The organism is Microbacterium sp. Kw_RZR3, assembly GCF_029222405.1.
Taxonomy (GTDB): domain Bacteria; phylum Actinomycetota; class Actinomycetes; order Actinomycetales; family Microbacteriaceae; genus Microbacterium.
The window spans coordinates 1-56,171 of sequence record NZ_JARHXC010000200.1 but is presented as its reverse complement, the minus strand read 5'-3'; the positions used below and the strand labels follow the sequence as shown (position 1 = coordinate 56,171).

General features: G+C 70.2%; 52 protein-coding genes (1 of these 52 running past the window's edge). 24 read left to right on the top strand and 28 right to left on the bottom strand.

All coding sequences use genetic code 11. The features are described 5' to 3' along the window. From P2P98_RS11030 to P2P98_RS10995, 8 genes are all read right to left on the bottom strand, one after another. On the bottom strand, positions 1-1,321 hold the 5' portion of the coding sequence (locus tag P2P98_RS11030; RefSeq protein WP_275799763.1) for a sensor histidine kinase. 38 nt of this gene lie to the left of the window's left edge; 1,321 of the gene's 1,359 nt are visible here — the first part of the coding sequence; its start codon is at positions 1,319-1,321; its stop codon lies off the left edge, out of view. 64 nt (positions 1,322-1,385) lie between these two features. Beyond that, the gene (locus tag P2P98_RS11025; protein WP_275799762.1) at positions 1,386-2,642 is read right to left on the bottom strand and encodes a substrate-binding domain-containing protein; all 1,257 of its coding nucleotides are present in this window, start codon (positions 2,640-2,642) and stop codon (positions 1,386-1,388) included. Between the two features lie 45 nt (positions 2,643-2,687). Beyond that, positions 2,688-3,875: a Fic family protein gene (locus tag P2P98_RS11020; RefSeq protein WP_275799761.1), complete on the bottom strand. Its 1,188-nt coding sequence runs from the start codon at positions 3,873-3,875 to the stop codon at positions 2,688-2,690. Positions 3,876-3,987: 112 nt separating this feature from the next. Then, entirely contained in the window at positions 3,988-5,253 is a 1,266-nt protein-coding gene (gene mmsB, locus P2P98_RS11015) for a multiple monosaccharide ABC transporter permease (RefSeq protein WP_013585998.1), read from the bottom strand. After that, positions 5,240-6,766: a multiple monosaccharide ABC transporter ATP-binding protein gene (mmsA, locus tag P2P98_RS11010; RefSeq protein ID WP_275799787.1), complete on the bottom strand. Its 1,527-nt coding sequence runs from the start codon at positions 6,764-6,766 to the stop codon at positions 5,240-5,242. The genes mmsB and mmsA overlap by 14 nt, the downstream gene beginning before the upstream one ends. A 143-nt stretch (positions 6,767-6,909) precedes the next feature. After that, positions 6,910-8,013, bottom strand: a complete 1,104-nt coding sequence (chvE, locus tag P2P98_RS11005; protein WP_275799786.1) for a multiple monosaccharide ABC transporter substrate-binding protein — start codon at positions 8,011-8,013, stop codon at positions 6,910-6,912. A gap of 291 nt (positions 8,014-8,304) precedes the next feature. Next, positions 8,305-9,330, bottom strand: coding sequence for a LacI family DNA-binding transcriptional regulator (locus tag P2P98_RS11000; protein WP_275799760.1), 1,026 nt, complete (start codon positions 9,328-9,330; stop codon positions 8,305-8,307). Positions 9,331-9,423: 93 nt separating this feature from the next. Beyond that, the gene (locus P2P98_RS10995; RefSeq protein ID WP_275799759.1) at positions 9,424-10,746 is read right to left on the bottom strand and encodes a M20/M25/M40 family metallo-hydrolase; all 1,323 of its coding nucleotides are present in this window, start codon (positions 10,744-10,746) and stop codon (positions 9,424-9,426) included. Positions 10,747-10,829: 83 nt separating this feature from the next. On the opposite strand from P2P98_RS10995, the gene P2P98_RS10990 reads away from it, so the two are divergent. Continuing rightward, complete coding sequence (locus P2P98_RS10990) at positions 10,830-11,813, top strand: Gfo/Idh/MocA family oxidoreductase (RefSeq protein ID WP_275799758.1); 984 nt, start codon at positions 10,830-10,832, stop codon at positions 11,811-11,813. Positions 11,814-12,320: 507 nt separating this feature from the next. Beyond that, on the top strand, positions 12,321-13,181 hold the full coding sequence (locus tag P2P98_RS10985) for an NYN domain-containing protein (RefSeq protein ID WP_058596910.1): 861 nt from the start codon (positions 12,321-12,323) through the stop codon (positions 13,179-13,181). Positions 13,182-13,276: 95 nt separating this feature from the next. On the opposite strand, the gene P2P98_RS10980 is transcribed toward P2P98_RS10985, so the two are convergent. Both P2P98_RS10980 and P2P98_RS10975 read right to left on the bottom strand, forming a co-directional pair. Next, the gene (locus P2P98_RS10980) at positions 13,277-13,903 is read right to left on the bottom strand and encodes a hypothetical protein (RefSeq protein WP_275799757.1); all 627 of its coding nucleotides are present in this window, start codon (positions 13,901-13,903) and stop codon (positions 13,277-13,279) included. Then, positions 13,900-15,504, bottom strand: coding sequence for an ATP-dependent DNA ligase (locus P2P98_RS10975; RefSeq protein ID WP_275799756.1), 1,605 nt, complete (start codon positions 15,502-15,504; stop codon positions 13,900-13,902). Before P2P98_RS10975 ends, P2P98_RS10980 begins: the two co-directional genes overlap by 4 nt. 203 nt (positions 15,505-15,707) lie before the next feature. Here P2P98_RS10975 and P2P98_RS10970 point away from each other — a divergent pair, with 203 nt between their 5' ends. Beyond that, positions 15,708-17,354, top strand: a complete 1,647-nt coding sequence (locus P2P98_RS10970) for a RecQ family ATP-dependent DNA helicase (RefSeq protein WP_275799755.1) — start codon at positions 15,708-15,710, stop codon at positions 17,352-17,354. Positions 17,355-17,448: 94 nt separating this feature from the next. Here P2P98_RS10970 and P2P98_RS10965 read toward each other — a convergent pair whose 3' ends face one another. Continuing rightward, entirely contained in the window at positions 17,449-17,856 is a 408-nt protein-coding gene (locus tag P2P98_RS10965) for a hypothetical protein (RefSeq protein ID WP_081319288.1), read from the bottom strand. A 143-nt stretch (positions 17,857-17,999) separates the two neighbouring features. On the opposite strand from P2P98_RS10965, the gene P2P98_RS10960 reads away from it, so the two are divergent. Further along, complete coding sequence (locus tag P2P98_RS10960; protein WP_275799754.1) at positions 18,000-18,476, top strand: NUDIX domain-containing protein; 477 nt, start codon at positions 18,000-18,002, stop codon at positions 18,474-18,476. 11 nt (positions 18,477-18,487) lie between these two features. On the opposite strand, the gene P2P98_RS10955 is transcribed toward P2P98_RS10960, so the two are convergent. The 5 genes from P2P98_RS10955 to P2P98_RS10935 form a co-directional block, all read right to left on the bottom strand. Continuing rightward, complete coding sequence (locus tag P2P98_RS10955; RefSeq protein ID WP_275799753.1) at positions 18,488-19,108, bottom strand: hypothetical protein; 621 nt, start codon at positions 19,106-19,108, stop codon at positions 18,488-18,490. Positions 19,109-19,265: 157 nt separating this feature from the next. Further along, positions 19,266-20,042, bottom strand: a complete 777-nt coding sequence (locus tag P2P98_RS10950) for an LLM class flavin-dependent oxidoreductase (RefSeq protein ID WP_275799751.1) — start codon at positions 20,040-20,042, stop codon at positions 19,266-19,268. Beyond that, positions 20,039-20,920: an LLM class flavin-dependent oxidoreductase gene (locus tag P2P98_RS10945; RefSeq protein WP_275799750.1), complete on the bottom strand. Its 882-nt coding sequence runs from the start codon at positions 20,918-20,920 to the stop codon at positions 20,039-20,041. The genes P2P98_RS10950 and P2P98_RS10945 overlap by 4 nt, the downstream gene beginning before the upstream one ends. Before the next feature lie 331 nt (positions 20,921-21,251). After that, positions 21,252-23,777, bottom strand: coding sequence for an ATP-dependent Clp protease ATP-binding subunit (locus P2P98_RS10940; RefSeq protein WP_275799749.1), 2,526 nt, complete (start codon positions 23,775-23,777; stop codon positions 21,252-21,254). Positions 23,778-23,879: 102 nt separating this feature from the next. Then, positions 23,880-24,713, bottom strand: a complete 834-nt coding sequence (locus P2P98_RS10935; RefSeq protein ID WP_275799748.1) for a hypothetical protein — start codon at positions 24,711-24,713, stop codon at positions 23,880-23,882. Positions 24,714-24,828: 115 nt separating this feature from the next. On the opposite strand from P2P98_RS10935, the gene P2P98_RS10930 reads away from it, so the two are divergent. The 5 genes from P2P98_RS10930 (at position 24,829) to P2P98_RS10910 (ending at position 29,226) form a co-directional block, all read left to right on the top strand. Beyond that, positions 24,829-25,608, top strand: coding sequence for an EI24 domain-containing protein (locus P2P98_RS10930; RefSeq protein WP_275799747.1), 780 nt, complete (start codon positions 24,829-24,831; stop codon positions 25,606-25,608). A gap of 24 nt (positions 25,609-25,632) precedes the next feature. Continuing rightward, complete coding sequence (locus P2P98_RS10925) at positions 25,633-25,782, top strand: hypothetical protein (protein ID WP_166671746.1); 150 nt, start codon at positions 25,633-25,635, stop codon at positions 25,780-25,782. 16 nt (positions 25,783-25,798) lie between these two features. Continuing rightward, complete coding sequence (locus tag P2P98_RS10920; RefSeq protein ID WP_275799746.1) at positions 25,799-27,463, top strand: thiamine pyrophosphate-binding protein; 1,665 nt, start codon at positions 25,799-25,801, stop codon at positions 27,461-27,463. A gap of 70 nt (positions 27,464-27,533) precedes the next feature. Continuing rightward, positions 27,534-28,640 carry a class I SAM-dependent methyltransferase gene (locus P2P98_RS10915; protein WP_275799745.1) on the top strand — a complete coding sequence of 369 codons (1,107 nt, stop codon included), beginning with the start codon at positions 27,534-27,536 and terminating at the stop codon, positions 28,638-28,640. Between the two features lie 28 nt (positions 28,641-28,668). Next, entirely contained in the window at positions 28,669-29,226 is a 558-nt protein-coding gene (locus tag P2P98_RS10910) for a hypothetical protein (RefSeq protein ID WP_275799744.1), read from the top strand. Between the two features lie 8 nt (positions 29,227-29,234). On the opposite strand, the gene P2P98_RS10905 is transcribed toward P2P98_RS10910, so the two are convergent. Beyond that, on the bottom strand, positions 29,235-29,699 hold the full coding sequence (locus tag P2P98_RS10905) for a DUF3817 domain-containing protein (RefSeq protein ID WP_275799743.1): 465 nt from the start codon (positions 29,697-29,699) through the stop codon (positions 29,235-29,237). A gap of 420 nt (positions 29,700-30,119) precedes the next feature. On the opposite strand from P2P98_RS10905, the gene P2P98_RS10900 reads away from it, so the two are divergent. Together P2P98_RS10900 and P2P98_RS10895 are read left to right on the top strand one after the other, a co-directional pair. Further along, the gene (locus P2P98_RS10900; RefSeq protein ID WP_275799742.1) at positions 30,120-31,145 is read left to right on the top strand and encodes an FUSC family protein; all 1,026 of its coding nucleotides are present in this window, start codon (positions 30,120-30,122) and stop codon (positions 31,143-31,145) included. A 4-nt stretch (positions 31,146-31,149) separates the two neighbouring features. After that, on the top strand, positions 31,150-31,635 hold the full coding sequence (locus P2P98_RS10895; protein ID WP_275799741.1) for a hypothetical protein: 486 nt from the start codon (positions 31,150-31,152) through the stop codon (positions 31,633-31,635). Positions 31,636-31,656: 21 nt separating this feature from the next. On the opposite strand, the gene P2P98_RS10890 is transcribed toward P2P98_RS10895, so the two are convergent. Continuing rightward, positions 31,657-32,049: a nuclear transport factor 2 family protein gene (locus P2P98_RS10890; RefSeq protein ID WP_275799740.1), complete on the bottom strand. Its 393-nt coding sequence runs from the start codon at positions 32,047-32,049 to the stop codon at positions 31,657-31,659. A 97-nt stretch (positions 32,050-32,146) separates the two neighbouring features. Here P2P98_RS10890 and P2P98_RS10885 point away from each other — a divergent pair, with 97 nt between their 5' ends. Continuing rightward, complete coding sequence (locus P2P98_RS10885; RefSeq protein WP_275799739.1) at positions 32,147-32,995, top strand: ribokinase; 849 nt, start codon at positions 32,147-32,149, stop codon at positions 32,993-32,995. Then, positions 32,992-33,918, top strand: a complete 927-nt coding sequence (locus tag P2P98_RS10880) for a nucleoside hydrolase (protein ID WP_275799738.1) — start codon at positions 32,992-32,994, stop codon at positions 33,916-33,918. Before P2P98_RS10885 ends, P2P98_RS10880 begins: the two co-directional genes overlap by 4 nt. Positions 33,919-33,937: 19 nt before the next feature. Here P2P98_RS10880 and P2P98_RS10875 read toward each other — a convergent pair whose 3' ends face one another. The 6 genes from P2P98_RS10875 to nrdH all read right to left on the bottom strand — a co-directional run bounded on the left by P2P98_RS10875 (position 33,938) and on the right by nrdH (position 39,648). Next, entirely contained in the window at positions 33,938-34,681 is a 744-nt protein-coding gene (locus P2P98_RS10875; protein ID WP_275799737.1) for a hypothetical protein, read from the bottom strand. Then, positions 34,671-35,669: a hypothetical protein gene (locus tag P2P98_RS10870; protein ID WP_275799736.1), complete on the bottom strand. Its 999-nt coding sequence runs from the start codon at positions 35,667-35,669 to the stop codon at positions 34,671-34,673. The genes P2P98_RS10875 and P2P98_RS10870 overlap by 11 nt, the downstream gene beginning before the upstream one ends. 128 nt (positions 35,670-35,797) lie before the next feature. Beyond that, on the bottom strand, positions 35,798-36,772 hold the full coding sequence (gene nrdF / locus P2P98_RS10865) for a class 1b ribonucleoside-diphosphate reductase subunit beta (RefSeq protein WP_013585931.1): 975 nt from the start codon (positions 36,770-36,772) through the stop codon (positions 35,798-35,800). 35 nt (positions 36,773-36,807) lie between these two features. Further along, positions 36,808-38,964, bottom strand: coding sequence for a class 1b ribonucleoside-diphosphate reductase subunit alpha (gene nrdE / locus P2P98_RS10860; RefSeq protein WP_275799735.1), 2,157 nt, complete (start codon positions 38,962-38,964; stop codon positions 36,808-36,810). Continuing rightward, positions 38,946-39,386 carry a class Ib ribonucleoside-diphosphate reductase assembly flavoprotein NrdI gene (nrdI, locus tag P2P98_RS10855; RefSeq protein ID WP_275799734.1) on the bottom strand — a complete coding sequence of 147 codons (441 nt, stop codon included), beginning with the start codon at positions 39,384-39,386 and terminating at the stop codon, positions 38,946-38,948. The genes nrdE and nrdI overlap by 19 nt, the downstream gene beginning before the upstream one ends. Positions 39,387-39,414: 28 nt before the next feature. After that, complete coding sequence (gene nrdH, locus P2P98_RS10850; RefSeq protein ID WP_058595077.1) at positions 39,415-39,648, bottom strand: glutaredoxin-like protein NrdH; 234 nt, start codon at positions 39,646-39,648, stop codon at positions 39,415-39,417. A 385-nt stretch (positions 39,649-40,033) separates the two neighbouring features. Between nrdH and P2P98_RS10845 the strand changes: the two genes are divergently transcribed. After that, a complete protein-coding gene (locus P2P98_RS10845; protein ID WP_275799733.1) occupies positions 40,034-41,239 on the top strand; it encodes an MFS transporter in 1,206 nt (401 codons plus the stop codon). 28 nt (positions 41,240-41,267) lie between these two features. Here P2P98_RS10845 and P2P98_RS10840 read toward each other — a convergent pair whose 3' ends face one another. Beyond that, positions 41,268-41,672: a hypothetical protein gene (locus tag P2P98_RS10840; RefSeq protein WP_058595075.1), complete on the bottom strand. Its 405-nt coding sequence runs from the start codon at positions 41,670-41,672 to the stop codon at positions 41,268-41,270. 78 nt (positions 41,673-41,750) lie between these two features. On the opposite strand from P2P98_RS10840, the gene P2P98_RS10835 reads away from it, so the two are divergent. The 4 genes from P2P98_RS10835 (at position 41,751) to P2P98_RS10820 (ending at position 45,236) form a co-directional block, all read left to right on the top strand. After that, positions 41,751-42,914 (top strand): acyl-CoA dehydrogenase family protein, encoded by a 1,164-nt coding sequence (locus P2P98_RS10835; RefSeq protein WP_275799732.1) that lies wholly within the window; start codon positions 41,751-41,753, stop codon positions 42,912-42,914. Then, entirely contained in the window at positions 42,914-44,185 is a 1,272-nt protein-coding gene (locus P2P98_RS10830) for a DUF445 domain-containing protein (RefSeq protein WP_275799785.1), read from the top strand. The genes P2P98_RS10835 and P2P98_RS10830 overlap by 1 nt, the downstream gene beginning before the upstream one ends. 39 nt (positions 44,186-44,224) lie before the next feature. Beyond that, positions 44,225-44,575, top strand: coding sequence for a gamma-glutamylcyclotransferase family protein (locus P2P98_RS10825; RefSeq protein WP_275799731.1), 351 nt, complete (start codon positions 44,225-44,227; stop codon positions 44,573-44,575). Positions 44,576-44,771: 196 nt separating this feature from the next. Next, positions 44,772-45,236: a histidine phosphatase family protein gene (locus tag P2P98_RS10820; RefSeq protein ID WP_275799730.1), complete on the top strand. Its 465-nt coding sequence runs from the start codon at positions 44,772-44,774 to the stop codon at positions 45,234-45,236. A gap of 29 nt (positions 45,237-45,265) precedes the next feature. On the opposite strand, the gene hutH is transcribed toward P2P98_RS10820, so the two are convergent. Then, on the bottom strand, positions 45,266-46,795 hold the full coding sequence (gene hutH, locus P2P98_RS10815; protein WP_275799729.1) for a histidine ammonia-lyase: 1,530 nt from the start codon (positions 46,793-46,795) through the stop codon (positions 45,266-45,268). A gap of 61 nt (positions 46,796-46,856) precedes the next feature. Here hutH and P2P98_RS10810 point away from each other — a divergent pair, with 61 nt between their 5' ends. Further along, positions 46,857-47,630, top strand: coding sequence for an IclR family transcriptional regulator (locus P2P98_RS10810; protein WP_275799728.1), 774 nt, complete (start codon positions 46,857-46,859; stop codon positions 47,628-47,630). Positions 47,631-47,750: 120 nt separating this feature from the next. Here P2P98_RS10810 and P2P98_RS10805 read toward each other — a convergent pair whose 3' ends face one another. Then, positions 47,751-48,749 (bottom strand): LacI family DNA-binding transcriptional regulator, encoded by a 999-nt coding sequence (locus P2P98_RS10805; RefSeq protein ID WP_275799727.1) that lies wholly within the window; start codon positions 48,747-48,749, stop codon positions 47,751-47,753. Positions 48,750-48,938: 189 nt separating this feature from the next. On the opposite strand from P2P98_RS10805, the gene P2P98_RS10800 reads away from it, so the two are divergent. Genes P2P98_RS10800 through P2P98_RS10785 form a run of 4 tightly spaced genes read left to right on the top strand, consistent with a single transcriptional unit; the run spans position 48,939 to position 54,167 of the window. Then, positions 48,939-50,177: an extracellular solute-binding protein gene (locus P2P98_RS10800; protein ID WP_275799726.1), complete on the top strand. Its 1,239-nt coding sequence runs from the start codon at positions 48,939-48,941 to the stop codon at positions 50,175-50,177. Positions 50,178-50,179: 2 nt separating this feature from the next. Continuing rightward, positions 50,180-51,313 (top strand): sugar ABC transporter permease, encoded by a 1,134-nt coding sequence (locus P2P98_RS10795; RefSeq protein ID WP_275799725.1) that lies wholly within the window; start codon positions 50,180-50,182, stop codon positions 51,311-51,313. Next, the gene (locus tag P2P98_RS10790; protein WP_275799723.1) at positions 51,310-52,224 is read left to right on the top strand and encodes a carbohydrate ABC transporter permease; all 915 of its coding nucleotides are present in this window, start codon (positions 51,310-51,312) and stop codon (positions 52,222-52,224) included. Before P2P98_RS10795 ends, P2P98_RS10790 begins: the two co-directional genes overlap by 4 nt. Continuing rightward, positions 52,221-54,167, top strand: a complete 1,947-nt coding sequence (locus P2P98_RS10785; protein ID WP_275799722.1) for a glycogen debranching N-terminal domain-containing protein — start codon at positions 52,221-52,223, stop codon at positions 54,165-54,167. Before P2P98_RS10790 ends, P2P98_RS10785 begins: the two co-directional genes overlap by 4 nt. 121 nt (positions 54,168-54,288) lie before the next feature. Here the strand turns inward: P2P98_RS10785 and P2P98_RS10780 are convergent, their stop codons facing one another. Further along, a complete protein-coding gene (locus tag P2P98_RS10780) occupies positions 54,289-54,765 on the bottom strand; it encodes a YbaK/EbsC family protein (RefSeq protein WP_275799721.1) in 477 nt (158 codons plus the stop codon). 364 nt (positions 54,766-55,129) lie between these two features. Between P2P98_RS10780 and P2P98_RS10775 the strand changes: the two genes are divergently transcribed. Further along, positions 55,130-56,171 (top strand): Glu/Leu/Phe/Val dehydrogenase family protein (locus P2P98_RS10775; protein WP_275799720.1); only part of this gene is annotated, 1,042 nt, incomplete at its 3' end.

Below are 56,171 nucleotides of genomic sequence, written 5' to 3'. Positions count from 1 at the left end.
GTCCGCCCTGCGGGCTGTCGATGCGCGCCGTGCCGCCGGCGGCGGTGACGCGGTTGACGATGCCGTCGAGGCCACCGCCCGGGACGACGCGCGCCCCGCCCAGCCCGTCGTCCTCGACCCGGGCCCAGAGGGTCCCGTCCTCGCGGAGGCGGACGTGTACGCGGCACCCGGTCGCCCGGGAGTGCTTCGCCGCATTCGTCAGGGCCTCGGCGATCGCGAAGTACACGGCGGCCTCCGCCGGACGACTGCACCGACGCGGCAGACGCACGTCGAGGGTCACGGGGATGTGCGAACGCGACGCGAGCGCCGAGAGCGCGGCATCCAGTCCCCGGTCATCGAGCACCGAGGCATGGATGCCACGGGCCAGCTGCCGGAGTTCGGTGATCGCCGACTTGGTCGAGGCGTGCGCCTCGGCGACGAGCGCTTTCGCCGTCTCGGGGTCGTCGTCGATCTTGGTCTGGGCGAGCCCCAGGGTCATGCCGATCGACACGAGTCGCGGCTGGACGCCGTCGTGGAGGTCGCGCTCGATGCGCGTGCGCTCGACCTCGGCGGCGCGGACCGCTCCGGCGCGGCGGGTGTCGGAGGTGCGTGCGCGCTCCTCGAGCTCCGCCTCCCGCGAGGGGACGAAGATCGCGCGGACGATCACGCCGTGCAGCACGGCGAGTCCGACGATGGCGGCGAGCGATGCGACGAGCGCGATGACACCGACGAGGGGCGCAGCGAACCCCTCGAGCGGGAAGATGCCGAGGAAACGCGTATCCGGCCACCCGACGATCGGGGCGATGGTCAGGGCGAAGCCCCACGCGGCGAGACCTGCGGCGGTCAGGGTCACCAGGCCCAGGATCGTGCCGATGGTGAACGAGGCCACCGCGCGCCACTGGCCGGGGTCGATCGCCTGCAGCCAGACCGTGTGCAGGAAGCCGACGAATCCGGGACGCGGGCTCCGGCGTGGGCTGAGCGCCGGGAGGCCGAAGCCGTAGAGGCCGTCGACACGGGCCCGTTCGAACCAGGCCACCGCGAAGAGGGCGTAGACGAGGGCGACGAGAACGACGACGCCGATCAGGAGGGCGAAGAGCAGTCCGATACCGCCGCCCAGCATGCCGAAGAGCGCGCCGAAGACGGTCGGGCCGATCAGGCCGAGCGCGGCCATCTGGGCCGCGGCCCCGGCGATGCGCCCGGGGGTGGCGATGCGCACGCGTGACGAGGGGGTGACGACCGGCTGGGCGGGCGGCAGCGGGATGGTCTCGGCGGTGGCGGTGGCGGAGTCGTCGCGGTCGCGCGGGTTCGGCGGAGGAGGCGGAAGAACGGATGCCGTGGTCATGTGTTCCACGGTAGGGGTGGGCCCCGCGTCCGCGCCGCCCGGGCAGCCCCCGCCCTCGTTCGGGTTATCCCGAAAGCTCTTCGGGGGTCAGCCAGCCGGTGTCGAGCAGGACACGCGTGATGTCGTCGGCACGAACGGTCTGCGGGCCGACCGCGACAGCCGGGGCGTCCGTCAGTCCGGGGATCTCGGTGCCGTCCGACACCGGTTCGCGCTCGTCGAGCAGCGCCTCGATCGCATCGGCGATCGGCGCGGCCAGATCGCGCGTGTCGACGAACACGGTCGCGGCGACGACGCCCGCGTCGAGGGCACGCGCGGTGGCGAGGTCGGCCCCCGAACCGACGACGATCGGGTCCGGACGCTCGGCCGCGCGCGACGGCGAAGGCGTGGGTGAAGGGGTCTCGCCCGCGGGCGGGTCGGTGGTGAGCGCGGTCACCATGCCGCGGGTGACGTCGTCACCGAGCGCGAGGAACGCGGTGCGGCCGGGCGTCTCGCCCTCCGCATCCGTGTCCGCGACGACCACTCGGGCGCGCTTCTCCGCCGCGTCCGACACGTCGAGCGGATCGTCGGCGACAGCGGCGTCGTCCCACGCGGCGCCCGACGTGATCACGACGCGCCCCTCGTCGACCGCGGAGGCCAGGGCCTCGCGCGCGGCGGCGAAGCGTCGCTGCTCCCAGGCGTCGTCCGCGGCACCGGCGAGCACGGTGAGCTCGACGGGTCCGGCCGGGGAGGCCGGTGCGGGGTCCTCGGATGCGTTCGTCTCCGATGCGTCGGAGTCGGGGGCGTCGGAGTCGGGGGCGTCGGAGTCGGGTGTGGGCGTCGGGTTCGTGGCATCCGCCCCCTGCCCGGCGTCGAGCGCGTCGAGCAGAGCCTGGGCCTGGGCGCGGCCGAGCTCTTCCGGCTCGACCACCGCGGCGAACCCCGCTCCGGAAACGGCGAGACCGCGACCGAGGAGGGCGATCGGAACGCCGTCTTCGTCGGCGAGTTCGGCGGGCGCCGCGAGCTCCTCGGCGGACAGGGGCGCGACGATCACGGCATCCATCCCCTTGGTCAGCATGTTCTGCACCTGCGAGGCCTGCGTTCGCGCGTCGTCGGCGGCGTACTCCAGATCGACGCGGTAGCCACGATCGCGGAGTTCGGATGCCACGACCTCCCCCGCGTGCTCCCATCCGGCGTCGGCGGTCGAGGGCAGCGCGACGCCGATCACCCCGGCCCCGTCGCTCGAGCCGGCCTCACGCGGCGGCGTCGCCGTGCAGCCGGTGAGGCCCAGCGCGAGCACGGCGAGCACCGCGGCGGCGCGGCGGAGGGACGTGCGGGGGGTCACCGTTCCATCCTGCCGCAGGAACGAAACGGGGGCGGGGGGCGTGGACTACGCCTCCCTGCGGAGAGTCAGGGGTAAGAAGGCGTCCACAACCGCCCGGTTCGCCATAAATCCGTTGCCGGTTCGCACAAGAAGCTTCCTACTCAGAAGCTCATTAATGTCGCGGGTAACCGTCTTGGAACCGGACCCGGCGTACTCCCCCGCGACGCGGGTGCTGACTTCCCGCAACTTGGCCCGGGTTACGACCGCTCCGGGAGGCATGTCGAGAACTAAGTGACGCTGACGGCGTTTCGCAGGAGTGTCCTCATCGCGATAGCTGTCATGAACGATCTTCTGCCACATAACGTCCTTTTGATGCGCCCGCACAACTCCGATCTGTTCACGCAATTCATCAACGAAACCCTGGAGCGCATACTGAATGAACCCTTCGACAGGAAATCCCGCCACGCGACTCGTGCGGTCAAGCTCCACGAGGTAGGCCTCGCGCGTCCGGTTGTAGTGATTCGAAAGAAGATGAGCGGCGGGCGTTGGAGACCCTGCTTCGATCATGAGTTGGAACTCGATCAGTCGCGCGGTCCTGCCGTTGCCATCCCCGAACGGGTGGATCCAAGCGATGTAGAGGTGCGCCATGACCGCTTTGAGTACGGCGAGTGGGAATCGAAGCTCCGGCTGGTCGACCGGAGCTTGCATGCCGTTCAACCAGTCGACCATCTTCACCAGCAAGAAGTCGCAATCCTCGGCAGGAGCCCCCCTATACGAACTGATGCCAACCGTGACGCTGTGCGTTCGAGTCTGCCCGGGCACGACATCTGGCTTCTCCGGCTGCCCCTCCAGAAGCCGACGATTGAACTCCTTGATCCGATCTACACTCAGGCCGGGCGTCCGACCGTCCTCCACATCCTTGGCGAGCTCATTACAGAGCGCCAGCACAGCGTCGATCTCGGACCCAAGGTATTCGCGGGACCGTGGCAGCGGCAGGGCACCGTCGATTCGCTGACGGACCTCACTTTCGGAGAGAGTGTTGCCTTCGATGCTCGTCGTCCCATGAATGCCTTTACTGAGGTACACCGCGTGCATCTCGGCGGCGACATCGGGCGTGAGCGGGGCGCCCGCGAGGTGCTGGCACTTGGAGTCCGCTTCGCCCAAGAGAAGCCAAGTCCGGTGGCCCAGCCGACCAAGGTCGAGGACGAAGTTTAGCCAGGGGTGAGTCTCTTGATACCTTCGCTGTTCGGGCATGCCCTAATTATAGGCACGGTTTTTGTCCACATGACTGTCCCTTAGATTGTCCGCAGGAACGGCGAGACGCCCCGGCGCACGGGGCGTCGGGGCGTCTCGGGAGAGGCGCGGATCAACCGCGCGTGCGGTTCTTGTTCCACACGTCGAAGGCTACGGCCAGGAGGAGCACGAGACCCTTGATGAACTGCTGCACGTCGGTCGAGATACCCATGAGCGACATGCCGTTGTTGAGCACACCCATGACCAGACCACCGGCGATCGCGCCGACCACGCGGCCGACACCACCCTGCACCGCGGCGCCGCCGATGAACGATGCGGCGATGGCATCCAGCTCGAAGAGGTTTCCGGCACCGGGGCCGGCGGAGTTCAGGCGACCCGTGAACACGATGCCCGCGAGGGCCGCGAGCACGCCCATGTTCACGAACAGCAGGAAGTCGACGCGGCGCGTGTTGATGCCCGACAGCTTCGCGGCGGTGCGGTTGCCGCCGATCGCGTAGATGTGGCGGCCGAAGACGCTCCGGCTCATGACGGTCGAGTACCCGATGATCAGCACGCCGAGCACGACCAGCACGATGGGCGTGCCGCGCGACCCCGGTGCCACACCGAGCAGGTAGGTGAGGTACGCGATCAGCGCGCCGCCGCCGATGAGCTTGACGAGGAAGGCGACCTGCGGCTCGTTCTGCAGTTCGAGCGCGGCGCGCTTGGCGCGCTGACGCACCTGCGACACGACGAACAGCACAAGGGTCAGCACACCGAGCCCGACGGTGATCCATTCGGCGGGCGAGCTCGCAGCCGGGAACAGGTCGGGGAACAGGTAGCCGCCGCCGAGTGCACGGTACTCGGTGGGGAACGGGGTGATCTGGGTGTTGCCGAGGGTCATCTGCGTGAGACCGCGGAACAGCAGCATGCCGGCCAAGGTCACGATGAACGCGGGGATGCCGATGTACGCCACCCAGAAGCCCTGCCACATGCCGACCACGGCACCGAGGAGGAGCGAGAGCAGGATGCCGAGCCACCAGGGCAGGCCCCACTGCACGATCAGCACACCCGAGACCGCACCGACGAAGGCGGCGACCGAACCGACCGAGAGGTCGATGTGGCCGGCGATGATGATCATCACCATGCCGATCGCGAGGATCAGGATGTAGCTGTTCTGGACGATGATGTTCGACACGTTGCCCGCGGTGAGCAGGCGCCCGCCGGTCAGCGCCTGGAAGAGCAGGACGATGACGATCAGGGCGATGAAGATGCCGATCTCACGCAGTCGCGACGTGAAGAACTGCAGAATGCTGCCGGCACCGCCGCCGGCTCCGCCGCCGACGGGACCCTTCGGCGTCGCGGGACCCTGCGGGGTCACGGTGTTGTCAAGCGCTGACATGGTCGGCTTCCTTTTCCTTCGTCATGAGCACCATGAGTGCCTCGGGAGTGGCCTCTTCGATGGGCAGCTGGCCGGTGATGTGGCCTTCGCTGAGGGTGTAGATGCGGTCGCAGATGCCGAGCAGCTCGGGGAGCTCCGAAGAGATCACCAGCACGCCCTTCCCCTGCGCCGCGAGGGAGTTGATGATCGTGTAGATCTCGTACTTCGCGCCGACGTCGATGCCGCGCGTGGGCTCGTCGAGGATGAGCACCTCGGGGTCGGAGAAGAGCCACTGCGACAGCACGACCTTCTGCTGGTTGCCGCCGGAGAGCTTCCCGACGACCACGTCGACGCTCGGCGCCTTGATGTTCATCGACTTGCGGTAGCGGTTCGCGACGAGGTACTCCTCGTCGCCGTCGACGAACCCGCCCTTGACGAGCTTTCGCATGCCGGCGATCGAGATGTTCCGCTTGATCGTGTCGATCAGGTTGAGTCCGGCGCCCTTGCGGTCTTCGGTGACGTACGCGAGTCCGCTGCGGATCGCCGCGGGGACCGTCGAAGTGTCGACCTTCTGACCGCGCACGTAGACGTTCCCCGAGATGCGCGAGCCGAAGCTCTTGCCGAAGACGCTCATCGCGAGCTCGGTGCGACCGGCACCCATCAGGCCGGCGATCCCGACGACCTCGCCGGCGCGAACGGTGAGGTTCGCGTTGTGGATGACCGTGCGAGTGGCATCCGTGGGGTGACTGACGTTCCAGTCCTCGATGCGCAGGACCTCATCGCCGATCTCGACGTCGCGGTCGGGGTAGCGGTTCTCGAGCTCGCGTCCGACCATCCCGCGGATGATGCGGTCTTCGCTCGTGCCCCCGGTGGCGACATCGAGGGTCTCGATCGTGCGACCGTCGCGGATGATCGTGACCTCGTCGGCGATCGCGCGGATCTCGTTGAGCTTGTGGCTGATGATGATGCAGGTGATGCCCTGGCCCTTGAGGTGACGGATCAGGTCCAGCAGGTGCTCGGAGTCGTCGTCGTTCAGGGCCGCGGTGGGCTCGTCGAGGATGAGGAGCTTGACGTCTTTCGAGAGCGCCTTCGCGATCTCGACGAGCTGCTGCTTGCCGACGCCGATCTCATTGACGGGCACGTCGGGGCTGTCGCCGAGCCCGACGCGGGCGAGGAGCTTGGATGCCTCGCGGTTGGTCGCGTCCCAGTCGATGAGACCGCGGTGAGTGATCTCGTTGCCGAGGAAGATGTTCTCGGCGATCGAGAGGTAGGGGCTCAGCGCGAGCTCCTGGTGGATGATGACGATGCCGGCGGATTCGCTGTCGCGGATGTCTTTGAACTCGACGGTCTTGCCGTCGAAGACGATCTCGCCGCGGTAGTCGCCCGCGGGATACACACCGCTGAGCACCTTCATGAGAGTGGACTTGCCGGCGCCGTTCTCGCCACAGATGGCGTGGACCGTTCCGCGCTCGACGGTCAACGACACGTCGGCGAGCGCGATGACGCCGGGGAACTCCTTGGTGATCGAGCGCATCTCGAGGATGGTGCTCACGAGGTCCTCCTTGCAGGGCCGGCCGGAGCCGGTGGGGGTGAGAGACGTGGGGGCGCCTCCGCCGCGACCGAACGGATCGATCGCGGCGGAGGCGGTGCGGGCGGCTCAGGGCACGCCCGCGGGGATTACTTGAGGTCGGCCTCGGTGTAGTAACCGCTGTCGATCAGGACTTCCTTGTAGTTGTCCTTGGTGACGATCGTCGACTGGAGGAGGTACGAGGGGACGACCTTCTTGCCGTTGTCGTAGGTCTTCTCGTCGTTGACCTCGGGGGTCTCACCCTTGCGGATGTCGTCGACCATGGTCACGGCCTGCTTGGCGAGCTCGCGCGTGTCCTTGAAGATCGTCGAGTACTGCTCGCCGGCGATGATCGACTTGATCGAGCCGGCCTCGGCGTCCTGACCCGTGATGACGGGGAGGTCGGTGGCCGAGTAGCCGCCCGAGGTGAGTGCCGAGATGATGCCGATCGACAGACCGTCGTAGGGCGAGAGCACACCGTTGAGCTTGGTGCCGCCGATGACGGTGAGGATGTTCTCCATGCGCTTCTGCGCCGTCTCGGGCAGCCAGCGGAGGATCGCCGCCTGGCCGAACTCGGTCTGACCCGAGGGGACCACGAGCACGCCCTTGTCCATGTAGGGCTTCAGGGTGTCCATCGCGCCGTTCCAGAAGAACGTGGCGTTGTTGTCGTCGGGGCTTCCGGCGAACAGCTCGATGTTGAACGGACCGGTGGCGCCGGTCTCCTTGCCCGAGGCGTCGAGGACACCGAGGCCCGTGAGGAGCGAGGTGGCCTGCTGGACGCCGACCTTGTAGTTGTCGAATGTCGTGTAGTAGTCGACGTTCTCGGTGCCGTTGATGAGGCGGTCGTACGCGATGACGGGGATGTTCGCGTCCTTGGCCTGCTGCAGCACGTCGGTGAGCGTGGTGCCGTCGATCGAGGCGATGATCAGGGCCTTGGCGCCCGTGGTGATCATGTTCTCGATCTGCGAGACCTGGGTGGGGATGTCGTCGTTGGCGTACTGCAGGTCGACCTGGTAGCCGAGCTCCTCGAGCTGCGACTTGACGTTGTTGCCGTCGGCGATCCACCGCTCCGACTGCTGGGTCGGCATCGCGACGCCGATGGTGCCGCCCGCCTCCTGGTCGCCGCCGGCGCTGTTGCCCGTGCGGTCGCCGGCGCAACCGGCCAGGCCGATGCCGAGCGCGAGAACGCCCACTCCGGCGATCGTCTTGAGCATGCTGTGCTTGTTCACTCTGGTTCCCTCCATTGGGTTTGTGTCGCGGTCTCTCCACGCGGAGCCCACCGCGGTCTCTGCGGACGAGGTCACACCGGGCGCACGAGTCGACAGGGCGAAACGAAAGACGGTCGAAACATCTTCGTCTCGACGGATCCGCTCCGCAGCGAGTCCCGTCGGCCGTGTGACCGGTCATGTGACCGTTCACATTGTGTGTGTGATGCTACCCCCGTGCGGGACCGACGTGTCAAGTCCCCGTGCGCACGCCGTCCAGCCGTTGCCGAAATGTGACGATCAGCGACTGGGCGGAGCGGTCGACGACCGCACGATCAGGCGCAGGTGGTCGGGCTCGACCGAGGCGCCCGCGTCGGCGGGTTCACCCAACGCGGCGAGGACCTCGCGCACCGCGCGCGCGCCGATGCCCGCGAAGTCCTGCCGCACCGTCGTCAGCGGTGGCCACAGGTGCGCCGACTCCGGCACGTCGTCGAAGCCGACCACCGAGATGTCCTCGGGCACCAAGCGTCCTATGGCCCGGACGGCATGCATGAACCCGAGCGCCATATGGTCATTGCCCGCGAACACCGCGGTCGCATCCTCGGTGCGCAGCAGTTCGAGGCCCGCTTCGAAACCGAACTGCGCCGTCCAGTCGCCGAGGACGGGGGGACGCGGTGCGAGGTCGTTGGCATCCATCTCCGCCAGGTACCCCCGCATGCGGTGGTCGGCCTCGACCCAGTCGCGGGGACCGGCGATGTGCAGGATGCGCGTATGCCCGATCTCGATGAGGTGGCGCACCGCGGCACGCGCACCGGCCGCCTGGTCGTTGTGCGAGGTCGAGGTGCCCGTCGAGGCGACGATCTGCACCGGCACGGGGAGCCGCAGCTCGTCGAGGATCGGAACGACGCGCGTCTGCGGCGCCACCGCGATCAGCCCCTCGACCGACTGCTGCATGAGGTGGTCGATCGAGGCGCGCACGTCCTCGGGGGCGCTCGTGGCCAGGTTCGTCAGGGTCAGCCGGTATCCCGCGGCGCGGGCTGCGGACTCGATGGCCTGGACCATCGTCGCCGTGCCGTGCGTCGTCGTCCTCGGCCCGAGGACGCCGATGAGACGCGAACGACTCGTCGCGAGGGCGCGAGCCGCCTGGTTCGGGACGAACTTCAGCTCGGCGATCGCCGAGCGGACCCGCGCCGCCGTCTCGGGGCGCAGCTGGGGGCTGTTGTTGATGACCCGGGAGACCGTCTGATACGACACCCCCGCGAGACGCGCCACGTCGCGGATGCTGGGGGCCCGGCCCGTGGCATCCGGAATGTCGGTCTCGCTCATGGTTCGCCTCTTTGCGTCAACGGTCCTCGCGTGACCGGTCACACGAGGATAACCCGGCGCTTCGCCCGTTGCGTGTCGCGCGCGATCGCACGGTCAGGATTCGAGCAGAGCCCGGTAGAAGCGGATGCCGCGGAGCCAGGAACCCACGCGGATGCGCTCGTCCGGCGCATGCAGAGCGTCACGCTCGGAGCGGGTGAGGTGGAAGGGCGCGAAGCGGTACACGTTCGCGGTGAGGCCGGTGTAGAAGCGGCTGTCGCTCGCCCCGAGCTGCAGGTACGGAAGGGGCACCACGTCGTCCCCGAGTGTCGCGACGACCGCGCTCGCCACGCGACGCCACTCCTCGCCCTGCCACGGCGACACCGGAGAGGCCTCGCCGCCCTGGCGGAGCTCGATGTCGACGAACGGATCCGCGACGACGCGGCGGAGATGGATCGCCACATCCGAGAGCGTGTCACCGGGGAGGAGGCGGACGTTCACGCTCGCGCGCGCCGTCGTGGCCAGGACGTTCTCGCCGGCCGCACCCTCGAGGCGGGTGACGACCGCGGTCGTGCGGACGAGCGCATTCGTCTCGGGGCCGAGCAGGGAGAACGCGGCGGTGACGAGCGGCGCCGACATCGTCGTCCGCCGGAAGAGCGTGCGCAGGGGTTCGGTCGCGTGGGCGGCGGCGGTGCCGAGCATCGCGCGCACGGGATCCGCGAGGCGGAGCGGGAACGGACGTCGACGCAAGCGGTCGATCGCTCGGGCGAGCCGCGCGGTGGCGGGCAGGCGCGGCGGGGTCGAGGCGTGTCCGCCGGCCTCGCGCGTGACCAGGTCGAACGTCGCCACACCGCGCTCGGCGACGCCGATCATCGCGGTGGGCGCCGCAACGCCCGGCAGCGCACCCTCCACCGCGGCCCCACCCTCGTCGAGCACGAGGGCCGGACGGATGCCACGCTCCGCGAGGAGCGCCGCGATCGCGCGAGCTCCCGAGCCGTGCGTCTCTTCGTCGTGGCCGAAGGCGAGCCACACGTCGGTTCGCGGCGTGACCCCCTCCGACAGCGCTTCTTCGACCGCCTCGAGGATCGCGACCAGAGCGCCCTTGTCGTCTATGGCTCCGCGGGCATATATAGCCCGCTCAGCCCCGTCGCCATCGATCACGGCGTCGAAGGGCGGATGCCGCCACTCCTGCCCGTCCACCGGCACGACGTCCTGGTGCGCGAGGAGCACCAGGGGCGCATCGGCCGTCTCCCCCGCCCACCGGTACAGCAGGGAGTGACCGGCGACGACCTCGCGCTCCAGCCGGGCGTGGGTCAGCGGGTAGAGCCGCTCGAGCGCCGCATGGAACTCGTCGAACCGGGCTGTATCGACCTCGGCGGGGTCCGCCCGCGAGACGGTGGGGATGCGCAGGAGCTCGCGGAATCGCTCGACGGGCGTCATGCAGCGAGCCTATGCCCGCGGCATCCGGGACTTCTCGCGCAGACGGGACGGTCGGTGTCGGACGCCGCCGATACGGTGGGAGCATGACCGGACTGCACTGGGGCATCCTCGCGACAGGTGGCATCGCCCACGCCTTCACCTCCGACCTCCGCACGGCGGGTCTCGACGTCGCCGCCGTCGGCTCGCGCCGCATCGAGAGCGCGCGCGAGTTCGCCGCGACGTACGACATCCCGCACGCGCACGGGTCCTACGAAGAGCTGGTGAGCGACCCGACGGTCGACATCGTCTACATCGCCACGCCGCACCCGGGTCACGTCGACAACGCGCTGCTCGCCCTCGACCACGGCAAGCACGTCCTGGTCGAGAAGCCCTTCACGCTCAACGAGACCGAAGCCGCGATCATCCGCGACCGCGCCGCCGAGAAGGGCCTCCTCGCCATGGAGGCGATGTGGACCCGGTATCTCCCGCACATGGTGCGCATCCGCGAGATCATCGCCGAGGGGACCCTCGGTGAGATCCGTGTGGTCTCAGCCGATCACACGCAGAAGATCTCGACCGACCCCGCTCACCGCCTCAACGCCCTCGAGCTCGGGGGCGGTGCCCTGCTCGACCTCGGCATCTATCCGATCTCGTTCGCCGTCGACGTGCTCGGCCTGCCGGAGAGCGTCTCGGCTGTCGCCCGGCTGTCGGATACCGGCAGCGACGCCGACGTCGCCACGCTCTTCGTGCACCCCGGCGGCGCCCTCTCGACCACCGTGTCCTCCTCGCGCGGCGCGGGAGCGAACACAGCGCAGATCGTCGGCACCGAGGCCCGGATCGAGATCGACCGGGTCTGGTACACCCCGACCTCGTTCCGCGTGGTCTCACCCGCGGGCGACCTGCTCGAGGAGTTCACGACCTCGATCGAGGGTCGCGGCATGCAGTTCCAGGCCGAGGCCGCCGAGCGCTTCGTCGCGGCCGGCGTGACCTCGAGCGACGTGCTGCCCATCGACGAGACCGTCGCGATCATGGGCGTTCTCGACGAGGTGCGCCGCCAGATCGGCGTGGTCTACCCCGGGGAGCGCTGAGTCCGGGTCGGTTCTCGGGGGCGGCGCCGGGGCAGCGGCATCCACTCCCGGGCGGCGGGCCGCCGGGGGCGTGCCGTCCCGCGGAGTCCGTGGCCGACACGCCGCCACGAGACGGGCTGAACCGGCGCGCCGCGGCCGAACTCCGCACGACGGCACCACCCCACCCCGGTCGCAGCACCGGCCCACGGCATCCATTCGCCGGCGGCGGACCGCCGGGGCGTACCGTCCGGCGGAGGTCGTGGCCGACGCGCGGCGGGCACTCGGGGCGTGCCGTCCCGCGGAGTTCGTGCGCGGTTCGCACGAGCGGCAGGCACTCGGGGCGTACCGTCGCGCGGAGTCCGTGCACGACACGCCGCCACGCGGCGGCCCGAACCGGCGCGCCGCGGCCGAACTCCGCACGACGGCACACACCCCACCCCGACCGCAGCACCGATCCACTGGCATCCATTCCCCCGGCGACCGACCGCGGACTGGCCCTGGCCGCTCCGACGGGTGAGACTGGATGCCATGCCCGAAACGCAGAGCGCCCGCGTCGCCGTCTATCTCGACTTCGACAACATCGTCATGTCCTGGTACGACCGGGTGCACGGCCGCAACGCCTACTCGCGCGATCGGCAGAAGATCGCCGAGAACCCGATGGACCCCGAGATCGCCGACCGGCTCACCAAGGCGACCATCGACGTCGGCGCCGTCATCGACTACGCGGCATCGTTCGGCACACTCGTGCTCACGCGCGCCTACGCCGACTGGTCGGCCCCCGTGAACGCCGAGTACCGGTCGCAGCTGGTGGCGCGCGCGGTCGACCTCGTTCAGCTCTTCCCGGCGGCCGCGTATGCGAAGAACGGCGCCGACATCCGCCTCGCGGTGGATGCCGTCGAAGACATGTTCCGCCTGCCCGACCTCACCCACGTCGTCATCGTCGCCGGCGACAGCGACTACGTTCCCCTGGCCCAGCGCTGCAAGCGACTCGGGCGCTACGTCGTGGGCGTCGGCGTGGCCGGTTCCACGGCCAAGTCGCTCGCCGCGGCGTGCGACCGGTTCGATTCGTACGATTCGCTTCCCGGCATCCCGAACCTGGCGGAGACGAAGAAGGATGCCGCGCCGTCGCGGCCGCGCGCCCGCAAGCGCTCGAAGGACCCGGCGGTCGACCTGCTCGACCGCGCGATGCAGCTCGAGGGCGAGCGCGCCGACGGCGAATGGCTGCACGCCTCCGCCGTGAAGGACCTCATGAAGCGCCTCGATCCCTCGTTCAGCGAGAAGGCGCTCGGGTTCCGGAGCTTCTCGGACTTCTTGAAGGCGCAGACGGACCACGTCGAGGTCGACGAGGAGTCGAACGTCGTGCAGGTCAAGGCGGTGTCGCGAGGCTGACCCGGCGCAATCCCGCCGTTGATCCGTCGGCGACTCGAGAGCGCGCGGTCCATCCCGCAACGCGTCGGCGGAGCTGAGCCGACATCAGCGGCGAATCATCGACGCGCGGCGCCCGGGGCGACATGGGCGAGAACGCGCTCCCAAACCGCCGTGAGGGTCACCTCGCCGTTGACCGAGCCGATCTCGTCGTCGGGCACGACATCCATCTCGGCCGCCCGCATGCGCCCGACGTACCACTCGGCGTCGGCGACCGCCGCGGGCCCCTCTCCCCCGACGATCACGAGCGCTTCCGCGTCGAGATGGTCGAGGAGAGGGGTCCGCAGGTCTCGGCTCAAGGGGTCGGACGGACTCGCCACGCCGACGATCGCGAGGCGGTCGACGACCGGCCCCATCGCCGCGGCGAGGTAGATCGCTATCGGTCCGGCCGCCCGCTCCCCCACGAGTCCCACAGTCGCGCCGGGAGCCTCACGCTCGAGGAGATCGCGCAGCGCTTCGACGGTCAGGCCCGCGGGCGTCTGTCCGCCGAACACCGGCGGATCCTCGAGTTCGGGGGCGTCGAGCCCCACCGCCACGACCCGCACGTCATACCCCGAGGTCACGCGCGCATCGGGATCCGTCGTCGAGACATCGCCCGTACGCAGGACGAAAACCGCCCGCGGGGCGCCCGGTGTACCGAAGCTGCGGTAGCCCAGTTCGCCGTCGAGCCAGGGAGCCAGACTCATCGTGTCGTCCTCTCGTCGGCGGAGGTCGCCGCTCCGCCTCGGTCGCCCGTCGGTTCTTCGGCATCCGCTCCGGCACCACCACCCGGAAGCATCGCCCGGAGGGTGCTGATCGTGTCGGCCTCGACCGCCGGTTTGTCGGGGCGGTAGGCCTTCACACGGGCGAAGCGCAGGGCGATCCCGCCGGGATACCGCACCGACCGCTGAACCCCGTCGATCGCGATCTCGACCACGGTATCCGGGACGACGCGGATGCCGCCGGGCACCTCACCGGTCGCGCGGTCGGCGAAGTGCGCGGTCTGCCACCGCAGGAGTTCGTCGGTCAGCCCTTTGAAGGTCTTGCCCACCATCACGAAGCCGCCGGGGTCGCCGAACGTACCCTCGGGGTCACGCGCCCCGAGATGCAGGTTGGACAGCCACTCCGCGCGGCGTCCGGACCCTCGCTCGACGCCGAGCACCACCAGGTCGAATGTGTGCACCGGTTTGACCTTGAGCCAGCTCTTCCCCCGCCTCCCGGCGGCGTACGGCGCGTCGAGACCTTTCACCATCACGCCCTCATGCCCCGCATCGAGCGCCGCCCGGGCGAAAGCGTCAGCGTCACCGGCGTCGTCCGTCAGAAGCGCCGGGATGCGGTACTCCCCCGCGACGCGTTGCAACTCGGCGAGGCGCGCCTCGAGCGGTTCGTCGATGAGGTCACGACCGTCGACGTGCAGGATGTCGAAGAACCACGGCCGCAGAGCGATCTCGCGGGCCGTTTCGGCGCCGAAGCGCGCCATCGTGTCTTGGAACGGGCGCGGGGCGCCGTCGCCGTCGAGGGAGAGCGTCTCTCCGTCCAGGATCACGTCGTCGACGGGGAGCGATCGCGCCACCTCGACGATCTCAGGCACGCGGTGCGTGACGTCGGCGAGCGTCCGGGTGAACACGCGCACCTCATCGCCGTGCCGGTGCACCTGGACCCGCGCACCGTCGAGCTTGTACTCCACCGACGCTCGGCCCGCGGCATCCAGAGCCTCCGCCACGGTCGCGGCGGTGGACGCCAGCATGGGCTGGACGCCGCGGCCGACCACGAGCCCGACGGCGGTGAGGTCATCGACCGAGCCGGTCAGGGCGATCACGGCGGTCTCACCCAGATCGCCCGACAGCATGGCGGCCCGCCGCACCGCGGCGCCGTCGCGTTCTGCGGCTCGCGCGATGGCATCCTGCAGGACGCCCTCGAGGGCGCCGGTCCGCAGCTCGCCCGTCATGATCCGGACCAGGAGCTGCCACTCGCTCGCGGTCGCGTGAGACGCGAGGTCGTCGAGGAGGACCGTGCGCGCGGCAGCGGATCCCGCTCCGCCGATCTCGACGAGACGCGAGAACGCCTCGTCGACCTCACCGATCGTGAGGGTCGAATCCGCCGCGTGCGACCCTCCCCGCGCGGACAGCGTTCGCCAGCCGACGCCGAGCCGGCCCTGCCGGGGCGACGCCGTGAGCAGACCCACCGCCGGAGCGATCTCGTCCGGCTCGAGGTCGCGGAGCAGGGCGGCCAGGGCGTCGACTTTGGCCAGGCGCGAGCGCGTGCTCGTCACTGCCGCGAGGGCCGTTTCGATGTCGCCGAAGAGCATGTCGGCATCCTGGCATCCCCCTCCGACATCGCCTCGACGCTTGCGCGACCGCGACCGCCATGGCACGTCGAGCCGGATGCCGGGACGGCGGGCCCTACAAGGCGGGTGACGGCCCGGTCTTCCATACGCGCCCCCTGCTCGCAACCCCCGAGGCGATGTCGGAGGTTCAGGGTGTGCTGGGTCTTCCCCAGGAATGAGGCACCGTGAACGCACCCGCCACCCTCGAACAGTCCGCCCGCACCGCCCGCGAGGTGTTCGGCTGGGACGACCTGCTGCCCGGCCAGGCCGAGGCGATCGACGCCGTCGTGGGCGGGCGCGACACGCTCGTGGTGTTCCCGACGGGCGCGGGCAAGTCGGCGGTGTACCAGATCGCCGGGTGCGAGCTGGGCGGGACGACGCTGGTCATCTCGCCTCTGCTGGCGTTGCAGCGCGACCAGATCGACTCGATCGACGCCGCCCCCGACGCTCCCGCCGCCGTCGCGCTGAATTCCCGCACGAGCGCCTCGGCACGGAAGGCCGCGTGGGCGGCGATCGAGGGCGAAGACGCCGTGTACGCGTTCCTCGCGCCGGAGCAGCTCGCCAACCCCGAGGTCTTCGATCGACTCGCGCGCGCCGACGTGCGGCTGGTGGTGGTCGACGAAGCGCACTGCGTGTCCGCCTGGGGACACGACTTCCGCCCCGACTACGCGCGCATCGGCGATGCCGTCGAGGCACTCGGGCATCCTCCGGTGCTGGCGCTGACGGCGACGGCATCCGCCCCTGTCCGCGACGACATCGTCTCGAGCCTCGGCATGCGCGATCCCCACCTCGAGGTACGTGGCATGGACCGCCCCGAGATCCACATGGCGGTCCGCCGCCATGAGCACGACGCCGACAAGCGTCGCGCCGTGATCGCGGATGTTCAGGATGCCGACGGCCCCGCGCTGCTGTACGTGGCCACGCGCAAGGGCACCGAGCTGTACGCCGACGAACTGCGGGACCTCGGTCTCCGTGCCGCCGCGTACCACGGCGCGATGGCGCAGAAGCGACGGGACGAGGTGCATTCCGCGTGGAGCGCCGGCGAGCTCGACGTCGTCGTCGCCACCTCCGCGTTCGGGATGGGCGTCGACAAGAGCGACGTGCGCCTCGTCGTGCACGCCGACGTGACCGAGTCGCTGGATGCCTACGCGCAGGAGATCGGCCGCGCCGCGCGCGACGGTCAGCCCGCGCGGGCGATCCTCCACTATCGCGCCGAGGACTTCTCGCTGCGGTCGTTCTTCGCCGGCGGGCACACGAAGCGCAGCGACATCGCCGGTGTCTGGGATGTGCTGCGCCGCTCGCGCAAGCCGCTCCGGGCGAAAGACGTCGCTGAGCGGAGTGGCCGTTCCGTGCGAGTCATCGGGCGCGTGCTCAACCAGCTCGTCGCGAGCGGTCTGGCCGTGTCGGGAGCCGAGGGCGTCTCCGTGCAGAAGAAGGTCTCGGCCGGCGACGCCGTCGCTGCCGTGCGCGAGCGCGACGAGGCCGAGGAGCGCATCCGTGCCTCGCGCATCGAGATCATGCGCGGCTACGCCGAGACCACGCACTGCCGCCGCCGTGCTCTGCTGGAGTACTTCGGTGTCGAGAGTCCTGCATCGTGCGGTTCGTGCGATCGGTGTAACGGCGGCGTGGTGGCGCCGATCGAGGCCGCGGACACCGTCGACGACGGGGGGATCCGCATCGACGCGCCCGTCGAGCACGCGGAGTTCGGCACCGGCACCGTCATGGGCATCGAGGACGACCGGCTGACGGTCTTCTTCCCCGAACACGGCTACAAGGTCCTCGCCCGCGCCGCGTTCGAGAACGGCATCCTGGAGCTCGGGGAGGCGGCGTAGAGCATCCCGCGTCGTCTGCGGTCGCCGTTGCGGGTGGAGGGCGGCGGGGCGGGGCGCGGAGCGTCCCGCGGCGAGAGCGGAACTCGGCGCGACGTCAGCGCCGACGCGTCGCCCACCAGGCCCACGCCACGAGCGGGACCTGCAGGAAGAGCCGGACGAACCGCGCGCGATCGGTGTTCAGGCCGGGTGCCGATCGACCCGTGCGCCACTGGTGCACGTTGCCGGGGAACACCGCGACGAAGAACGCGGCGATCGCCGCGCCGACTCGTCCGCGTTCTCGCGGGAGCGCGATGAGCGCGGTGCCGAGGAGCACTTCGGCCGCTCCGGATGCCACGACGATGGCGTCCTTGTCGGTGTGGAGCATTCTCGTCGCCCAGCCGGGCACGACGATGCGGTAGCCGCGACGACCCCACGTCAGGTGGCTGACGCCGGCGCCGACCAGGAGCAGGGCCAGGCCGCCGCGCGCGACGGAGCGGATGGTGAGACCTCGGGGGCGTGGCATCCGGTCAGTCTTTCACTCACGACGCGGTCGAGGGCCGGTCGCGCGCGGCGCGGGGTGACGAGCGGATGCCGACGGAGCGCGGGCTGCGGCTGGCCGCGGCGTTGGCCCCGTTCGCCGCCAGGTCCGTTTCCTAAACTCGCCGCATGACCGTCTCGGACTATGTCGCCTCGATCCGCTCGCGCATCGGAACCGACCTACTGCTCCTGCCGGGAGTGACCGCGGTGATCCGCGAACGGGATCGGTTCCTCCTGGCCCGCCACCGTCACTCCGGGCTGTGGAGCCTGATGGGCGGAGCGGTGGAACCCGGCGAAGAGCCGGTCGAGGCCCTGCACCGCGAGGTCGGCGAAGAAACCGCAGCCGCCGTGCGCATCCGCGGGATCGTCGGCGTGTATGGCGGGGAACCCATGATGGTGACCTACCCGAACGGCGATCAGGTCGGATACGTGACCACCGCCTACGACTGCGAGCTGCTGAGCGCGGCCGTCGCCGACGAGGATGAACTGCTCGAAGTGGGATGGTTCGCGCGCGACGAGATCGCCGCGCTTCCCCGCAGCGGCTGGATCGATCGAGTCATCGCGGACGTGCCGGTGGGGATGAAAACGGCCGGCACCTCGGCCTGACCCGCGCCGGATCAGCCCTGACCGGGAAGACCGAAGCTGGTGCCGGGATCGGGCGTCGGGCACACCGAGGTCGAGCCGAGCGCGACGACGTCGGCTTGCACCGCGACGCTGGAACCTCTCCGATCCACTCGGAAGAGGACGCCCTGCTGGGAGAGGTCTTCCGGGGTGAAGGCGACGGTGGCGGAGGTCGGCGGCGGGGCATCGCCGAATGAGCCGCCCCCGGTCGTGGCCTTGAGACCGGCGGGCGGGTTATCACGAATCCATTCGATCGTCTCGTCCACACCGGTGTTCGGGACGAGCCATTCCCCGTGACGCCCCGCGATGGGGGCGCAGATCCATCCGGCGAACGACGTGTACAACCGGGTGTTGTCGTCCGTGCGCACCGCCCCCGCGGGCAGTGCGATCGCGCCGAGCCACGCATCGGCTTGGGCGATCGAGGCGGCGTCCGGCGTGGACGCGGGCGTCGGAGCGGGCTCCGAACCGAGGTTCGACTCCGTGGCGGGCGGTGGGCCGACCGAGGCCGCCGCGGCGTTCCCTGTCGGAGCGTCCCCGGCCGCCGGCGCACCGGTGCAGGCGGAGAGCAGCGCCGCAGCGGCCGCGATCGTCACGAGGGTCACCGGAAGTCGCCGCATGGGCCCATGCTACGGCGCGAGGCGCGGCGAACATCCGCGCGGGGTCCCGCAGCCACCGCCGTGGCACGCCCACAGGCACGGATCGGCCGGCGCGAGAGCCGTGCGACGACTGTCGCCGTCGGCCCGCGCGAAGACGGATCGGCGGCGCCCCCTCCCGTCAGCTCGGCGACGGTGCCGTCCGCCGCACGAAGTCGACGTAGGCCTCCACCGTGTCCTCCGGCACGATCGCGCGGAGCACGACCTCGTCGGTCGCCGCGGTGTACGCCTCGAGTGCACCACTCAGCTCGGTGACGTCGCGGATCGTCGTGTCGGCGGCATCCACCCCCATCCGCGCGAAATTCGCGGCGTAGTTCGGGAACGACGCGTATCGCTCGGTCTCGGCGGCGAGGCGTGCTCGGGCGCCGGGAACGATCGCCGTTCTCACGTAAACGGCGACATGGGCGGCCGGTGCGACCTCGTGAAGGACCTCGGTCTGCGCGCGTGCCTCGACCGGCGGCACCCAGTTGAGAAGCACCCCCTCGGCCCGCTCGACGCCGGTGCGGCGCATTTTCGGGCCGAGCGCGCCGACGAGCACACGCGGCATGCCCGCGCCGTGCAGCACCTCGATCGCGTCTCTGACGCGTGCCAGTGCCCCCTCTTTCGCCATGCCGGACCCGATGCCCAGCGTCAACCGGTCGAGGGGAAGACCGAGGGATGCCACCTCCGCGGCGATCTCATCACCGGGTCGACGGTCGACGGGCACGACTCCCGTGGCGAGGTGCAGACGGTCCGTCACCGTCGCCGCCGCGGCGAGCGCGGCAAGAGCGTCGCCGTCGGGGGTGTCGTTGATCCAGAGCGCGTGGAACCCGGCTCTCTCGATCTCGGGGGCGATGCGCGCGATGGCGTCGGGGCCGAGCGCTCCCGCGAGTCCGAGCGAGACGATACCGCGGGTCATGACACCCCTCCGGCGTTCGGGACAGCGATCGCCACCTGACCGACCGCGGCGTAGAAGGCCGCGAGGTCGACCTCATCGGTCGGAAGCAGCACGACGTCGTCGACACCCGCGGCCTGGAACCGGGAGACGCCGTCGGCGACCTCCGACACCGAGCCGGCGAGCACCCGATCCCCGGCATCGGGTCGGTCACCCGCCGCGGCGATTGCCCGTTCGCGGGCGTCGGGACCGAAGGCCGTGAGCACGTAGGCGACGACGTCGGTGCGGCCGTCGCGACCGGCATCCGCTCGCCCCGCCCGCACCACGCCGACGGCCTCGGCGATCTCGTCGACCGTGTGCCGGCTGTCGAGGATGACACCGTCGGCGACGGCACCGGCGAGAGCCAGCGTCTTCGGCCCCTCGGCCGCCGCGTAGACGAGCGGAGCCTCGGCGGGCGGCCAATCGAGGGCGACCTCGCGCAGTCGGACGTACCTCCCCTCGGCGCTGACCGTGTCGCCCGCGAGCAACGAGCGGAGGGCGGGGAGCTGCTCCTGCATGAGCGTGAGCGGCGAGGCGGCCTTCGCCCCGACCTGACGCATCCAGTCCTGTACGCCGTGTCCGAAACCGGGGAGTAGCCGCCCGGGGAACATGCGCTCGATCGTCGCGACCTCCATCGCCGACGCGGCGACGTTGCGGAGGGGGAACGGCGCGATTCCCACCCCGATCCGAAGGTGATCGGTGACGGCCAGGGCGGCGGCTGCGGCGGCCCAAGCGGAGGAGCGGAAGCAGTCTTCCCACAGCCACAGCTCCTCGATGCCGGCGTCTTCCGCCGCGCGCGCGGCGTCGCGCAGCTGCTCGGGCGGGTGGGGGTAGGGGCTGAAGATCGTGCCGATACGACTCATCCCCCTACTCTGCCCCGAACCTCCGACATCGGGCGAGGATCGTGGCATCCGGTGGGCCGATCTGCTGGGGGCCCACGTGCTACCGCGTACCGTCCGGCGGAGATCACCGGCAACACTCCGCCACCGGCCCACCCCCACCGGCGTGTCGCCCCCGAACTCCGCGCGACGGCACGGCCCACCCCGGCCCCACGGCCCCGGCCCACGGCCCCGGCCCACGGCCCCGGCCCAAGACCGCCCACCCCCGACCACCCCGTACCGTCCCGCGGAGATCCCCGAACACGCGGAAGGCCCCCGAAACCCGAAGGTTCCGAGGGCCTGGAGCCCGACGGCCCTACGCCGCGAGAGCCGCGGACGCCGCGCGGACGACGAAGCCCGAGGCGTCGGCATCCACCGTCACCGCTCCCCCGTCGCTCAGCTCACCCGAGACGAAGAGGTCGGCGATGCGGTCGTCGACCTCGCGCTGGATGAGCCGGCGCAGGGGCCGCGCGCCGTACTCGGGCTCGTACCCGACGTCGGCGAGACGGTCGACGGCGGCCTCGGTGACCTCCAGAACCACCTCACGCGAGGCGAGCCGCCGCGCGGACGCGCCCAGCAGCAGCCGGACGATCTCGCGCAGCTGCTTCTTCTCGAGCTTCTGGAACAGGACGATGTCGTCGATGCGGTTGAGGAACTCGGGCCGCATCGCCTCGCGCAGCTTGCCCATCACCCGGTCGCGGAGGTCCGAGGCTTCGAACTCGCGTCCCGTCGTGGTGAACCCGATCGCCCCGGATCGGGATGCCAGGATCTCGGCGCCCAGGTTCGAGGTCATCACGATCACCGTGTTGCGGAAGTCGACCGTGCGTCCCTGGCCGTCGGTCAGGCGTCCGTCGTCGAGCACCTGCAGCAGCAGGGTGAACACGTCGGGGTGAGCCTTCTCGATCTCGTCGAACAGCACGACCGCGTAAGGGTTGCGCCGGACGCGCTCGGTGAGTTGACCCGCCTCGTCGTAGCCGACGTATCCGGGAGGGGCACCGACGAGGCGCGACACGGTGTGGCGCTCGCCGAACTCGCTCATGTCGAAACGGATCACGGCACCGTCGTCGTCGAAGAGCGACCCCGCGAGGGCCTTCGCGAGCTCGGTCTTGCCGACGCCCGTGGGGCCGAGGAAGAGGAACGAACCGACGGGACGGTTCTCGTCTCCCATGCCCGTGCGGTTGCGGCGCACGGCCCTGGCGACCGCGGTGACGGCGTCGTCCTGCCCGATGACCCGGGCGTGCAACTCGTTCTCGAGCTGCGAAAGGCGTCCGCGTTCGGTCGCCGTCAGTCGGGCGACCGGGATGCCGGTGGACCGGCTGATCACCGCGGCGATCTCGGGCTCGTCGACCACGGCCGCGACCCGGGGGCCACGCGTCGCGTCGTCGAGCCGGGCCTGCACGGCGGCCATCTCGTCGCGCAGGCGCGAGGCCTCCTCGTAGTGCTCGGCTGAGACGGCGGCGTTCTTCTCCGCCTCGAGAGTGGCGAGCCGCTCCAACAGCGACGAGGTGTCGACCGAGACCCCGAGCTTCAGACGCAGGCGCGCTCCGGCCTGGTCGATGAGGTCGATCGCCTTGTCAGGGAGCACGCGGTCGGGAAGGTACCGGTCGCTCAGCTCGACGGCGGCGCGCAGCGCGTCGTCGGTGTAGGTGACGGCGTGGTGCTCCTCGTACGCCGAACGCAGACCGCGGAGGATCTCCACGGCATCCGTCAGCGAAGGCTCGCCCACGCGCACCGGCTGCAGACGCCGCTCGAGAGCGGGGTCCTTCTCGATCGTGCGGTACTCACGCAGCGTGGTCGCGCCGATGAGACGCACGTCGCCGCGCGCGAGACGCGGCTTGAGGATATTGCCCGCGTCCATCGATCCGTCGCCGCTGCCGCCCGCGCCGACGAGGGTGTGCACCTCGTCGATGAAGACGACGAGCTTTTCGGATGCCGCGATCTCCTCCATCGTCTGCGTCAGACGCTCCTCGAAGTCGCCGCGATAACGTGCGCCGGCGAGCATCGCCGCGAGGTCGATCGAGACCACGCGGGTGCCGCGGAGCTGATCGGGAACCTCATCGGCGACGATCGCACGAGCCAGTCCCTCGACGATCGCGGTCTTTCCGACGCCGGCCTCGCCGATCAGGACCGGGTTGTTCTTCGTCCGGCGGCTGAGGATCTCGATCGTCTGCTCGATCTCGTCGGACCGGCCGATGACCGGGTCGAGCTCGCCCGCCGTCGCGAGGGCGGTCAGATCGGTGCCGAAGCGGTCGAGATTCGGGGTCGTGGATGCCGTCTGCTCGGGCGCGGAAGTCGGCTCGCCGCCCACGACGGTCTCGCGCACGCCCTGGGTCAGGGCCTCGGCCGTGACACCGGCCTGCGCGAGGATCTGCCCGGCGGGCGCGTCCTGCGCCAGCACGAGCGCGAAGAAGAGGTGGTCGGGGTCGACGTAGGTGGATCCTGCGGCCCGCGCGACCTGGAAGGCGTGGAACAGCGCGCGCTGGACGGAACCGGCGACGACGGCCCCGTCGACGTCGGCAGCGGGACCGGCCGCCGGGAGCCGGCTCTCGGCGGCGCGGGCGATCGCGACCGGGTCGGCGCCGAGGCGCGACACGGCCTCGCGCGCGGGCGACTGCCCCACGAGGACGTGGAGCACGTGAAGGGCGTCGAGCTCGCGCTGGCCCCGACCGAGTGCGTACCGGCCCGCCGCCTGCAACGCCTCTTGCGTGCGGGCGCTCAGGAACCTGCTGAGGTCGATGGACCGTTCGGCGCGGGCGCGCTCCCCCGCGAGGTAGCGGGCGAGGAACTCGTCGAACGACTGGGCGCCGTTGTCCCCGGCGTCGGGGGTGAAGTCTTCGGGCACGAATGTCTCCTGTGATACATGAGTCAAGCTCACTCAAGTTTGAGACTTGAGCGGCTATGTATCAACTTCAACGACGTGGTTCCGAGGTTATTCCCGGCAATCTCACGCGCGCAGCGCGGGATCGGGGGCGTCCCAGAATTCGACCGTCTGCACGAGCCAGAACACCGCGAACAGCACCACCACGACAGACTCCCCGAGGAAGATCGCCGGCACACCCCCCACGGTCGCCGTCGCCGCTCTTCCGGCGACCAGCACCGCGACCAGGGCGATCAGCACCCCCAGGATGCCGACCGCGACCACGGCGTACAGCATCCGGAAGCGACGCGCGGCGCGTTGGGGCCGCCACGCCGACACGGCGGCGACCACACCGATCACCGAGAAGAACCCGACGGCAGCGACGTTGTGCGCACCGCGGAGGAACGTCGGGAAGTCGGCGAGAGCCCACGACACGAATCCGACGACGATCAGCGCGATCCCGACCAGCGTCACGACGGTCCCCCACCCCGCGGACCCCTGCGTGCGCGCGAGGACCGCGGCGGAGATCAGGACGACGACGGAGAGGGATGCCACCGACACGCCGTTGTTGATCACTCCGGCGACCGCCGCACCCGGCACGCACACCGCGGCGCCCTCGCAGGAAGCGTCGGAGATCGGCGTGGGCACCAGCGCGACGACGAGAGCGAACACCGCCGCCACGTCGAGGAGTCCCTGCTCGATGCTGCGCCCGGAGAGGACGAGGAGCGCCAACGCGATCGCGCACAGGCTCCCCACGAAGAGATGGCCTGCCGGTGTGTAGAACGCAGCGCTGATCGAGGAAAGCACACCCGCCCTCGCGACCTCGAGCCCCACGGACACCGCCAGAACGAGGGTCGCCGCCACGATCGACAACCGCACGTATCGATAGGTGCGCTGGGTCGACGTCGTGCGGATCCGCATGCCCACATCCTGGCATCGACCCCCGACACGACGAGCCCGGGGGCGCGCATGCCCGACCACCCCGACCGTCGGCGCAGCCCGACCCGTGTCGGAGGGGTCTGCCAGACTCGTCGGCATGCGCGAATTCCTCGCCGGCGCCGGCCTCCTGCTCCGCGGTCTCGGCCAGTGGCGCCGCACGCCCGGCGCGATGGCACTCGGGCTCATCCCGGGTGCCGTCGTCGGCCTGGCGTTCGGCGCCGCGCTCGTGGGGTGGGGCTTCTGGCTTCCGAGCCTCGTCGACGACTGGACGCCGTTCGCCGACGGATGGGAACCGTTCTGGGCCGCCGCCCTCCGCGTGGCAATCGGGGTCGCGTCGTTCGGTGCGGTGCTGTTCCTCTTCGCCGTCTCGTTCACCGCCGTGACGTTGACGGTCGGCGAGCCGATCTACGACCGGATCTGGCGCGCGACCGAGCGCTCCGCCCTCGGCGCGGTGCCGAACGTCGAGTACGGCTTCTGGCGGGGAGTGGGCGACAGCGCGCGGCTGGTGCTCCGTGGCATCCTGGTCGCTCTTCTCGCGTGGCTGCTCGGGCTCATCCCCCTCGTCGGAGGCGTGCTCGGGGGTGTCGTCGGCCTCCTGCTGACCGGCTGGCTCCTCGCCGACGAACTCATTTCCCGCGCGCTCTCGGCCCGTGGCCTCGACCGCCGGGCGCGACGCACCCTCCTTCGCGAGCACCGCGCGAAGGCCCTCGGGTTCGGCGTCGCGACCCAGATCTGCTTCCTCGTCCCGCTCGGCGCGGTCGCGATCATGCCGGCGGCCGTGGCGGGGAGCACGCTCTGGGCGCACGCCGCGCTCGGCGAGAAACCGTCCCGCGACGCGGTCGAGCCCGAGGCACGACCCGCCGACCCGGCACGGTAGCCTGGAGCGACCGAAGGGATCCTCATGTTCATCGTCTCGCTCATCCTGTTCGTCGGGGGCATGCTGCTCACCGGCCTCTCGTTCTCGCTCGCGGCGCCCGCGCTGTTCTTCGCCCTCGGCATCCTCCTCGTCGCGGCATCGTTGGCGCTGCCCTTCCACTTCGGCACGCGGTAAACCGGGAGCATCGGCCATGACGACCTATACCGTGGCCGACTACCTCCTCGATCGACTGGCCGAATCGGGAGTACGGCACTTCTTCGGCGTCCCAGGCGATTTCACGCTCGCCTTCCTCGACCACGTCGAGCGGCACCCGCTCATCGAATGGGTCGGATGCGCCAACGAGCTCGGCGCGGGCTACGCCGCCGACGGCTACGCGCGCCTCCACGGCCTCGGCGCCCTCAGCACGACCTTCGGCGTCGGCGAACTCTCCGCCATCAGTGCGGTCGCCGGCAGTTACGCCGAGCACGTCCCGGTCCTGCACGTCGTCGGCGCTCCCACCACCGCGGTGCAGGCAGCCGGGCGGGCGAGCCACCACTCCCTCGGCGACGGCGACTTCGGCCACTTCGCCCGCATGACCGCCGAGGTCACCGCCGCTCAAGAAGTGCTGACGGCGACGGATGCCACGGCCCAGATCGACCGCCTCGTCACCGAGGTGCGCCATCGGCGCCTACCGGGATACCTGGTGATCCCCGCTGACATCGGCGAGACGCCCGTCGACCCTCCGTCCGAGCCGCTCCCCTCCCCCGACACCGTCACCGACCCCGCGGTGCTCACCCGGTTCCGCGATGCGGTCGCCGCTCGGCTGGCCGTGGCCGACTCCGCCGCCGTCCTCGCCGACATCCTCGTTGCGCGCCTCGACGCCGAAGACCACCTGCACCGCGTCCTCGAGAGCGGAGTGCCGCACGCCTCGTTGCTGTGGGGCCGCCGCGTCGTCGACGAGTCGGCATCCGGGTATCTCGGTCCCTACCTCGGTGCGGCGAGTGCTCCCGCCGTCCGCGCGGGCATCGAAGAAGCCGACGTGCTCGTCATGGCGGGCGTGCAGTTCACCGATCTGACGAGCGGGTTCTTCTCGCAGCACATCGACCCGGCGCGCACGATCGAGATCCGCGGCGAGCACGCGCGCATCGGCGACGACGACTTCCGCCCGCTCGCGATGCGGGACGCCCTCGACGCCGTCGCCGACGAACTCGCCGCGCTCCCCGGTCGCTTCGCGGTCGATGCGGGAGCCCCGCCCGTCGCTCCGCGACCGCCCGCCGAAGCGGGTGACGCGCTGTCGCAGTCGGCGCTGTGGCACGAGGTGGCCGCCTTCCTCCGCGACGGCGACACCGTGCTCGCCGACCAGGGCACGTCGTTCTACGGCATGGCCGGAGAACGCCTGCCCCACGGCGTCGTGTTCGGTGGTCAGCCGCTGTGGGCCGCGATCGGTTTCACGCTGCCGGCGATCCTCGGTGCCGCGCTCGCCCGACCCGAGCGGCGCCCGGTGCTGCTGATCGGCGACGGCGCCGCCCAGCTCACGAGCGCCGAGCTCGGTACGCTCGTGCGCCACGGCGTGCCGGCGGTCATCGTCGTGGTCGACAACGGCGGCTACACGGTCGAGCGCGTGATCCACGGCCTGCACGAGGAGTACAACGACATCGCGACGTGGGATTGGACCGCGCTCCTCGGCGCGATGGATCCCGCCGGTACGAACGTCGGTGTGCGCGTCGACACCGTCGGGGCTCTCAGCGACGCACTCGCCGCGGCGCGGCGATCGGAGGGGCTGACGCTCATCCAGGCGGTCGTCCCGCAGGACGATGTGCCGCCGGTACTCGCCGACCTGGCCGCCGCCGCGGCCGCCGCGAACCGCCGGTCCTGACGTTCTGCTCCCGGCTCGGTTCGCCGGTCCGCCGCCGTCGGCGAGGTCGCGCGCCGGGTACCGTGTCCGAGTGCCGTTCTCACTCGATGCCCTCCGCCGCTGGCCCGATCTCGAGGCACCCGACCTGCTCGCCGTGGACGCGGCCGACCGGCTGATCCTCGACGAGTCCGCCGAGGCCCGTGCGTGTCTCGCGGACGGACAGCTCGTCGTGATCGGCGACGCCTACGGGGCACTCACCCTGGCCTCGGCCGCTGCCGGAGCGCGCGGCATCCGGGTACATCAGGACGAGCTCACCGGCGAACAGGCCCTCGCGGCGAACGCCGAGACGACGCAGCTCACCGGATCGTTCACCTCGCACGCCCGGGATGCCGCCCTCCTCGAGAACGCGCGCGTCGTGCTGCTGCGTCTGCCGCGGGCGCTGCGTGAGCTGCACGACATCACAGGGCTCATCGCCCGATACGCCCACCCGGACGTGGTCGTCTTCGCGGGCGGGCGGCTGAAGCACATGACCCTGACGATGAACGACGTGCTCCGCGAACGGTTCGAGCGGGTCGACGTCTCGCACGCCCGACAGAAGTCGCGCGTCCTCATCGCCCGCGGGCCGCACGACGGCGCCGACCCCGAACCGGAGAGGGCGCGGATCGACGGACTCGAGATCCGCGCGTTCGGCGGCGCGTTCGCCGGGGCGTCGCTCGACATCGGCACCCGGCTTCTCCTGGCCCACCTCCCCGAGCCGCGCGACGCGGAGGCTATCGACCTCGCGTGCGGCACCGGCATCGTCGCCGCGACCCTGGCGACACGGCATCCCTCCCTCCGGGTTCTCGCGTGCGACCAGTCCGCGATCGCGGTCGAGTCGGCGCGCGCGACGGCCGAGGCCAACGGCGTCGCCGACCGGGTCACCGTGGTGCGCGACGACATGCTGCGAAGCCGGCCCGACGACACTGCGTCGTTCATCGCGCTCAACCCGCCGTTCCACTCGGGAGCAGCGGTCACCGAGGGCATCGCCCCGCGCATGTTCGCCGAGGCGGCACGTGTGCTCCGTCCGGGCGGCGAACTCTGGACGGTGTGGAACTCCGCGCTGCAGTACCGGCCCGCCCTCGAGCGTCTCGTCGGGCCGACCCGGCAGGTCGCCCGCGATCGCAAGTTCACGGTGACGGTGTCGACCCGGACGGCGTAGATTCTCGTCATCAGCGCGAGGAGGCGCCATGCGACGTCGTGTCATCGGGATGCTCGGCGCCGCCGCGTCCCTGACGGTCCTCCTCGCGATCGGCGCGCCCGCCACGGCCGCTGTCGCCGCCTACTCCGACCCGCTCGGCACCACGGTCACGACCCCGCTCTTCGCCGACTGTTCGCGCGTGGACGCGAGCGGCCGCGAGTACGCGCGCCGTCACGGCATCGCCGTGTGCGCAGCCAACACCACCCCGCCGGGGGTCGCACTGCGCACCGAAGCGGTCGGTGGCGAGGAGTGCGGCGCGCTCACCCTGACGGCGATGAGCTGGGGCCGGGGCGTCGCGGCGGTCGAGTGGAGAGCGTCTTCGGAGACCGGTCCGATCGACGGCGTGGACCTGACCGTCTCGGTCTCGGGACGGGCGGGAACCACGGTGCACCGCTTCTCGGGGCCGACCGGCTCGACGCCCGCGAGCGAGGGGATGGTGACGTACGTCGGCACCGGTCTCGCGGTCGTCACGATCTCGGGAACCGTCGAGACGGCCGTGGCGGCCTGCTCGCTCTCGTCGGCTCCCGCGCGCATCGGGGTGCGCTGAGGCGGACGTCAGCCCTTACCGCCGGGAGGGCCGACGACCAGCAGCACGACGAAGACGAGCGCGACGACGGCGACGAGGACGAGCCCGAGCACCCACGGCCGGCGCAGGAAGAACCGCAGCGCTCGGTCGATCGGACGCCTGTCGCGCGGGTCGCCGCTGTCGTCGAGCCGCCACCCGCCGCGGAGCCGTCCCGACCGCTGCAGCCACACCTCAGTCGGAATCGTCGCGTACGGGATCACGGCGCTGACGATCGCGACGGCCGCCGGGACGAATCCCCATCGCTGGTTCAGCGCCACGAGCACCGCCGTCGCGCCGTAGGCGAGGAACACGAACCCGTGGATACCGCCTCCGATGCTCACCGCGATCGGGAGGTCGGCGGTCGCCCGCAGGATGAGCCCGCCGATCAACAGGGTCCACGAGACCGCTTCGGCGATCGCGAGCGTGCGGAACAGGGTCAGGGGCGTGCGGAACACGTCTCTCCTCGGGCAGGGTCGGGGTTTTCCACCCTACGGAACCCGAGGCCGCGGCATCCCGGGTCTCCTCGACGTCGAACGACGCTCACTCGGTGGGCTGGTCGTCCTCCTCGAGCGACGGGTCCGACCTGTCGGCCTCGGCCGCGGTCGACGTGTCGGGCTCGGGACCGGGTTCGATGGGGCGCTTCTCTCGCTCGGTGTCCATTCCTCCACCCCATCAGATCGGCGACCGGATGCCAGGGACTTGACGACGCGGGGCGGGATGGCCGCACCGCGCCCGGGCCAAACTCCTGAGCATTCGGGAGCGCTGGGCGTGCCACGGCGCCCCGAGGTGCCACAGCCCCGTTATCTCAGGAGTTTCGCCCAGCCCGCCGCGGAGGCGGATCCGAGCGCCCTATGGGGGGCGCGTAGGCTGGAGGGATGGCGGAATCCCGGGGGCGCGTGTGGACCGGGGTCATCCGGGTGGGGCCGCGACAGGGCGATCATCGCGTCGCGCTGCGGGCCGTGATCAGCGTCGGTGCTCCCCTTCTCGTCCTTCTTCTGATCGGCCGCCTCGATCTCAGCGTGTACGCGAGCTTCGGCGCGTTCGCCGCGCTGTACGGCCGCGCCGACCGCCCGCGCACGCGCGTCGGGATGCAGGCGACCGCCGGCGCCGTCCTCGTCGGATCGATGCTCGTCGGGACGCTCCTGTCGTTCCTCGCGACGCCCGCGCTCGCGAGCGTCGCGGTCGTCGCCGTGCTGGCGGCCGCGGTGACCCTGTTCGCGTACCGCAAGCGCTGGCACCCGCCGGGGGCCCTGTTCGCGGTGTTCGCTGCGGGGGCGACGGCGAGCTTTCCCGCGACGGCGGCGACCTTCGGCCTCGTGCTGCTCGTCGGCGGCGCGAGCGTCGTCTGGAGCCTCGTCGTCACGACGGCATTCGCGCTCGGCCGCCGCGCGTCGTGGCGACGCCCCGAGCGCACGCGCCCGCCGATCGGTCCCGTCGCGTGGGAGATGACGGCGACGGTCGGCGTCGCGGCTCTGCTCGCCGGCATCGCGGGCGCGCTGTTGATCGGCACGCACTGGTACTGGGCCATGGTCGGCGCGGTCGCCGCGGTCGGCGGTGCGCACGTGACGGCCCGTCTCATCCGAGGTGTGCAGCGCTTGGTCGGAACGCTCCTCGGCGTGCTGATCGCGGCCGGACTCCTCGCCCTCGACCTGCCGCCGTGGCTCGTGATCGTCGTCGCCGTCGCCCTGCAGGCCGGCGCCGAGCTGTTCGTGGGCCGCAACTACGGCATCGCGATGATCTTCATCACTCCGCTCGCGCTCCTCATGGTCTCGCTCGCCTCACCGGTCACGCCCGACCTGCTGCTGCGCGATCGCGTGCTCGAGACGGTCATCGGCGTCGCCGTCGGAACCGTGGTGGCGATCGTGTCGGCGGGGCTCAGGCGCCGTTCCCCGGCAAACTGACCCCATGGATGCCGAAAACGCCCGCCGTCTCGGAACCGATGCCGCCGAGCGGATCAGTGCGGGATGCTACGGCGCCCTGGTCTCGGCATCCACTCTCATCGGTCTCGGCGACGCCGATCTGAGCGACGTGATCCTCGTCGTCGCGCTGACGAACGTCGTCTACTTCGCGACCCATGTCTTCGCCTACTCGCTCGGCGACGTCTCGGCGAAGCGCCCGTCGTCGATCGTCCGACACCACCTCGCGGTGAGCGCGCCGATGGTGTCGGTCACCTTCCTTCCCCTGATCGTCGTCGTGGTGCTCGTGGCGACGGGCGTCGACCTTCCGACCGCTCTGCTGTGGGGCGTCGGCGTGGCGATGGCCTATCTCGTCGCCGTGGCGACGACCGGCGCGCGCCTTCGCGGCTACTCGCCGATCGTGGTGATCCTCACCGCCGTCGGCGCCGCGGTCATCGCCGGGCTGCTGATCGTGGCGAAGCTGCTGCTGCACTGATCGGGCCGGGGCGCGCCGCACTCAGACCGGCGTCGTGGTGTGGTCGCCGTGCCGGTGAACGATGCGCCAGGCGCCGTCTTCGCGGCGCCAGACGTGCGTGACGCGGACGACGAACGCCCGCGGCTCGGCGCCGTCGACCGACAGCACACCGCTCTCGCGCCCCGCGGTCATCGCCCAGTCGTCGCCGACGAGCACGCGGTCGTACTCGGGCACGAGGGTTCCGCCGCGGAAGCGGCGCGCCACGACCTCGAGGGTGGCCGCGACGTCGGCGGCGGTCGTCGCGTGCGTCCCGAACCCGCCCATGAGGGTGGCGTCGTCGGTCCGTGTCCACAGCGACGCGAACGGGCGCGGATCGCCGTGGCCCATGGCATCCAGGGCGCGCTCGAGGTCGCGGAGGGCGTCGTCGAAGGTCATGCGAACATCGTCGCGCACTCGCGCCGTCATGTCGCGCACGCGTGTCACCCGCCCGCGTCGCCGGCGATGTCGGCGGGCCGTGACATGCTGGGTCCTCGTGAGCCCGTCTTCTGCCGTCCCCCATCTCACCGTCGTCGGCGCGATCAACGTCGACCTCACCGCGCGCGTCGAGCGTGCTCCGGCCGCAGGAGAGACCGTCGCGGACGGGGTGCTCCAGCGCGGACCGGGCGGGAAGGGCGCGAATCAGGCCGTCGCGGCCGCCCGACTGGGCGCCCAGGTGCGGATGGTCGGCGCGGTTGGCGATGACCTCGACGGGCGCGGCATCCGGGATCAGCTGGCCGCCGTGGGCATCGACGCCTCGGGCGTGCAGACCACCGAGGCCGCCACCGGCACCGCGCTCATCGTCGTCGATGCGACCGGCGAGAACTCGATCGTCGTGTGCGCCGGCGCGAACGCGGCGATCGACCCGGGCGCACTCGGCATCGAGAGCGGCGCCGCGGTGCTGATGCAGTTGGAGGTTTCGGATGCCGTCGTCTCGGCCGCCGCGGAGACCGCGGGCTACCTCGCACTGAACGCCGCTCCCGCGCGGCCGCTGCCCCCCGGGGTCCTCGAGCGCTCGGACCTCGTCATCGTGAACGAGACGGAGTACGCGCAGCTCCCCGAGGTGCACGACGCTCCGCTGCTCTGCGTGACGCTCGGCGCCGACGGCGCCCGCCTGTACCGCCACGGCGAGGTCGTCGCCTCGGCGGAAGGAGTGCGCACGACCGTCCGCAACACCGTCGGAGCGGGCGACGCCTTCTGCGCGGCGCTCGTGTGCGGACTCCTGCGCGGTGACGCCGAGGCCGACGCCCTCGCACGCGCCTGCGCCGTGGGAGCCGCGGCCGTCGCCGACGACGCGTCGCAACCCGCCCTCGAACCCCTCGACGCGTACGGAGCATCCGTATGACCCGCCGCCCGATCCTCGTCGACTGTGACACCGGCATCGACGACGCCCTCGCCCTGGCGTACCTGCTGGCCGAGCCGAACGTCGAGATCGTGGGCGTCACGACGGTGTCGGGGAACACGCATGCCGCCCGCGCGGCCGCCAACACCCTCTCGCTGTTCGAGCTCGCCGGGGTGGACGACATCCCCGTTGCGATCGGAGCGCACGACTTCCGCGGGCGTGAGTACGCCGGCGGGGCCCCGCACGTCCACGGCGCGGACGGGGTCGGCGGGATCGCGCTGACGGCCGCCGCCCGCGCACATGACGCCCGCGCGGCCGTCGAGCTCATCGATCACCTGGCCCAGCGGCATCCGGATCTCACCGTGCTCGCCCTCGGACCTCTCACGAACCTCGCCGCGTACGCCGAGACCCCCGGGGTGGCCGCTCTCGATCGGCTCGTGATCATGGGAGGCGCGTTCTCGCACTCGGGCAACGTGACCGCGTGGGCCGAAGCCAACATCCACAACGACCCCGAGGCCGCCGCCGTCGTGTTCGCGCAGGACTGGGACATCACCGTCGTCCCCCTCGACGTGACGATGACGCAGACCCTGGATGCCACCGACCTCGTGCGCCTCGACGCGATCCCCGGCGCTCTCCCCCGCGCGTTGGCCGCGATGCTCCCGGCCTACCTCGACTTCTACGAGGGCCGCGTGTTCCCCGACCGCCGCTGCGCACTGCACGACCCGCTCGCCGCGATGGTCGCCGCGGGATCGCTGCGCGGGGTCAGCGTCGCCCGCGGACGCATCGACGTGCGCCTCGAACGCGGCGAACGCGGTCGCACCGTGTCGTCGCACGCGTCCGATACGCAGCGCTGGGTGCGCGGCATGGAGGGCTCGGCGGTCGAGCTGCTGCTGGACCGCCTCGAGCGGCGGGTGTGGCCGGGGTGACCCGCGACGCAACCGACTTCTATGGGCGCGTGATCTCAACGACCTTCGTCTCGCCAAGCTCGGGGAACGAGACAGCCGCCTGATGCGGGACGGTGTCGCCAACGCGATCGACGGAGAAGATGTGCGTCGTCGCTGCGAGGTCGGCCGTGCACACGCCCTGGCTCGACGTTGAGAACGACACGACGAGCGATCCTCCGTCGTTGTCGAAGGCCGTCGCCGTCGGCGGACAACTGCTACTCCCCCACGTCACGACCGCGATCGATCCATCCGACTGCAGGTGGACGGCGGGTGTGAGATCGAGGCCGTCTACCGGGATGCCGGTAGGCACGCCCGGCGTTCGCGAGTCCGCGACGCCGGCGTCGGAACAGGCCGCGAGAATCGCGGCAAAAGCGAGCAGCGCGGAGATGGCAACGTATCGGCGGGTGCGTCCGGCGACCGTTTGCTCACCTTGACGCACCCGCCGGCCGCGCGCATCGGGAGCACGGGCCACTGTCCACGAATCGCACCGTGTCGGCGAGTCGCCGTTCGTACGACGGAACTGCCGCCTCATCCACGACTTCATGCGGTCGGTATGCCGGTCCGTGAACTCGTTCGTGAGCGCGAGCGCTTCTGCGCCCACATCGACACTGGCGTTGATGGCCCGCGGGTTGTCATCGGGGATGCCGTACGGGGGGCGGCGGAGCCCACCGAGCCGGATGTACACAGTTGCATGAGAGACGTCAGCGAGCACACCGTTGGAGAGTTTCTCGGCCCTATGCTGCACCAGATTCTTCAAGCTCGATGGACCCGTGGATGGATCGATACACCGATATCGGGATGACTGAGAAGCCCGGAGAGCGCGGCAGATCCACGAGACCGGCGGTTTCGGCGAAGAAATTCGCGACGAGATCAACGAAGGCCGCTCGATTCACGCTACCGTCAGCATTCGAGATATTCGCCCCGGTGTCCGATACCATCGCGTCCCCCAGCTGACCGACGACCCCGACGAGAGTCCAGTCCTGTTGCGCAAGCCCGTATCGAGACATGAGCACTTCGGGCGAGGAATCCAAGAATCGGCGCCCTTCCTCGAGCCTCGCCGAGATGACCGGACCGCCTGAGCCTAGGGGTCGCAAGTGCATGTGGATACCCTCACCGAATATACCGCGCGCCATGCGGATCATGCCTGAGAACTGTGACCTGGCTATGTTCATGATGGGAACCGTCTCACCAGCCGGGAGAAAGTCCTCTGGGTTGCGAGGATCAGCTAAGGCTTCCCGCGCGATGCGCTCCGCCTGCTTCTGCGCAGCCGTTTTCTGCCTGGGAGGTGCGCTCTTCTGAGCGTTCTCTGCGGTGGCGTCCCCTAATTCGGCGAGACCGTGCGCCGCAGTTGCCAGCCCAACTATCGCGTCGGACATTTGGGCAGGTTGAAATAGAGTGCCCGGCGCAGTTACGCGGATGATGGCCCCCGGAGGAGCAACTTCCTCAATGGATGACCACGTTTCGGAGTTCGTTAGATCAGCTGACAAGTCGCGTAGCACGCCGAGCGCCTCGAGGTCCGTTTCAAGATCCTTGAAGAGCGAATCCCCCAAACTGCGTTGCGTAGATTCCTCAGAGGTTGCCCCGGCACCTCCTCGAACAAGCTTGAGATCTGCTTCGATCCTTTTCTGACGCGCGGCCAGGTTTGTGGCCTTCTCGGGCACCCCGTCATAAAGCTGACTTGCTAAACCCGAAACTTTGTCCAGATCGACATACAAGTAGTCGCGAAGAAACATCAGAACGCCTCCATCAATCTCGGACAGCCTTCGGTGAATCGGGTGGACCGGGCCGCTTACATACCCGATGGCAAGGCTTCGGCGGCGCTCGCAACACCTCGAGGCCTGCCATTCGCCAACTCAGGTCGTCAGAAGTCCCAGTCGTCATCCTCCGTCGCCTCGGCCTTGCCGATGACGTACGAGGAGCCCGACCCACTGAAGAAGTCGTGGTTCTCGTCGGCGTTGGGCGACAGGGCCGACAGGATCGCGGGGTTCACATTCGTCACGGACGACGGGAACATCGCCTCGTAGCCGAGGTTCATCAGCGCCTTGTTGGCGTTGTAGTGGAGGAACTTCTTCACGTCTTCGCTGAGGCCCACGGCGTCGTACAGGCTCTGGGTGTAGCCCACCTCGTTGTCGTACAGCTCGTAGAGCAGCGAGAACGTGTAGTCCTTGATGTCGTCGCGACGGGCCTGGTCGACCGTCTCGAGACCGCGCTGGAACTTGTAGCCGATGTAGTACCCGTGGACGGCCTCGTCGCGGATGATGAGGCGGATCAGGTCGGCCGTGTTGGTGAGCTTGGCGCGGCTCGACCAGTGCATGGGCAGGTAGAAGCCCGAGTAGAAGAGGAACGACTCGAGCAGGGTCGAGGCGACCTTGCGCTTGAGCGGGTCGTCGCCACGGTAGTAGTCCATGACGATGCGCGCCTTCTTCTGAAGGAACTCGTTCTCGGTCGACCAGCGGAACGCCTCGTCGATCTCCTTCGTCGAGCACAGCGTCGAGAAGATCGACGAGTAGCTCTTCGCGTGCACCGACTCCATGAACGCGATGTTCGTGTAGACGGCCTCCTCGTGCGGCGTGATCGCATCGGGGATGAGCGAAACGGCGCCGACCGTGCCCTGGATCGTGTCGAGGAGCGTGAGCCCCGTGAACACGCGCATGGTGAGGGTCTGCTCCTCGGGGGTGAGCGTGTTCCACGACTGGATGTCGTTGGACAGCGGCACCTTCTCGGGGAGCCAGAAGTTGTTCACCAGACGGTTCCAGACCTCGAGGTCCTTGTCGTCCTGAATGCGGTTCCAGTTGATGGCCTGCACGTGGTTCAGCAGCTGCAGCTTCTCAGCCATGAGTGTCCTTTGTCGGAATCGTCGGGATCAGCGGATCAGAGCATGCACGAGACGCACTCGGTCATGTCGGTGCCCTCGAGCGCCAGCTGACGCAGGCGGATGTAGTAGATGGTCTTGATGCCCTTCTTCCACGCGTAGATCTGCGCCTTGTTGATGTCGCGCGTGGTGACGGTGTCCTTGAAGAACAGCGTCAGCGACAGGCCCTGATCGACGTGCTGCGTGGCGGCGGCGTACGTGTCGATGACCTTCTCGTAGCCGATCTCGTACGCGTCCTGGTAGTAGTCCAGGTTGTCGTTCGTCATGAACGGCGCCGGGTAGTAGACGCGACCGAGCTTGCCTTCCTTGCGGATCTCGATCTTCGACGCGATCGGGTGGATCGAGCTCGTCGAGTTGTTGATGTACGAGATCGAACCGGTCGGCGGCACGGCCTGCAGGTTCTGGTTGTAGATGCCGTGCGCCTGCACCGAAGCCTTCAGCTCGCGCCAGTCGTCCTGGGTGGGGATCTGGATGCCGGCGAACAGCTGCTTCGTCTTCTCGGTCTGCGGGGCCCACACCTGTTCGGTGTATTTGTCGAAGAACTCCCCCGACGCGTAGGTGGAGTTCTCGAAGCCGTCGAAAGCCGTGCCACGCTCGATCGCCAGCCGGTTCGAGGCCCGCAGCGCGTGGAACAGCACCGTGTAGAAGTAGATGTTCGTGAAGTCGATGCCCTCTTCGGAGCCGTAGTAGACGTGCTCGCGAGCGAGGTAGCCGTGCAGGTTCATCTGGCCGAGGCCGATGGCGTGCGAGCGGTCGTTTCCGTCTTCGATCGAACGCACCGAGGCGATGTGGCTCTGCACGCTCACTGCGGTGAGGGCACGGATCGCGGTCTCGACCGTGAGGCCGAGGTCGCCGCCGTCCATCGCGAGGGCGATGTTCATCGAGCCGAGGTTGCAGGAGATGTCCTTGCCGATGGTGTCGTACGAGAGGTCCTCGTTGTACGTGGTCGGCGTGTTGACCTGGAGGATCTCGGAGCACAGGTTCGACATGTTGATGCGACCGGCGATCGGGTTGGCCTTGTTCACCGTGTCCTCGAACATGATGTACGGGTAGCCCGACTCGAACTGGATCTCGGCGAGGGTCTGGAAGAACTCGCGCGCGTTGATCTTGGTCTTCTTGATGCGCGGGTCGTCGACCATCTCGCGGTACTTCTCGGTCACCGAGATGTCACCGAACGGCTTGCCGTAGACGCGCTCGACGTCGTAAGGCGAGAAGAGGTACATGTCCTCGCCGTTCTTGGCGAGCTCGAACGTGATGTCGGGGATGACGACACCCAGCGACAGCGTCTTGATGCGGATCTTCTCGTCGGCGTTCTCGCGCTTGGTGTCGAGGAAGCGCAGGATGTCGGGGTGGTGCGCGTTGAGGTACACCGCGCCGGCGCCCTGGCGCGCGCCGAGCTGGTTGGCGTAGCTGAAGCTGTCTTCGAGGAGCTTCATCACGGGGATGATGCCCGACGACTGGTTCTCGATCTGCTTGATCGGGGCACCCGACTCGCGGATGTTCGACAGGAGCAGGGCGACACCGCCGCCGCGCTTCGACAGCTGCAGCGCCGAGTTGATGCCGCGGGCGATCGACTCCATGTTGTCTTCGATGCGGAGCAGGAAGCACGAGACGAGCTCGCCGCGCTGGGCCTTACCGGCGTTGAGGAAGGTCGGAGTGGCCGGCTGGAAGCGGCCCGAGATGATCTCGTCGACGAGCTGCACAGCGAGGCGCTGGTCGCCGTCGGCGAGCGCGAGGGCCGTCATGACGACGCGGTCTTCGAAGCGCTCAAGGTAACGCTTGCCGTCGAAGGTCTTGAGCGTGTAGCTCGTGTAGTACTTGAACGCGCCCAGGAACGTCTCGAAGCGGAACTTCTTGCCGTAGGCGCGATCGTTGAGCTCCTGGATGAACTCCAGCGAGTACTTCTCGAGGACCTTGGGCTCGTAGTACTCCTTCTCGACCAGGTAGTCGAGACGCTCTTTGAGGGAGTGGAAGAACACGGTGTTCTGGTTGACGTGCTGCAGGAAGTACTCCCGCGCAGCGCGCTTGTCGGCGTCGAACTGGATCTTGCCGTCGGCGTCGTATAGGTTCAGCATCGCGTTCAGGGCGTGGTAATCCAGGCCCTCGAAGCGCGCTTCGGTCTTGAAGTCCACGTCGGTCAGCTCAACTTCCACCATCGTTCCAATCCTTCGGTGACGCGCTCGACGTCGTCGGGCGTGCCGAATACTTCCAGCCGATACAGGTGCGGCACGTCGCACTTACGGCTGATGATGTCGCCGGCGAGGCAGAACGCCTCACCGAAATTCGTGTTACCCGCGGAGATGACTCCACGGATGTGTCGTCGGTTCCGCTCCTCATTGAGGAAGCGGATGACCTGCTTGGGGACCGCGCCCTTCTCGACGCCTCGGCCGGCACCCCCACCGTAAGTGGGGGTGACCAGCACGAAGGGTTCGTCGATGACGAGGGGCGAATCGGTCGGCCGAAGGGGGATGCGCAGGGCCCGCATGCCCAGCTTCTCGATGAAACGTGCGGTGTTTCCCGACACGCTCGAGAAGTAGACGAGCAGCGGAGCCGTGGTCGCCGACAGGACAGCGCTCATGACGGGGGTCGGTGAGCCTGTCGCGGTGTCACGCCAGGCGCGACGCGAGCTCGTCGATCTTGTCGGGACGGAAGCCCGACCAGTGGTCCTCGTCGGTGATGACGACGGGGGCCTGCAGGTAGCCCAGCGACTTGACCTGCTCGAGGGCTGCGGGGTCCTCCGACAGGTCGAGCACGTCGTACTCGATGCCCTTCGAGTCGAGCGCGCGGTAGGTGGCCGTGCACTGAACGCACGACGGCTTGGTGTAGACCGTGATCGCCATTCTGTTCTCTTTCTCCCGGGGAAACTCATCTTCCGAGCGAGCGGGGCCCGCCGGGACCTCAATACTACATATGGGGACGGACATCAGGTGGAACCACAAGGGGTAGTAGTTACACGAGTGTGATTTTCCACCGCTCTCCCCATGTACAACACAGGTTCTCCACGATTTCATCCACAGGTCGCGCACCTCTTTGACGCCATGCGATGCCCGCCGTTCCGCGGATCTCGCCGGGGCTTCCGGCATCCATCCACAGCTCGCACGCTAGAGGGGGGTTCCGACATTGCACAGGCGGTGGATTTCGACCTCCGGCGTGTCGCGGCGTGTCGCGCGACGGCGCCTCACCGACCGCTGCATCGATGTCGGAGGGGCGAGATAGCGTTGTCCCGTGGCCGGCTACCGCGAACTCCTCCGAACCCCGGGCGTCGGGCGTATCATCGCCGCCCAGCTGACCGCGCGATTCCCCAACGGCATGACCAGCCTCGCCGTGCTCCTGCACATCGAGCACGTCACCGGCTCCTACGGAGCGGCGGGTCTCGTGCTCGCGGCCACGAGCGTCGGTCAGGCGATCTCGGGCCCGATCACGAGCCGCTGGATGGGCATCTGGGGAATGCGTCGCGTGCTGACCGTCACGCTCCTCGTGTGCGCCGCCGCGATCGCGACCCTCGCGCTCATCGAGATGCCCCTCCCCCTCTACATGGTCCTGGGGCTGATCGCGGGCCTGTCGACGCCGCCCATCCAGTCGGCCGTGCGCACCATCTACCCCAAGATGGTCAACTCGAAGCAGCTCACCCCGCTGTTCTCGCTCGACGCGTCGCTGCAAGAGATCATCTGGGTGCTCGCACCGGTGCTGATCACCCTCGTCGCCACCCAGGCCGGCACGGTCCCGGGCCTGCTGCTCGTCGTCGTCATCCTTCTCGGCGGCGGCGCCTGGTTCATCCTGAGCCCCGAGGTCGGACGGGTGCGCATCCCGCGCAGCCGTCGCGCCCTCGGCCGCGTGCTCGGCAAGCCTCCCGTCCTCCTCGCCACGGCCACCGGTTTCCTGCTCATCGGAGCGTGTGCCGCGGTCGAGGCCGGAGTCGTGGCGACCTTCGACCACGGCGGCCTCGAAGCGGGTCTCGTCCTCGCCGTGTTCGCCGTGGGCAGCCTCGCGGGCGGCCTGTCGTTCGGTCACATCCCGATCGGACCGTGGGCCATGGCGCGCCGCCTGGCGATCGTCGCTCTCGGACTCTCCCTCACGATCGTGTCGCTGAACGCCTGGTGGCTCGGCGCCACGCTCCTCGTCGCGGGCGCCGGCATCGCCCCCGCTCTCGCCGTGATGTTCGCGATGACCTCGGCGAGCGTCCGGTTCAGCGAGACCGCCGAGGCCTACGGGTGGATCAGCACCGGTCAGCTCATCGGCGCCGCCGCGGGATCCGCCGTCGCGGGGTTCCTCGTCGACGGCATCGGCCCGCAGGGCGCGTACATCGCCGCGGCGGCGTTCGCCCTCGCCGGCTTCGCCGTGGCCGCGGTCTTCGTCAAGGGCTTCCCCGACCTTCGTCACCGCGACTCGACGCCGATCCCCGACACCGAACCGGTCGAGACGATCACCTGAGCTGAGGCCCGGCGTCCGGCACCGACCCTCACTGGATCCGACGCAACAGCTCCAGCACGGCGAGCGCGTACGCGTCCGCGGGTTCGGGGTGGTCGAACACGACGCTCGCGCCGCCGACCGAGATCTCGACCTCGTACGTGTCCGACAGGCGACGCAGCGAGCGGAAGGCGCTGCGGAGCATCTCGCGCAGCTGCGACTCCGACGGCAACCACAGCGCGTCCTCGGTGGCCACGGAGTCCAGCGCCCACTCGGTCGTGCCGTTGAACGCGAGGATGCGCCCCGTCGGATAGTCCCGCGGCTCGACCGTCATCTCGCTCACGGTGAAGACGTCCGCCTCGAACTCCGGCTCGTCGAGCTGGAACCTGTCGCCGGATCGCGGATGCCACACCAGCCCCGCTTCGCGCAGGGCGAGGGCCATCTCGGTCGAGATCATGGCATCCATTCTGCGGGGCGGTGAGGACTCTCGGGCCGGGACGCCCCGCGGCCCACCGACGACGACAGAATGGATGCCATGACCACCCCGTTCGATCCCGCTCGGTTCCTGCCCGACGATCTGCTCGCGCGCATCCGCGAGCGGGCCGTGACGCACGACCGCGACAACACGTTCCCCCAGGACGACCTCGACGAGCTGCGGGCGGCGGGCTACCTCGGCATCCTGGTCCCCACCGATCGCGGGGGCGCAGGCCTCAGCCTTGCGGAGGCGTCGGTGCTCCAGCAGCGTCTCGCCGGCGCCGCGCCGGCGACGGCCCTCGCGATCAACATGCACCTGGTCTGGACGGGCGTGGCGAAGGTCCTGCGGGACCGCGGGATCGACGACCTCGCGTTCGTTCAGCGCGGAGCGGCTGCGGGCGAGGTCTTCGCCTTCGGCATCAGCGAGGCGGGCAACGACCTCGTGCTCTTCGGCAGCGACACCGAGGCGCGCCCCGGGGCCGACGGCAGCTATTCGTTCACCGGCACGAAGATCTTCACCTCGCTGGCCCCGGTCTGGGACCACCTCGGTGTGCACGGGCTCGACACCACCTCGCCCGATGCGCCGCGGATGGTGTTCGCCTTCCTCGACCGGACCGACGCGGTCGTGACGCGCGACGACTGGGACACTCTGGGCATGCGGGGCACGCAGAGCCGCACCACCGAACTCCACGGCGCGACCTCCCCCGCGGAGCGCGTCGTGCGCCGACTCGCGCCCGGACCTCAACCCGACCCGCTCGTGTTCGGGATCTTCGCGGTGTTCGAGATTCTGTTGGCCTCGGTCTACACGGGTATCGCCCGTCGCGCCCTCGACCTCGCCGTCGAGACCGCACACGCGCGCCGATCGAAGAAGAGCGGAACGACGTACGCGAACGACCCCGACATCCGCTGGCGGATCGCCGACATGGCGATCGCCTATGACGCCCTGCCCCCGCAACTCGCCGATCTGAGCACCGATGTCGACACCCTCGTCGATCACGGCGGCCGGTGGTTCTCGCTGCTCGCCGGGATCAAGCATCGCGCCGTCACGACGGCGAAGGCGGTCGTCGACGACGCGATCCTCGTGGGCGGCGGTTCGTCGTACTCGGCGCACAGCGAGCTCAGCCGGCTCTACCGCGATGTGCTCGCCGGCATGTTCCACCCCTCCGACCCCGAATCCGCGCACTCCGCCGCGGCGACGGCGTGGCTCGGACCGGTGTCGTCGTGATGGCGCGCACCCCTACTGCGCTACTGAGCCCCGCCGACCAGGAGCGGCGCCGCGCCCTCCGGCGGATGAAGGGCGTCGCGCTCGGCGCGCTGATCGGGATGGCGGTCATCTTCGCCGTCGCGTTCGCGTTCCAGCGCGACGTGACGTGGCTGCAGTACGTCCGTGCGGCGTCCGAGGGCGGCATGGTCGGTGCCCTCGCCGACTGGTTCGCGGTGACGGCTCTGTTCCGGCATCCGCTCGGCCTCCCCATCCCGCACACGGCGATCATCCCCCGTCGCAAAGACGAGATCGGACGCCAGCTCGGGGAGTTCGTCGAGACGAACTTCCTCGAGGGTGACGTGGTGCGCACCAAGCTCGAGTCGACGCCCCTCGCGGCGCGCGCGGGGGCGTGGATCGCCGAGCCCGCCCACGCCGAGCGACTCGCCGCCGAGGGGGCGACGCTCGCGACGAGCGTTCTACGCGCCCTCAGCGACGAAGACGTGCAGGGTCTCATCGAAGACCTCGCGCGCGAACACCTGCTCTCCCCCGACTGGGGCCCCTCGGTCGGCGGGTGGCTCGAACGCGTCGTGAGTTCGGGGGCACACCACGGCGCCGTGGACCTCGCCTTCGACAACATCGCCGTCTGGCTCGGCAACAACCGCGAGGTGTTCCAGGGGCTCGTGTCCCAGCGTCTGCCCGCGTGGGTGCCGAGCCTCGCCCTGCGCCTGGTCGACGACACGATCTACCGCGAGGCCGTGAGCTTCGTCGACGCCGTCCGCGCCGATCCCCGCCACCAGGCGCGCGGCGCGATCGACGGATACCTGGCCCGACTCGCCGACAACCTGCAGCACGACCCGGCCACGATGGTGCGCCTCGAAGAGGCCAAGGCCGCCGTCTTCGACAGCCCGCGGGTCCGCCAGCTCGCAGCCGACGCCTGGAACACCGCCAAGACCGGCCTGCTCACCGCGCTCGCCGATCCCGACAGCGCGCTGCGACGGCGCGCGACCGCGGCTCTCGCCGAGGTCGGTGTCCGCCTTCAGAACGACGAGACCCTGCAGCGGCGCGTCGACGGATGGGTCACCGACGCAGCGGTCTTCGTGGTGGGGCGGTACCGCCACGACATCGCCTCGATCATCACCGACACCGTCGAGAGATGGGATGCCGAAGAGACCACCGAGAAGATCGAGCTCATGGTGGGCCGCGATCTGCAGTACATCCGCCTCAACGGAACGATCGTCGGTGCCCTCGCGGGTCTCGCGATCTTCACGATCGCGCACCTCTTCTGGGGGTGACCGTATCGACCGAACGCGGGGGGTCGATAGCCTGAGCGCGTGAGCGACGATTCGGGTCGGGAGTTCCTCTTCTCGTACGGCACGCTGCTGCTGCCCGACGTTCAGCTCGACACGTTCGGTCGCCGCGTGCCGAGCGACGAAGACGCCCTGCCGGGCTACCGCCTCGAATGGGTCGACATCGACGACGAACGGGTCGCTCAGCTGTCGGGGCTGGACTCGCACCCGATCCTGCGCCACACGGGTGATCCGCGAGATCGCGTTTTCGGACGGGTGCTCGAGCTCACGCCGGACGAGCTCGACGCGGCGGACGAGTACGAGGTCTCGCTCTACCGGCGTACCTCGGCGATCCTGGTCAGCGGCCGGGAGGCGTGGGTCTACGTCGGCGCCTGAATCTCGGCGTCTGAGATCTGGCGTCGAGGCGTCGGATCCCGGCGCTCGGAGCCGCGCGCCGCCGACAGGGGCCCGCAGCACGCCATACCCCGACCGCGCCAGCCCCCGGCCGATGTCGGAGGCCGACGATATCGTTGTCTCGGTGGAACGCGGGCGACGCCTCGAACCCGCGACACCCGCGTGACGCGGAGGAACGATGATCCAACTGGTACTGGCGCGGCACGCGAAGTCCGACTGGGCCGATGAGGGCCTCGCCGACCACGACCGTCCGCTCAACGAGCGCGGTCGTCGCGACGCTCCCCAGGTCGCGCGCGCGGTGAGCCGTCGGGGCGTTCGCCCCGAGGTGCTGCTGTCGAGCACGGCTCTGCGCGCGGCGACCACCGCCGAGGCCTTCGCGGCCGAGTTCGAGGTCGAGGTCACGCTTCGCGACGACCTGTACCTCGCCGACCCCGCGCAGCTCCTCGCGGCCGCACGCGAGGCCGGTGCGAACGAGGTGATGGTCGTCGCGCACGACCCCGGCATGAGCGCGCTCGTCTCGCGATTGGCCGACCGCGACGTCCGGATGGTCACGTGCGCCGTGGCCATCTTCACGTGGCACGACGGTACGTGGGACGACGTGGATGCCACGGCCCCCGACGAGTTCGAGGTGCTGACGCCCTAGTTCGGGGGCGCTCACCCGGCTCGCCCGGGTCAGACCGCCTCGACCGCCACCCGCGCGACATCTCCGGAGGCGACCAACTCGGTCACCGCCTCGATCTCGGGCGAGACGAAACGATCGGGGCCCGGCCCCTCGACGCGGGTCCGCACGAGGTCTCGCACGGCACCAGTGGCGGCCGCGGGCTGCAGCGGGGCGCGCAGGTCGAGGGCACGGCATCCGGTCATCACCTCGATCGCGAGCACGCGAGAGAGACCGTCGAGCGCACGGCGAAGCTTTCGCGCCGCGGCCCACCCCATCGAGACGTGGTCCTCCTGCATCGCACTCGAGGGGATCGAGTCCACGGACGCGGGCGCGGCGAGGCGCTTGAGCTCCGACACGATCCCGGCGGCGGCGTACTGCGCGATCATGAGGCCGCTATCGACGCCGACCTCGTCGGCGAGGAACGGCGGCAGCCCGTTGCTGCGAGCGACGTCGAGCGCCCGGTCGGTGCGGCGCTCCGACATGGATGCCACGTCCGCCACCGCGATCGCGAGGAAGTCCAGCACGTAGGCGACCGGCGCTCCGTGGAAATTGCCGTTCGACTCGACGCGTCCGTCCACCGTCACCACGGGGTTGTCGACCGCCGACGCGAGCTCGCGGTCGGCTACGGCCGTCGCGTGAGCGAGCGTGTCGCGTGCCGCGCCGTGCACCTGCGGAGAGCAGCGCAACGAGTAGGCGTCCTGCACGCGCGTGCACTCGGGACCGCGGTGGCTCGCAACGATCGGGGATCCGGCCAGGAACGACCGAAGGTTGGCCGCCGAGGCTGCCTGACCGAGCTGCGGGCGCAGCGCCATGAGATCCGCCGCGAAGACGGCATCCGTCCCCAGCTGCGACTCGACGGAGATCGCCGCCGCGACGTCGGCGGTGGTGAGAAGGGTTTCGAAATCGTGCGCGGCGAGGAGCAGCATCCCGAGCATTCCGTCGGTTCCGTTGATGAGGGCCAGGCCCTCTTTCTCGCGCAGGTGCACCGGCTCGATCCCCGCGGCGGCGAGCGCTTCGCCCGCGGTGATCGACCGCCCGTCCGCGTCGCGCACGTTCCCCTCGCCCATCACGGCGAGTGCCACGTGCGAGAGCGGGGCGAGGTCGCCGGAGCACCCGAGCGATCCGTACTCTCGGACGATCGGGGTGATTCCCGCGTTCAGCAGCGCGGCATAGGTCTCGACGACGACCGGGCGCACACCCGTGCGTCCGGTCGCGAGAGTCTGCAGCCGCAGCAGCATGAGAGCTCGCACGACCTCGCGCTCGACCTCGGAGCCGGTGCCGGCGGCGTGCGAGCGGATGAGGCTCGCCTGCAGCTGGGCGCGCCGGTCCTCCGCGATGAAGGTCGTGGCCAGCGCGCCGAATCCCGTGGAGATGCCGTAGTGCGGCTGCGGGTCGTCGGCGAGCCCCTCGATCAGCGCGCGGGTCTGCGCGACGCGCCGCATCGCCTCCGCATCGACCGTCACCCGGGCGTCGTGCCGGGCGACGGCCACGACATCGGCGGGGGCGAGGGGGACGGTACCGACGGTCACGGTGGTGTGCATACGCCGATTCCATCGCGTCCGGAGCCACGGAACGGCGGGCTTCTGGCATCCTGTGTCTGTCATGCCAGACATCACGCGACCGCAGGTCCCCGCCGCCGATCAGACGCTGCGGATCCTCTCGCTGCTCGCTCGCCAGCCCGGGCCGATCGCCGCGCAGACGATCGCGACGTCGCTCGGCATCCCGCGTTCGAGCACCTACCACCTGCTGGCGACGCTCGAGCAGCACGGATACGTCGTGCACCTGCCCGGCGACCGCCGCTGGGGCTTGGGCACCGCCGCGTTCGAGCTCGGCGGCGGCTACGCCCGCCAGCAGCCCCTCGCCCGTCTCGGCCGGCCTCTGGTGGCCGGCCTGTCCGACCGGGTCGGTGAATCCGCGCACCTCGCCGTCCTCGCGGGACGCGACGTGCTCTACATCGTCGAGGAACGCGCTCCGCGCCGCCCCACGCTCGTCACCGACGTGGGCGTACGACTGCCCGCGCACCTCACCGCGACGGGCCGCGCGATGCTCGCGGCGCTCCCCCGCGAGCAGGTGCGGGCGTTGTTCCCGGATGCCACGGCCCTGACCGAGCGTCACGGGGTGGGCCCCGCGACCCCGCGTGAACTGCGCGAGGTGCTCCGGCTCGTGCGAGCCGACGGCTACGCGAGCGAGAACGGCGAGATCACGCCCGGATTCCGGTCCGTCGCTGCGGCGGTGCTCGACCACGCCGGGTGGCCGGCCGCGGCGGTGGCGATCACGTGGCCCGCCGACGGACCCGCCCACGATGCCGAGGCGCTGGCCTCAGCGGCATCCGGAACCGCCGCCGAGCTCGCCCGCCGTATCGGCCGGCACGCCTGAAGCCTGGCGCAGCGCAGGTTTGGGGCGCGTAATTCCGCTCGGGGCGTGATATTCCGCGCCCCAAACGGAAGATCCCGCCCCAAACCACCCGGCCGACCCGCGGCAAGGAGCGTGCTCCCGTCAGCGCACCACCAGACGCGGTTCCACCAGCACGTGGGCACCGCCCGCGACGGCGGCGCGCGGGGCGACCACCGTCCCGTTCTCACCCATGAGCAGATCGAGGGCCCCGGATGCCACGCGCTCGGGCAACTGCTCGACGCTCGAGAGTCCGAGCGCCTCGGCCGCGGGGGTGTTGTCGAAGCCGACGATCGTGACGTCGTCGCGTCCCGCGAGCGTGACCGCGAGGTGGGCGCCGATCGCGAGGGAGTCGCTCGCGCAGACGATGCCGGTCACGCCGGGGTCGGCGGCGAGGCCCGCGGCCACGACATCGCGTGCGGCCCCGACGTTCTCTTCGACGACCCACCGTGGTCCGTCGGCCACCGTCTCGCGCCAGCCGCGTTCGCGCTCGTCCCCCGTTCCCGACCCCGCGGGCCAGCCGAGGAAAGCCACGCGACCGCCGCCGCGCGCGAGGGCGTGCGCCGTCGCGGCTTTGGTACCCGCGGCACCGTCGACGTCGACCCACAGGTGCGCCGGGGCCTCGACGTCGTCCTCGCCCCACGGGCGCCCGAACGAGACGAACGGAAGGTTGCGCGCGGTCAGCCAGCCGGTTCGGGGGTCGCCGTGGAAGGTACCGGTGACGACGACGGCATCCACCTCTCCCCCTTCGAGCAGATCGCCGAGCCGCGCGATCTCCTCCTCGGGCGTGCGCGCCGCGTACAGGAGCACGCGCATGTCGCGGTCGCCGGCGCGCTCCGTGAGGGCGTGCACGAATCGGTCGAGGACGACACCCGAGATCCCGCCCGCATAGGGATCGAGATGGATGCCGATGGTCGAGCTACGGCGGGTCCGCAGGCGCCGCGCGGCGGCGTGGGGTCGGTATCCCAGCTCGGCGATGGCCGCCTCCACGCGCAGGCGCGTCGCTTCCTTCACGATGTCGGGCGTGTTCACGACGTTCGACACCGTCTGCCGCGAGACGCCGGCGACACGGGCGACATCGTCGACGGTGGGCGCTTTCGCCACGCAGTCCCCCCCTCGCTCGTCGACGCCGGCGGCGCGCGCCACCAGACCGTCAGCCTAAGGCGCACGACAACCACTTGACAGGCGCGACCGGCCTTTCGTACGGTGGTCGCATCAAAGTTTGAACGTTCAAACTTTGACCCTCCGACCACATGCGGAGGGGTCGCATGCCTCATCGAAGGAGAGAGACACATGACACGGCATCCAGCCCGCCTCTGGCTCACCGCGGGCGCCCTGCTCGCCACCGGAGCGCTCACGCTCACCGCCTGCGGCTCGGGCTTCAACGACACCCCCGGTGAAGGGCAGGCCTCCGGAAGCGGAAAGCTCAGCATCCTCATCGGCTCCTCCGGCGATGCCGAGACCAAGGCCGTCACCGACGCCGTCGCGGCGTGGAGCGAGAAGTCCGGCGTCCAGGCCGAGGTCCAGACCGCCAACGACCTCCCCCAGCAGCTCTCGCAGGGCTTCGCGGCCGGCTCCCCGCCGGACCTCTTCTACCTCGCGCCCGAGGCTCTCGCCGGCTACGCCGCGAACGGATCGATCGCGGCGTACGGCGACGACCTCGAGAACAAGAGCGACTTCTACCCCTCGCTCGTCGACAACTTCACCATCGACGGGAAGTTCTACTGCGCCCCTAAGGACTTCTCGACCCTGGCGCTCATCATCAACACCGACCTGTGGTCGGCCGCCGGGCTCACGGATGCCGACATCCCCACGACCTGGGACCAGCTGGCATCCGTCGCCCAGAAGCTCACCGCGGACGGGCGCGTCGGCCTCGCGTTCGGGGCCGAGTATCAGCGCGTCGGCGCCTTCATGGCGCAAGCCGGAGGCGGCCTCGTCACCGACGGCAAGGCGACGGCCGACAGCTCCGCGAACGTCGAGGCGCTGACCTACGTGAAGACCCACCTGAACGACGGCAGCTTCGCCTTCGCCTCCGACGTGGGAGCCGGGTGGGGCGGCGAAGCCCTCGGTACGCAGAAGGCGGCGATGGTCATCGAGGGCAACTGGATCACCGGTGCCATGAAGGCCGACTACCCCGACGTGACCTACTCCGTCGCCGAGCTCCCCGCCGGCCCCGGCGGCAAGGGCACGCTGCAGTTCACCAACTGCTGGGGGCTCGCCGCCGACAGCGGCAACCAGCAGCAGGCGCGCGACCTCGTCCAGTACCTCACGAGCACCGATCAGCAGCTGGCCTTCTCGGAGGCGTTCGGCCCGATGCCGTCGATCCAGTCGGCGGCCGACGCGTGGTCAGAGGCGAACCCCGACCAGACCGCCTTCCTCGCGGGAGCTGCGTACGCGCAGTTCCCGCCGAACATGGCCGGAGCCGCCGACGTCATCACCGACTTCAACGCTCAGCTGGAGTCGCTGAAGACCGGCGACCCGCAGGCGCTGCTGAAGACGGCGCAGTCCAACCTCGAGGCCATCACCAAGTAGCCATGAGTGCTCTCACCTCAGCGCCGCGTCGCGCCGGATCTCCCTCCCCGGGGATCCGGCGCGGCGAGGCCGCCGCCGGCTGGCTCTTCACCGCCCCTGTGCTGATCATCCTCGGAGTCTTCCTGCTGGTGCCGGTCGTCATGGCCCTGTGGGTGAGCTTCTCGGACTGGACCGGGCGCGGCAGCCCCTTCTCGTCGAACGTGGGCTTCGTCGGTCTCGACAACTACGCCGCCGTCACCACCGGGGGCGGCCTGGCCGAACGCGACTTCGGAACGGCACTGCGCAACAACGCCTGGTACGTCCTCCTGGTCGTTCCGCTGCAGACGGCGCTCTCGCTCTTCCTCGCCGTGCTGGTCAACCGCGCGATCCTGCGCGGTCGCGGCTTCTTCCGCACCGCTTTCTACTTCCCCTCGGTGACGAGCTCCGTCGCGATCACCGTGCTCTGGCTGTTCCTCTTCTCGTCGTCCGGAGCCATCAACGAGGTCCTGTCGTGGCTCGGTGTCAACGGACCGAACTGGTTCAGCGACCCCTCGGGAGTCGTGCACAACCTCCTCGGTGCCGTGGGTGTCACGAGCGGCCCGACGTTCCTCACCGACAACACGCTGCTCGGCGTCTCGTGGTGGGACTGGCTCGCCGGCCCCTCGGTCGCGATGTCGGCGTTCATCCTCATGGCCGTGTTCACGACCTCAGGAACCTTCATGCTGTTGTTCATCGCGGGCCTGCAGAACATCGGCGGCGACGTGCAGGAGGCAGCGATGATGGACGGCGCGAACGGGTGGCAGCGCTTCTGGCGGGTCACCCTCCCCCAGCTCAAGCCCGTGCTGTTCACCGTGCTGACCCTGGGCCTCATCGGCACCTGGCAGGTGTTCGACCAGATCTACACCGGCACGCAGGGCGGCCCCGGCAAGACGACGCTGACGCCCGCCTACCTCAGCTACTCCTCGGCGTTCCTGTCGCAGCAATGGGGCCAGGGCGCCGCAATAGCCTTCGTGCTCTTCGTCATCATCGTCGCGCTGACGATCCTCCAGCGGTTCGTGCTGCGCGACCGCCCGGTGTCTCGCCGGCGTATCCGGCGGTACGAGGTGCGGGCGGCCGCCCGGAAAGCCCCCGCAACGGCGAAGGGAGCCCGGCGATGACCGCCACCGCAACCCCGCAGACGACGGTGCTCGCCGAGCAGCGCCTCGACGGCCCGCCGCGCCCCGCGAAGCACCGCCTGTCGCGCAGGGCCCTGGGCTGGCAGGTCGGCCTCTACGCGTTGCTCATCGTCCTCGCCCTCATCTACATCTATCCGTTCCTCGTCCAGGTCGCGACGTCGTTCAAGACGGATGCCGCGGCCGCGGCCGATCCGATCTCGCTGACGCCGCAGCCCTTCACGTGGGCGGCCTACGAACGGCTGTTCCTGAACTCCGACTTCCCCGTGTGGTTCGGCAACTCCGTCGTGGTGACCGTGTTCGTCACCGCGGGTCGGGTGTTCTTCAACTCCCTCGCCGGCTACGCGCTCGCCCGTCTGCAGTTCCGCGGACGCGGTCTCGTGTTCGCGGGGCTCGTCGCCGTCATGGCGGTCCCGACCGTCGTGCTGCTGATCCCGAAGTTCCTCGTCATCAACCAGCTCGGCATCTACGACTCGTACGCCGGCATGATCCTCCCGCTCCTCGTGGATGCCGCCGGTGTCTTCATCATGAAGAACTTCTTCGAGTCGATCCCGCCGTCCGTCGAGGAGCAGGCGCGCATCGACGGGGCCGGCACGTTCCGCATCTTCTGGTCGGTCGTCCTGCCGATGGCGCGACCCGCCCTCATCACCATCGTGATCCTGTCGTTCCAGGGCTCCTGGAACGAGCTCAGCCACTTCGTCATCTCCACCCAGTCCCCCGAACTCACGACCCTGACCAAGGGCGTCGCCTCGCTCGCGAGCGGCCAGCTCAGTCAGGGCAGCCAATTCCCCCTCAAGCTCGCGGCCGCTGCCATCATGACGATCCCCGTCGCCGTGGTGTTCTTCATCTTCCAGCGCCGCATCATGAACGCCAGCGAAGGAGCCGTCAAAGAATGACCGCCGCCCCCACCACCTCACCGGCCGGGACGACCACCGAGACCACTCCCCTGCAACCGCTGCTCGACGACGCGGTGATCGTGCTGCGAGCCCCCACCCAGGTGTGGTCCGACACCACGGGTGACATGGGTGCCGCCCCCGTGCACGGGGTCTACCACGGCGACGTGCGGCACGTCCGCTCGCTCTCGCTGACGTGCGACGACTCCCCCGTCGAATGGATCTCGGCCGCCCCCGACGGCGCCTCGCGTCTCGTCCTCGGCGGTCTGCTCCGCGGGCTCGACGACACGACCCCCGACCCCAAGGTGCGTCTGCTCCGCGACCGCCGCGTCGCCGACGGACGGCTGAGCGAGACCTGGACCCTGCATTCGCGCGTCGACCGGCCGATCTCGACGGCACTGCACCTCGCGCTCTCGCCCGAGTTCGCCCAGCTGCACGAGGTCAAGTCCGGGCACGCGCACGCCCGCACCGCGGTCGTCGACATCGACGGAGACCGCGCCACGATCGACGCCGGCGCGCAGGGCCTCGAGCTCGTCGCTCCGGGGGGCCGCGTGGCATCCGGTCCCGAGGGGGTCGAAGCGCGCTGGGACGTGGACCTTCCCGCGTTCGGCACCGCCGAGGTGGCGTGGACGATCACCCTCCGCGACGACACCCTCGTCGTGGGTGCGGCGACCGCGCGCGCCCGGTGGGACGCGGCGGCGGTCGCGGCGAGCTCGCCCGATCCTCGCCTCGGCCGCTGGGTGCGCACCGCCCTCGACGATCTCGACGCTCTCCGCCTCGTGCTGCCCGAGCACCCCGACGACGAGTTCTTCGCCGCCGGCGCCCCGTGGTTCTTCACCCTGTTCGGCCGCGATTCGATCTGGGCCGCGCGCCTCGCCCTCCCGCTCGACCGCGAGATCGCGGCATCCACTCTCCGCGTGCTCGCGCGCCTGCAGGGCACCGACGACGACGCGCAGACGGCGCAGGAGCCGGGCAAGATCCTGCACGAGCTGCGGGCGTCCGCGCTCGAGATGCCGGGCGAGGGCATCGTGCTGCCCCCGAAGTACTACGGGAGCGTCGACTCGACACCGCTGTGGATCTGTTTGCTGGGCGACGCGTGGCGTGCGGGCATGCCCGAGGCCGACGTGCGCGAACTGCTGCCGGCACTGCGCGCCGCACTCGGCTGGATCCGCGACCACGGCGACAGCGACGGCGACGGATTCCTCGACTACATCGATCGCCTCGGCACCGGCCTGTCGAACCAAGGGTGGAAAGACTCCGGCGACTCGATCCAGTGGCGCGACGGTCGCCTCGCCGAGGGACCCATCGCCCTGTGCGAGGTGCAGGCCTACGCGTACGAGGCCGCTCTCGCCGGCGCTGCGCTCCTCGAGGAGTTCGGGGAAGGACCGGATGCCGCCGACGCGGCGTTCTGGCGATCCTGGGCCGCTGACCTCAAGGCGCGCTTCGCCGAGGCGTACTGGGTCGAGACGCCCGAGGGGCGGTACCCGGCTGTCGCCCTCGACCGCGCGAAGCGTCCGGTGGACACGCTCACCAGCAACATCGGCCACCTGATCGGCACCGGCATCCTCGAGCCCCAAGAGGAGGAGCACGTCGCTGCGCTGCTGCTGGGCGAGAGCATGTCGACGGGGTACGGCATCCGGACCATGTCGACGGATGCCGCCGGCTACTGGCCGCTGTCGTACCACGGCGGCAGTGTGTGGGTGCACGACACCGCGATCGCCGCCCATGGGATGCTCCGGGCGGGACTCCGCGACGACGTCCGAACGGCGGTCGAGGGGCTGCTCAACGCCGCGGAGGGCTTCGCCTACCGCGTTCCCGAGCTGCACGCGGGCGACCCGCGGAGCCACTCGTCGGTGCCGACCCCTTACCCCGCAGCCTGTCGCCCCCAGGCCTGGTCGGCCGCCGCCGCGGTGGTCTGCCTGACCGCGCTCACGCCCCACGCCTGACCCCGCGCCGCCTCCGCCCCTCTGGTCCGGGGCACGGCTCGGTTCGGGGCGCGCGATTCCGTTTGGGGCGCGACATTCCACGCCCCAAACGGAAAAACGCGCCCCAAACCCGGGGCCGGGCTCAGTCGACCTTCGCGACCGTTCCGCCCGTCAATCGCACGAGCTCGTCGAACGTCAGCGGGAACACCGTGTGCGGAGTGCCGCCGGCCGCCCAGATCTCGGGGAAGGCGGCCAGCGCCTCGTCGACGATCGTGGTGAGCGGAGCGGGGTGCCCCGTCGGGGCGACACCGCCGATCGGCTGACCCGTCGCCGCGAGAACCTGATCGGGCGTCGCTCGGCGGATCGCCCCGCGCCCCAGACGCTCGGCGAGGCCTTTCGTATCGACCCGGTGCGCTCCGCTGGTCATCACGAGGAGGGGCTCGTCGTCGCTCCAGAACACGAGGCTGTTCGCGATCGCGCCCGCTTCGACGTCGAGGGCCGCAGCGGCCAGGGCCGCCGTGGATGCGGCATCCGGAAGGACGATGATCTTGCCCGCGATGCCCGCGGACTCCAGCGAAGCGGCGACGAGACGGCTGCGAGTGGGGAGGGCGTCGGTCATGCCCGACAGCCTAGAGCCACGCGCGCCGCGGTCCGTCCGGCGGAGTTCTCCCCCGACACGCCCGCCGCGGCGCCTCCGAAACGGCGTGTCGCCCGCCATCTCCGCCTGACGGCACACCGACAGGCGCGCCGCCCTCGCGCCCGGAGCGCGCGCGCCGCGACCCGTCCGGCGGAGTTCTCCCCCGACACGCCCGCCGCGGCGCCTCCGAAACGGCGTGTCGCCCGTCATCTCCGCCTGACGGCACACCGACAGGCGCGCCGCCCTCGCGCCCGGAGCACGAGCGAGTCAGAATGGAGGACGGATGCCGCAAAGCCGCGGCACCCGGAAAGCGCCACCCACAAGGTGGCCGACGACAAGGATCGCGATGACCCACGCCCTGCCCCTGCCCGATTTCTCCCACGAACGCGTGGAGGTGGTGACGGGAAGCCGCAGCGGCCTCTTCATCGCCGTCGCCCTGCACTCATCGGTGCTGGGCTCCGCTCTCGGCGGTGCCCGCCTGTGGACCTATCCCACCTGGAGCGACGCTCTCGGCGACGCTCTCCGCCTCTCGGCGGCGATGACGCTCAAGAACGCCTCCGCGGGCCTCGATGCCGGGGGCGGGAAGTCGGTGATCGGTCTGCCGCCGGGCACGGTGCTCGACCCCGACCGACGCCGCGCCGCGTTCCTCGATCTCGGTGACGCCGTCGAAAGCCTCGGCGGCCTGTACCGCACCGCCGAAGACGTCGGCTCGACCACCGACGACATGCTCGTGGTGAGCGAGCGGACCTCCCACGTCGTGGGCCTGCCCGAGGCGGGCGGCGGTTCCGGTGAGCCCGCCGGGCCGACGAGCCTCGGCGTGTACGCCTCGCTCATCGCCACCCTCGAGCGGAGTGTGGGCGTCCGCGACGTCGCCGGGCGCCGCATCACTGTGGCCGGACTCGGCCAGGTCGGCAGCCGACTCGCCGCCCGACTTGCCTCCGAGGGCGCCGTGCTCACGGTCACCGACGTGAATCCCGCCAAGCGCGCGCTCGCCGCTGAGCTCGGGGCAGCGTGGGTCGAGCCGCACGAGGCGCACCTGGTCGCCGCGGACGTCTTCGTCCCCGCCGGGATCGGCGGCGTGCTGACCGACGAGGTCATCGATGCGCTGGACGCCCGCGCGGTCTGCGGACCCGCCAACAACCCGCTCGCGGACCGATCCGGGGCCGACCGGCTGGCGCAGCGCGGCATCCTGTACGCGCCCGACTTCGTCGTGAACGCCGGCGGGGTCATCTACCTCGACCTCGAGGCCAAGCAGCGCGGAACCCGCGACGAGATCATGGCGCGCGTGGCGGGTATCGGCGACACGCTTCGCCGGATCTTCGATGAAGCCGAGTCGCGCGGGGTCACGCCGCTTGCGGCCGCCGAGGGCGTCGCCGCGGAGCGCCTGC

Coding starts and splice junctions, on each gene's coding strand:
- P2P98_RS10895 (WP_275799741.1), top strand. CDS start 31,150: ATGGATGCCGAAAACGCCCGCCGTCTCGGAACCGATGCCGCCGAGCGG.
- P2P98_RS10950 (WP_275799751.1), bottom strand. CDS start 20,042: ATGACCCGCGGTATCGTCTCGCTCGGACTCGCGGGAGCGCTCGGCCCC.
- nrdE (WP_275799735.1), bottom strand. CDS start 38,964: ATGGTGGAAGTTGAGCTGACCGACGTGGACTTCAAGACCGAAGCGCGC.
- chvE (WP_275799786.1), bottom strand. CDS start 8,013: ATGCTCAAGACGATCGCCGGAGTGGGCGTTCTCGCGCTCGGCATCGGC.
- P2P98_RS10965 (WP_081319288.1), bottom strand. CDS start 17,856: ATGCCACGCCCCCGAGGTCTCACCATCCGCTCCGTCGCGCGCGGCGGC.
- P2P98_RS10795 (WP_275799725.1), top strand. CDS start 50,180: ATGAGTGCTCTCACCTCAGCGCCGCGTCGCGCCGGATCTCCCTCCCCG.
- P2P98_RS10890 (WP_275799740.1), bottom strand. CDS start 32,049: ATGACCTTCGACGACGCCCTCCGCGACCTCGAGCGCGCCCTGGATGCC.
- P2P98_RS10790 (WP_275799723.1), top strand. CDS start 51,310: ATGACCGCCACCGCAACCCCGCAGACGACGGTGCTCGCCGAGCAGCGC.
- P2P98_RS10910 (WP_275799744.1), top strand. CDS start 28,669: ATGCGACGTCGTGTCATCGGGATGCTCGGCGCCGCCGCGTCCCTGACG.
- P2P98_RS10935 (WP_275799748.1), bottom strand. CDS start 24,713: ATGCGGATCCGCACGACGTCGACCCAGCGCACCTATCGATACGTGCGG.
- P2P98_RS10945 (WP_275799750.1), bottom strand. CDS start 20,920: ATGAGTCGTATCGGCACGATCTTCAGCCCCTACCCCCACCCGCCCGAG.
- P2P98_RS10785 (WP_275799722.1), top strand. CDS start 52,221: ATGACCGCCGCCCCCACCACCTCACCGGCCGGGACGACCACCGAGACC.
- mmsA (WP_275799787.1), bottom strand. CDS start 6,766: ATGCGCTCGATCACCAAGGAGTTCCCCGGCGTCATCGCGCTCGCCGAC.
- mmsB (WP_013585998.1), bottom strand. CDS start 5,253: ATGTCAGCGCTTGACAACACCGTGACCCCGCAGGGTCCCGCGACGCCG.
- P2P98_RS10920 (WP_275799746.1), top strand. CDS start 25,799: ATGACGACCTATACCGTGGCCGACTACCTCCTCGATCGACTGGCCGAA.
- P2P98_RS10900 (WP_275799742.1), top strand. CDS start 30,120: ATGGCGGAATCCCGGGGGCGCGTGTGGACCGGGGTCATCCGGGTGGGG.
- P2P98_RS10955 (WP_275799753.1), bottom strand. CDS start 19,108: ATGCGGCGACTTCCGGTGACCCTCGTGACGATCGCGGCCGCTGCGGCG.
- P2P98_RS10800 (WP_275799726.1), top strand. CDS start 48,939: ATGACACGGCATCCAGCCCGCCTCTGGCTCACCGCGGGCGCCCTGCTC.
- P2P98_RS10835 (WP_275799732.1), top strand. CDS start 41,751: ATGACCACCCCGTTCGATCCCGCTCGGTTCCTGCCCGACGATCTGCTC.
- P2P98_RS10995 (WP_275799759.1), bottom strand. CDS start 10,746: ATGACGCCCGTCGAGCGATTCCGCGAGCTCCTGCGCATCCCCACCGTC.
- P2P98_RS10780 (WP_275799721.1), bottom strand. CDS start 54,765: ATGACCGACGCCCTCCCCACTCGCAGCCGTCTCGTCGCCGCTTCGCTG.
- P2P98_RS10925 (WP_166671746.1), top strand. CDS start 25,633: ATGTTCATCGTCTCGCTCATCCTGTTCGTCGGGGGCATGCTGCTCACC.
- P2P98_RS11020 (WP_275799761.1), bottom strand. CDS start 3,875: ATGCCCGAACAGCGAAGGTATCAAGAGACTCACCCCTGGCTAAACTTC.
- P2P98_RS10960 (WP_275799754.1), top strand. CDS start 18,000: ATGACCGTCTCGGACTATGTCGCCTCGATCCGCTCGCGCATCGGAACC.
- hutH (WP_275799729.1), bottom strand. CDS start 46,795: ATGCACACCACCGTGACCGTCGGTACCGTCCCCCTCGCCCCCGCCGAT.
- P2P98_RS10840 (WP_058595075.1), bottom strand. CDS start 41,672: ATGATCTCGACCGAGATGGCCCTCGCCCTGCGCGAAGCGGGGCTGGTG.
- P2P98_RS10980 (WP_275799757.1), bottom strand. CDS start 13,903: ATGAGTCTGGCTCCCTGGCTCGACGGCGAACTGGGCTACCGCAGCTTC.
- P2P98_RS10930 (WP_275799747.1), top strand. CDS start 24,829: ATGCGCGAATTCCTCGCCGGCGCCGGCCTCCTGCTCCGCGGTCTCGGC.
- P2P98_RS10820 (WP_275799730.1), top strand. CDS start 44,772: ATGATCCAACTGGTACTGGCGCGGCACGCGAAGTCCGACTGGGCCGAT.
- P2P98_RS10830 (WP_275799785.1), top strand. CDS start 42,914: ATGGCGCGCACCCCTACTGCGCTACTGAGCCCCGCCGACCAGGAGCGG.
- P2P98_RS10990 (WP_275799758.1), top strand. CDS start 10,830: ATGACCGGACTGCACTGGGGCATCCTCGCGACAGGTGGCATCGCCCAC.
- nrdF (WP_013585931.1), bottom strand. CDS start 36,772: ATGGCTGAGAAGCTGCAGCTGCTGAACCACGTGCAGGCCATCAACTGG.
- P2P98_RS10880 (WP_275799738.1), top strand. CDS start 32,992: ATGACCCGCCGCCCGATCCTCGTCGACTGTGACACCGGCATCGACGAC.
- P2P98_RS10810 (WP_275799728.1), top strand. CDS start 46,857: ATGCCAGACATCACGCGACCGCAGGTCCCCGCCGCCGATCAGACGCTG.
- P2P98_RS10985 (WP_058596910.1), top strand. CDS start 12,321: ATGCCCGAAACGCAGAGCGCCCGCGTCGCCGTCTATCTCGACTTCGAC.
- P2P98_RS10870 (WP_275799736.1), bottom strand. CDS start 35,669: ATGTTTCTTCGCGACTACTTGTATGTCGATCTGGACAAAGTTTCGGGT.
- P2P98_RS10975 (WP_275799756.1), bottom strand. CDS start 15,504: ATGCTCTTCGGCGACATCGAAACGGCCCTCGCGGCAGTGACGAGCACG.
- nrdH (WP_058595077.1), bottom strand. CDS start 39,648: ATGGCGATCACGGTCTACACCAAGCCGTCGTGCGTTCAGTGCACGGCC.
- nrdI (WP_275799734.1), bottom strand. CDS start 39,386: ATGAGCGCTGTCCTGTCGGCGACCACGGCTCCGCTGCTCGTCTACTTC.
- P2P98_RS11000 (WP_275799760.1), bottom strand. CDS start 9,330: ATGAGCGAGACCGACATTCCGGATGCCACGGGCCGGGCCCCCAGCATC.